The 56,828-nt window shown below is 70.8% G+C and carries 52 protein-coding genes; 33 read left to right on the forward strand and 19 right to left on the reverse strand.

Translation table 11 applies throughout. From position 1 onward, the window contains the following. The first annotated feature begins 33 nt into the window (after positions 1-33). From JEQ17_RS41665 to JEQ17_RS41690, 6 genes are all read left to right on the forward strand, one after another. Positions 34-1,068 carry a sugar ABC transporter substrate-binding protein gene (locus tag JEQ17_RS41665; protein WP_200400093.1) on the forward strand — a complete coding sequence of 345 codons (1,035 nt, stop codon included), beginning with the start codon at positions 34-36 and terminating at the stop codon, positions 1,066-1,068. Between the two features lie 9 nt (positions 1,069-1,077). After that, positions 1,078-2,628 (forward strand): sugar ABC transporter ATP-binding protein, encoded by a 1,551-nt coding sequence (locus JEQ17_RS41670; RefSeq protein WP_200400094.1) that lies wholly within the window; start codon positions 1,078-1,080, stop codon positions 2,626-2,628. After that, positions 2,625-3,623 (forward strand): ABC transporter permease, encoded by a 999-nt coding sequence (locus JEQ17_RS41675; RefSeq protein WP_200400095.1) that lies wholly within the window; start codon positions 2,625-2,627, stop codon positions 3,621-3,623. The genes JEQ17_RS41670 and JEQ17_RS41675 overlap by 4 nt, the downstream gene beginning before the upstream one ends. Before the next feature lie 23 nt (positions 3,624-3,646). After that, positions 3,647-5,344, forward strand: coding sequence for an amidohydrolase (locus JEQ17_RS41680; RefSeq protein WP_200400096.1), 1,698 nt, complete (start codon positions 3,647-3,649; stop codon positions 5,342-5,344). Positions 5,345-5,439: 95 nt separating this feature from the next. Beyond that, on the forward strand, positions 5,440-6,381 hold the full coding sequence (locus tag JEQ17_RS41685; RefSeq protein WP_200400097.1) for a TIGR03619 family F420-dependent LLM class oxidoreductase: 942 nt from the start codon (positions 5,440-5,442) through the stop codon (positions 6,379-6,381). Between the two features lie 381 nt (positions 6,382-6,762). Then, on the forward strand, positions 6,763-7,869 hold the full coding sequence (locus JEQ17_RS41690; RefSeq protein WP_200400098.1) for a glycoside hydrolase family 43 protein: 1,107 nt from the start codon (positions 6,763-6,765) through the stop codon (positions 7,867-7,869). A gap of 682 nt (positions 7,870-8,551) precedes the next feature. On the opposite strand, the gene pgm is transcribed toward JEQ17_RS41690, so the two are convergent. Beyond that, on the reverse strand, positions 8,552-10,192 hold the full coding sequence (pgm, locus tag JEQ17_RS41695; protein WP_200400099.1) for a phosphoglucomutase (alpha-D-glucose-1,6-bisphosphate-dependent): 1,641 nt from the start codon (positions 10,190-10,192) through the stop codon (positions 8,552-8,554). Between the two features lie 263 nt (positions 10,193-10,455). On the opposite strand from pgm, the gene JEQ17_RS41700 reads away from it, so the two are divergent. Beyond that, entirely contained in the window at positions 10,456-11,211 is a 756-nt protein-coding gene (locus tag JEQ17_RS41700; RefSeq protein ID WP_200400100.1) for an RNA polymerase sigma factor, read from the forward strand. Beyond that, the gene (locus JEQ17_RS41705) at positions 11,208-12,284 is read left to right on the forward strand and encodes a CU044_5270 family protein (protein WP_200400101.1); all 1,077 of its coding nucleotides are present in this window, start codon (positions 11,208-11,210) and stop codon (positions 12,282-12,284) included. The genes JEQ17_RS41700 and JEQ17_RS41705 overlap by 4 nt, the downstream gene beginning before the upstream one ends. A 112-nt stretch (positions 12,285-12,396) precedes the next feature. On the opposite strand, the gene JEQ17_RS41710 is transcribed toward JEQ17_RS41705, so the two are convergent. Both JEQ17_RS41710 and JEQ17_RS41715 read right to left on the reverse strand, forming a co-directional pair. After that, positions 12,397-13,419: a DNA-directed RNA polymerase subunit alpha gene (locus JEQ17_RS41710; protein ID WP_200400102.1), complete on the reverse strand. Its 1,023-nt coding sequence runs from the start codon at positions 13,417-13,419 to the stop codon at positions 12,397-12,399. A 197-nt stretch (positions 13,420-13,616) separates the two neighbouring features. Continuing rightward, entirely contained in the window at positions 13,617-14,384 is a 768-nt protein-coding gene (locus tag JEQ17_RS41715; protein WP_200400103.1) for a class I SAM-dependent DNA methyltransferase, read from the reverse strand. A 346-nt stretch (positions 14,385-14,730) separates the two neighbouring features. Between JEQ17_RS41715 and pqqA the strand changes: the two genes are divergently transcribed. Genes pqqA through JEQ17_RS41745 form a run of 6 tightly spaced genes read left to right on the forward strand, consistent with a single transcriptional unit; the run spans position 14,731 to position 19,193 of the window. Beyond that, positions 14,731-14,862 carry a pyrroloquinoline quinone precursor peptide PqqA gene (gene pqqA, locus JEQ17_RS41720; protein ID WP_200401989.1) on the forward strand — a complete coding sequence of 44 codons (132 nt, stop codon included), beginning with the start codon at positions 14,731-14,733 and terminating at the stop codon, positions 14,860-14,862. A 10-nt stretch (positions 14,863-14,872) separates the two neighbouring features. Further along, positions 14,873-15,763 carry a pyrroloquinoline quinone biosynthesis protein PqqB gene (gene pqqB / locus JEQ17_RS41725; RefSeq protein WP_200400104.1) on the forward strand — a complete coding sequence of 297 codons (891 nt, stop codon included), beginning with the start codon at positions 14,873-14,875 and terminating at the stop codon, positions 15,761-15,763. Beyond that, positions 15,760-16,494 (forward strand): pyrroloquinoline-quinone synthase PqqC, encoded by a 735-nt coding sequence (pqqC, locus tag JEQ17_RS41730; RefSeq protein WP_200400105.1) that lies wholly within the window; start codon positions 15,760-15,762, stop codon positions 16,492-16,494. The genes pqqB and pqqC overlap by 4 nt, the downstream gene beginning before the upstream one ends. Beyond that, positions 16,491-16,898: a pyrroloquinoline quinone biosynthesis peptide chaperone PqqD gene (pqqD, locus tag JEQ17_RS50950; RefSeq protein WP_407700123.1), complete on the forward strand. Its 408-nt coding sequence runs from the start codon at positions 16,491-16,493 to the stop codon at positions 16,896-16,898. The genes pqqC and pqqD overlap by 4 nt, the downstream gene beginning before the upstream one ends. Next, positions 16,895-18,025: a pyrroloquinoline quinone biosynthesis protein PqqE gene (gene pqqE / locus JEQ17_RS41740; protein WP_200400106.1), complete on the forward strand. Its 1,131-nt coding sequence runs from the start codon at positions 16,895-16,897 to the stop codon at positions 18,023-18,025. Before pqqD ends, pqqE begins: the two co-directional genes overlap by 4 nt. A gap of 40 nt (positions 18,026-18,065) precedes the next feature. Continuing rightward, on the forward strand, positions 18,066-19,193 hold the full coding sequence (locus JEQ17_RS41745; protein ID WP_234048564.1) for a PQQ-dependent sugar dehydrogenase: 1,128 nt from the start codon (positions 18,066-18,068) through the stop codon (positions 19,191-19,193). 107 nt (positions 19,194-19,300) lie between these two features. On the opposite strand, the gene JEQ17_RS41750 is transcribed toward JEQ17_RS41745, so the two are convergent. Continuing rightward, positions 19,301-20,155 carry a helix-turn-helix domain-containing protein gene (locus JEQ17_RS41750; RefSeq protein ID WP_200400107.1) on the reverse strand — a complete coding sequence of 285 codons (855 nt, stop codon included), beginning with the start codon at positions 20,153-20,155 and terminating at the stop codon, positions 19,301-19,303. Further along, a complete protein-coding gene (locus tag JEQ17_RS41755; protein WP_200400108.1) occupies positions 20,152-21,021 on the reverse strand; it encodes a peptidoglycan-binding protein in 870 nt (289 codons plus the stop codon). The genes JEQ17_RS41750 and JEQ17_RS41755 overlap by 4 nt, the downstream gene beginning before the upstream one ends. A 334-nt stretch (positions 21,022-21,355) precedes the next feature. Between JEQ17_RS41755 and JEQ17_RS41760 the strand changes: the two genes are divergently transcribed. The 3 genes from JEQ17_RS41760 (at position 21,356) to JEQ17_RS41770 (ending at position 24,304) form a co-directional block, all read left to right on the forward strand. Further along, positions 21,356-21,823: a peptidoglycan-binding domain-containing protein gene (locus tag JEQ17_RS41760; RefSeq protein ID WP_200400109.1), complete on the forward strand. Its 468-nt coding sequence runs from the start codon at positions 21,356-21,358 to the stop codon at positions 21,821-21,823. A 208-nt stretch (positions 21,824-22,031) separates the two neighbouring features. Then, positions 22,032-22,979, forward strand: a complete 948-nt coding sequence (locus tag JEQ17_RS41765; protein WP_200400110.1) for a hypothetical protein — start codon at positions 22,032-22,034, stop codon at positions 22,977-22,979. Between the two features lie 149 nt (positions 22,980-23,128). Continuing rightward, the gene (locus JEQ17_RS41770; RefSeq protein WP_200400111.1) at positions 23,129-24,304 is read left to right on the forward strand and encodes a cytochrome P450; all 1,176 of its coding nucleotides are present in this window, start codon (positions 23,129-23,131) and stop codon (positions 24,302-24,304) included. Between the two features lie 30 nt (positions 24,305-24,334). On the opposite strand, the gene JEQ17_RS41775 is transcribed toward JEQ17_RS41770, so the two are convergent. The 6 genes from JEQ17_RS41775 to manD form a co-directional block, all read right to left on the reverse strand. Then, entirely contained in the window at positions 24,335-24,958 is a 624-nt protein-coding gene (locus JEQ17_RS41775; RefSeq protein ID WP_200400112.1) for a bifunctional 4-hydroxy-2-oxoglutarate aldolase/2-dehydro-3-deoxy-phosphogluconate aldolase, read from the reverse strand. Between the two features lie 113 nt (positions 24,959-25,071). Then, on the reverse strand, positions 25,072-26,085 hold the full coding sequence (locus tag JEQ17_RS41780) for a sugar kinase (protein WP_234048565.1): 1,014 nt from the start codon (positions 26,083-26,085) through the stop codon (positions 25,072-25,074). 241 nt (positions 26,086-26,326) lie between these two features. Then, complete coding sequence (locus tag JEQ17_RS41785; RefSeq protein WP_234048566.1) at positions 26,327-27,370, reverse strand: L-idonate 5-dehydrogenase; 1,044 nt, start codon at positions 27,368-27,370, stop codon at positions 26,327-26,329. Continuing rightward, entirely contained in the window at positions 27,367-28,761 is a 1,395-nt protein-coding gene (locus JEQ17_RS41790) for an MFS transporter (protein WP_200400113.1), read from the reverse strand. The genes JEQ17_RS41785 and JEQ17_RS41790 overlap by 4 nt, the downstream gene beginning before the upstream one ends. A 107-nt stretch (positions 28,762-28,868) precedes the next feature. After that, positions 28,869-30,314, reverse strand: a complete 1,446-nt coding sequence (locus JEQ17_RS41795) for a mannitol dehydrogenase family protein (protein ID WP_267924814.1) — start codon at positions 30,312-30,314, stop codon at positions 28,869-28,871. After that, positions 30,311-31,519: a D-mannonate dehydratase ManD gene (gene manD, locus JEQ17_RS41800; protein WP_200400114.1), complete on the reverse strand. Its 1,209-nt coding sequence runs from the start codon at positions 31,517-31,519 to the stop codon at positions 30,311-30,313. The genes JEQ17_RS41795 and manD overlap by 4 nt, the downstream gene beginning before the upstream one ends. Before the next feature lie 90 nt (positions 31,520-31,609). Between manD and JEQ17_RS41805 the strand changes: the two genes are divergently transcribed. From JEQ17_RS41805 to JEQ17_RS41820, 4 genes are all read left to right on the forward strand, one after another. After that, on the forward strand, positions 31,610-32,320 hold the full coding sequence (locus JEQ17_RS41805) for a GntR family transcriptional regulator (protein ID WP_200400115.1): 711 nt from the start codon (positions 31,610-31,612) through the stop codon (positions 32,318-32,320). 103 nt (positions 32,321-32,423) lie between these two features. Beyond that, on the forward strand, positions 32,424-33,374 hold the full coding sequence (locus JEQ17_RS41810; protein WP_234048567.1) for a hypothetical protein: 951 nt from the start codon (positions 32,424-32,426) through the stop codon (positions 33,372-33,374). Between the two features lie 84 nt (positions 33,375-33,458). After that, the gene (locus tag JEQ17_RS41815; RefSeq protein WP_200400116.1) at positions 33,459-34,898 is read left to right on the forward strand and encodes a tetratricopeptide repeat protein; all 1,440 of its coding nucleotides are present in this window, start codon (positions 33,459-33,461) and stop codon (positions 34,896-34,898) included. A gap of 203 nt (positions 34,899-35,101) precedes the next feature. Continuing rightward, a complete protein-coding gene (locus tag JEQ17_RS41820) occupies positions 35,102-35,896 on the forward strand; it encodes an FHA domain-containing protein (protein WP_200400117.1) in 795 nt (264 codons plus the stop codon). Positions 35,897-35,929: 33 nt separating this feature from the next. Here JEQ17_RS41820 and JEQ17_RS41825 read toward each other — a convergent pair whose 3' ends face one another. From JEQ17_RS41825 to JEQ17_RS41835, 3 genes are all read right to left on the reverse strand, one after another. Then, on the reverse strand, positions 35,930-38,044 hold the full coding sequence (locus tag JEQ17_RS41825; RefSeq protein WP_200400118.1) for a serine/threonine-protein kinase: 2,115 nt from the start codon (positions 38,042-38,044) through the stop codon (positions 35,930-35,932). 214 nt (positions 38,045-38,258) lie between these two features. Beyond that, positions 38,259-40,481, reverse strand: coding sequence for a catalase/peroxidase HPI (katG, locus tag JEQ17_RS41830; RefSeq protein WP_200400119.1), 2,223 nt, complete (start codon positions 40,479-40,481; stop codon positions 38,259-38,261). 33 nt (positions 40,482-40,514) lie between these two features. Continuing rightward, a complete protein-coding gene (locus tag JEQ17_RS41835) occupies positions 40,515-40,952 on the reverse strand; it encodes a Fur family transcriptional regulator (protein WP_200400120.1) in 438 nt (145 codons plus the stop codon). 239 nt (positions 40,953-41,191) lie between these two features. Here JEQ17_RS41835 and JEQ17_RS41840 point away from each other — a divergent pair, with 239 nt between their 5' ends. The 3 genes from JEQ17_RS41840 to JEQ17_RS41850 all read left to right on the forward strand — a co-directional run bounded on the left by JEQ17_RS41840 (position 41,192) and on the right by JEQ17_RS41850 (position 42,787). Continuing rightward, positions 41,192-41,368 carry a hypothetical protein gene (locus JEQ17_RS41840; RefSeq protein ID WP_200400121.1) on the forward strand — a complete coding sequence of 59 codons (177 nt, stop codon included), beginning with the start codon at positions 41,192-41,194 and terminating at the stop codon, positions 41,366-41,368. Positions 41,369-41,441: 73 nt separating this feature from the next. After that, positions 41,442-42,110: a GOLPH3/VPS74 family protein gene (locus JEQ17_RS41845; protein WP_200400122.1), complete on the forward strand. Its 669-nt coding sequence runs from the start codon at positions 41,442-41,444 to the stop codon at positions 42,108-42,110. 74 nt (positions 42,111-42,184) lie between these two features. Then, positions 42,185-42,787 (forward strand): TetR/AcrR family transcriptional regulator, encoded by a 603-nt coding sequence (locus tag JEQ17_RS41850; protein ID WP_200400123.1) that lies wholly within the window; start codon positions 42,185-42,187, stop codon positions 42,785-42,787. A 46-nt stretch (positions 42,788-42,833) separates the two neighbouring features. Here the strand turns inward: JEQ17_RS41850 and JEQ17_RS41855 are convergent, their stop codons facing one another. The 3 genes from JEQ17_RS41855 to JEQ17_RS41865 form a co-directional block, all read right to left on the reverse strand. Continuing rightward, on the reverse strand, positions 42,834-43,397 hold the full coding sequence (locus JEQ17_RS41855) for a CGNR zinc finger domain-containing protein (RefSeq protein WP_200400124.1): 564 nt from the start codon (positions 43,395-43,397) through the stop codon (positions 42,834-42,836). A gap of 97 nt (positions 43,398-43,494) precedes the next feature. Next, positions 43,495-45,162, reverse strand: a complete 1,668-nt coding sequence (locus JEQ17_RS41860; protein WP_200401996.1) for an ATP-binding SpoIIE family protein phosphatase — start codon at positions 45,160-45,162, stop codon at positions 43,495-43,497. 258 nt (positions 45,163-45,420) lie between these two features. Next, on the reverse strand, positions 45,421-46,092 hold the full coding sequence (locus tag JEQ17_RS41865) for a class I SAM-dependent DNA methyltransferase (protein WP_200400125.1): 672 nt from the start codon (positions 46,090-46,092) through the stop codon (positions 45,421-45,423). Positions 46,093-46,299: 207 nt separating this feature from the next. Here JEQ17_RS41865 and paaA point away from each other — a divergent pair, with 207 nt between their 5' ends. The 8 genes from paaA (at position 46,300) to JEQ17_RS41905 (ending at position 53,323) form a co-directional block, all read left to right on the forward strand. Continuing rightward, entirely contained in the window at positions 46,300-47,274 is a 975-nt protein-coding gene (gene paaA, locus JEQ17_RS41870; protein ID WP_200400126.1) for a 1,2-phenylacetyl-CoA epoxidase subunit PaaA, read from the forward strand. Continuing rightward, entirely contained in the window at positions 47,271-47,606 is a 336-nt protein-coding gene (gene paaB, locus JEQ17_RS41875; RefSeq protein ID WP_200400127.1) for a 1,2-phenylacetyl-CoA epoxidase subunit PaaB, read from the forward strand. Before paaA ends, paaB begins: the two co-directional genes overlap by 4 nt. 10 nt (positions 47,607-47,616) lie before the next feature. Next, positions 47,617-48,444, forward strand: coding sequence for a 1,2-phenylacetyl-CoA epoxidase subunit PaaC (gene paaC / locus JEQ17_RS41880; RefSeq protein ID WP_200400128.1), 828 nt, complete (start codon positions 47,617-47,619; stop codon positions 48,442-48,444). Then, positions 48,438-48,953, forward strand: a complete 516-nt coding sequence (gene paaD, locus JEQ17_RS41885; protein ID WP_200400129.1) for a 1,2-phenylacetyl-CoA epoxidase subunit PaaD — start codon at positions 48,438-48,440, stop codon at positions 48,951-48,953. The genes paaC and paaD overlap by 7 nt, the downstream gene beginning before the upstream one ends. Next, complete coding sequence (paaE, locus tag JEQ17_RS41890; protein WP_200400130.1) at positions 48,953-50,155, forward strand: 1,2-phenylacetyl-CoA epoxidase subunit PaaE; 1,203 nt, start codon at positions 48,953-48,955, stop codon at positions 50,153-50,155. The genes paaD and paaE overlap by 1 nt, the downstream gene beginning before the upstream one ends. Positions 50,156-50,398: 243 nt before the next feature. Continuing rightward, positions 50,399-51,763: an FAD-dependent oxidoreductase gene (locus JEQ17_RS41895; protein ID WP_200400131.1), complete on the forward strand. Its 1,365-nt coding sequence runs from the start codon at positions 50,399-50,401 to the stop codon at positions 51,761-51,763. Between the two features lie 216 nt (positions 51,764-51,979). Further along, positions 51,980-52,681 carry an SDR family oxidoreductase gene (locus JEQ17_RS41900; protein WP_200400132.1) on the forward strand — a complete coding sequence of 234 codons (702 nt, stop codon included), beginning with the start codon at positions 51,980-51,982 and terminating at the stop codon, positions 52,679-52,681. 72 nt (positions 52,682-52,753) lie between these two features. After that, positions 52,754-53,323 carry a TetR/AcrR family transcriptional regulator gene (locus tag JEQ17_RS41905; protein ID WP_200400133.1) on the forward strand — a complete coding sequence of 190 codons (570 nt, stop codon included), beginning with the start codon at positions 52,754-52,756 and terminating at the stop codon, positions 53,321-53,323. A gap of 222 nt (positions 53,324-53,545) precedes the next feature. Here JEQ17_RS41905 and JEQ17_RS41910 read toward each other — a convergent pair whose 3' ends face one another. Together JEQ17_RS41910 and JEQ17_RS41915 are read right to left on the reverse strand one after the other, a co-directional pair. Then, on the reverse strand, positions 53,546-54,250 hold the full coding sequence (locus JEQ17_RS41910; protein WP_200400134.1) for an HAD family hydrolase: 705 nt from the start codon (positions 54,248-54,250) through the stop codon (positions 53,546-53,548). Between the two features lie 105 nt (positions 54,251-54,355). Further along, positions 54,356-54,832: an Lrp/AsnC family transcriptional regulator gene (locus JEQ17_RS41915; protein WP_200400135.1), complete on the reverse strand. Its 477-nt coding sequence runs from the start codon at positions 54,830-54,832 to the stop codon at positions 54,356-54,358. Positions 54,833-55,113: 281 nt separating this feature from the next. Between JEQ17_RS41915 and JEQ17_RS41920 the strand changes: the two genes are divergently transcribed. Next, positions 55,114-56,622 carry an FUSC family protein gene (locus JEQ17_RS41920; protein WP_200400136.1) on the forward strand — a complete coding sequence of 503 codons (1,509 nt, stop codon included), beginning with the start codon at positions 55,114-55,116 and terminating at the stop codon, positions 56,620-56,622. Positions 56,623-56,828: the final 206 nt, after the last annotated feature.

Genomic DNA, 56,828 nt, shown 5'->3' on the forward strand with positions numbered 1-56,828 from the left:
GTTTCGGGCCGCATCCTCACGGAGAGTCCCGCCATGACCAGATCCCCGTACTCTTCCCCGGCCTCGCGCCGGCAGTTCCTGGCTCTCTCCGGCGGTGCTCTCGCCGCTACCGCGCTGGCCGCCGCGGGTTGTTCCGCCCCGGACGACGGCGCGAGCACGGCCGACGCCGCCGACGCGTCGGAGGGGTCGAAAACCCTCACCAGGATCGGCCTGGACTACCCCTTCACCCAGCTCCCGCTCTACTCGACGCTCGTGAAACTCTCCACGGCCGCCGCGAAGAAGCATGACGTCTCCCTGCTGACCACGAGCGACGCGGGCAACCCCGACACCCAGGCCACCAACCTCACCACGTGGATCACTCAGAAGATGCCGGCCATCGTGTCGTTCCCGATGGTTTTCGAGGCCACCGAGGCGATGGCCAAGAGGGCGTTGGACGCGGGGCTGATCTGGGTGACGTACGGCGGGTCGCTCGAACACCAGAGCGCGGACATCCAGTTCAGCTTCCTCGAGGGCGGCACGCTGCTCGGGGAGGCCGCCGCGAAGTGGGCCAACGAGCAGCTCGGCGGAAAGGGCAAGGTCGCCTTCCTCACCGACGGCACGATCCAGCTCGGCCGCGAGCGGACCAAGGGCATGATCGACGCCTTCACCAAGAACGCGCCCGGTGTCGATGTGGTTGCCCGGGAGCAGGCCATCGACCCCGACACGGGGCTGTCGAAGTCCCGTGCCGTCCTCGCCAAGCATCCCGACCTCAATCTCATCCTCGGGGTCACGGACGCCGCCGCGTACGGCGGGTTCAAGGCGCTGCAGCAGACGGGCCGGAAGGCGACCGACGCGAAGACCTTCGTCGGCGGACAGGACGGCGCGGCCCCCTCCCTCCTCGCCATCAAGCAGGGCACGTTCTACCGTGCCTCGGCCGCACTGGCCCCGAAGGACATCGCGAACGCCGTCGTCGACGTGCCCCTCGCGGTTGCCGCCGGAAAGGCGAATCCCAGTGTCCAGGTGCCGATCACGCTCGTCGGGCGCGGCGACACCGCGACGATCGACGACCTGCTCGCGCAGAACTCCTAGGCGCCCGCCATGACGGATCCGAATCTCCGGATACGAGGGCTGAGCAAGTCCTTCGGCGGCGTCAGGGCCCTGGACGGCGTGGATCTCACCGTCCCCGCCGGTCAGGTGCACGCTCTCCTGGGCCACAACGGCGCCGGCAAGTCCACCTTGATCAAGTGCCTGGGCGGCGCCTTTCCGCCGGACGCGGGCACGATCGAAGTGGGTGGGATCTCCCATGCGCGGCTGAGTCCGCGCGAGTCGATCGCCGCGGGCGTGGCGATCATCTTCCAGTCGCTCAGCGTCGTCGACTCCCTGACGGTGGCCGAGAACATCTTCCTCGGCCAGGAGTGGACCCGGTACGGGACCGTTCACCGCCGCGCCCAGGAGGAAGTGGCGGCCGGTCTGCTTGAACGGGTCGCGGCGAGCTGTTCGCCGCGTGACCGGGTGGCCGAACTGCCCATGGGACAAAGGCAGTTGGTGGAGATCGCCAAGGCCCTCAGCCGCAGCGCCTCGGTGCTGGTCCTGGACGAACCCACCGCCGCCCTGTCCGGGGCCGAGAGCGGCGCCCTGGCCGAACGGGTCGAGGACCTGCGCACCCAGGGTCTGGCCATCGTCTACGTCACCCATCTGCTCGCCGAGGTGGAACGGCTGGCGGACGCGGTGACGGTGTTGCGCGACGGCCGGGTCGCCCACCACTCGACCGTGTCGGGGTACACGCGGAGTGAGTTGGTCGACGCCATCGTCGGTCGGCCGGAACCCGCTCCGCCCGGCACGGCGGAGGACAAGCCGGCCGACAGCGCCCCCGCAGTTCCGCGCGTTCCCCGACTCACGGCGGACGGGCTCCGAGGTCCCGGGTTCGGTCCCGTGGAGATCGGCGTCGGCGAGGGCGAGATCGTCGGACTGTACGGGCTGATCGGCTCAGGCCGCACACGCATCCTGGAGACCCTCTTCGGCGGACGCCGCGCCTTGGGCGGCACGGTACGGGTGGGGGAGCGGGTCGTCACGCCCGCACGTCCCGCGGACGCGCTGGCCGCGGGGATCGCCCTCGTACCGGCGGACCGGCGCAGACAGGGTCTGTTCCCGGTGCTGAGCGCCCAGGACAACGCGCTCCTGCCGACGATCCGTCCGCTCGCCCGGTACGGGCTACGGGCGCTGGGCGCCGAACGGCGGGTCTTCGACGCGATGTCCCGGGCGGTCGGGCTGCGCCCCGCCCGGCCGCGACTGCCGGCGGCCGCCTTCTCCGGCGGCAACCAGCAGAAGCTCGTCCTGGGCCGGTGGATCAACGAGGCTCGGGGCGTCGACGTCCTGCTCCTCGACGAGCCCACCCAGGGTGTCGACGTCGGCGCCCGGCAGGAGATCTACCAGATCGTCTCGGCGCTCGCCGAACAGCGGGGCACCGCCGTGCTGTTCGCCTCCAGCGACCCGGAGGAGGTCGTCGCGCTCGCCCACCGCTGTCTGATCGTCTCCGCGGGCCGGATCGTGGGCGAACTGAGCGGCGCCGAACTTACCGAAGCCGCCCTGCTGTCGGCCGTCCACGACGCCGACGACACCGCCTCCACGACCTCGGAAGGAGCGGCATGACCACCGCGACCACGGCCCCGACCAACCGCCTGACACCGCGTCCGCGCGCCCTGGCCGCGGGCGGCCTGAACTCGGTGCGGCGCAATCCCCTGCTCGTCGTCCTCGCCCTCATGGTGCTGGTCTTCCAGCTGACGACCGGCAGCTTCCTCGACCCCGGCAACCTGAGCGGGATCGCCATCGACGCGGCCACCCTCGCCATCGTGGCCGTGCCACTGGCCTTGTTGGTCATCAGCGGCTACCTCGATCTCTCGGTCGGCTCCACGCTCGCCGTCGGCGGACTCGTGGCCGGCTGGCTCGCCGGACAGCAGCACCAGCCGCCCCTCGTCGCCGTGCTCGGCGCGCTGGCCGTGGGTGCGGCGGTGGGCGCCGTGAACGGCATCCTCTGCTGCTACCTGGGGCTGTCCGCCTTCATCGTGACGCTGGGCATGCTGACAGCGGTGCGCGGACTGGCACAGCAGCTCTTCCCACTGCCGCTGAGCAGCTTCGGGTCCGGGTTCGCCTGGCTCGGCGGATCGCGGATCGCCGGGATCGACGCGCCGGTCGTCATCGCCGCGCTCGTCCTCGTGGCGGGTGCGCTGTTCCTGGCGCTCACCCCGGCCGGGCGGCACGTCTTCGCCATCGGCGTCAACCGGGAGGCCGCCTACCTCTCCGGCATCAACATCCGCCGGACGCCCTTCGCGCTGTTCGTCGTCACGGGCGTGGCGGCGGCCCTCGCCGGGGCGATCAAGGCGTCGGTGCTGGACAGCGTGGTCGCCGGGACCTCCGGCGCGGGTTTCGAACTGACCGTACTCACCGCCGTACTGCTCGGTGGCGTCGCGCTCACCGGTGGCTCCGGTTCCGTCTTCGGTGTGCTGCTCGGCGTGCTCTTCCTGGGTTGTCTGCAGAACGGACTGACACTGCTGAGCGTGCCGACGTTCTGGCAGCAGATGGCCCAGGGAACCGCCCTGGTGGCAGGCGCGGCACTCGCCTACTTCGGCCCGCGGCTGACGCGGTGACCCCCCACTCCGAGAGGACTCACGTGAACGACAACGCCCCCTCCCTCATCCTGACCGGCGGTCAGGTCCTCACCGTGGACGCCGACTTCGGTGTGGCCGAGGGCGTCGCCGTACGCGGCCGGGACATCGTCGCCGTCGGCAGCGACGCCGAGATGCGCGCCCTGGCAGGGCCCGGCACCCGGGTCGTCGAACTCGACGGCCGGACCGTCCTGCCGGGCATCAACGACTCCCATCTGCACGGGGCCGCGTACGGCATGACGAAGCCGCCGTTCGCCCTCGACGTCGGCCACCCGTCGGTCGGGTCCATCGCCGACATCACCGCTGCCGTGGAGAGGGCAGCAGGCGCGGCCCGGCCCGGCGAGTGGATCATCGGGCTGGGCTGGGACACCGGGTATCTGGCGGAGTGCCTGGCAGACCCGGACCGCTTCCCGCACCGCCGCGACCTGGACGCGGTCGCACCGCGGAACCCGGTCTGTCTGACCCACTTCTCCTCGCATCTCGTGTGGGTCAACAGCGCCGCGCTGCGCCTGTGCGGCATCGACGCGGCAAGCGTGCCGCCCCCCGGCGGCGTCATCGACACCGACTCCGCGGGGGAGCCCACCGGTATCCTTCGCGAGGCCGCCCAGGAACTCGTACAGGCCGAACTGCCCTCTCCCGACGCCGGTCAACGCCGCCGCGCCATCCAGGGTGTGGTGCGTGAGCTCCACTCACGCGGCATCACCAGCTACACCGAACCGGGCCTCGGCCCGGGCGGGGACACGTCCCTCTTCGGCGGGTTGAGCACCGACAACTGGATCGCCTACGCCGACCTCGCCGCGAGCGGTGAACTCCGGTGCCGGGTCAGCGTCCTGCTGCTGCCCGCGCCGATCGGCGGCTCGGCCGACGACGTGCGCAAGGGTCTGGCCGAGCTGCGGCGCCCCGAGTCCGCGGACCCGCGCCTCCTGAACGCCATCGGTGTCAAGATCTTCGCCGACGGGGTGCCGCCCAACGGCACGGCCTGGATGAGCGAGCCGTACACCGACGGCGGCAATGGTGCGCTGTGCGTGCACGGCGACACCCCCGGGCTCCGGAGCGACGAGTTGTCCGAGATGATCCGCGTCGCCCACGAGGCCGGCTTCCAACTCGGGGTGCACGTCACCGGCGACCTGGCCATCGACACGGTGGTCGACGCCTTCCTCGCGGCGAACGCGGCTGCACCGCGCCCGGATGCCCGGCACTACGTCATCCACGGCGACTTCGTCGGCGCGGCCGGCCTCGCCAAGCTCGCCGCGCACGGCTACGGCGTCAACATGAACCCCGCCATCAAGTGGACCATCTCCGACCTGATGGACGAGGTCGTCGGCCCCGACCGCTCCGCCTACCAGTGGCCCGTACGGTCCGCCGTCGAGGCCGGAGTCACGGTCTGCGCCAGCTCCGACGCACCGATCACCGAGCCCGACTGGCGGCAGGGAGTGGCCGCGATGATGCTGCGGGAGTCGAAGGCCAGCGGTCGGCCGAGCGGGCCCGAGCAGTGTGTGTCGTTCGCCGAGGCCGTGCGCGCCTACACGATCAATCCGGCCCGGCAGGACTTCGCCGAGGGCTGGAAGGGGTCCATCGAGGTCGGCAAGGTCGCGGACCTGTGCGTAATGGACCGCCCGCTGCTGGACCTGGACCCGCACTCGATCACGGACGCGCAGGTGGACCTGACGGTGTTCGACGGGCACGTCGTCCACGAGCGCTGATCTCCCCGGCCCAGGCTGCCAGCCCCTCCCTGACACGTTTGGGGTCAAAATACATGCCGGTCTGTCACCACCGGCGCAAGCGAAGGATGCTCACGATGACCGACACGCCACGCATGCTGCTGGTCCTGAGCGAGAACTGGACCCTGACCGGCGGCCGGGCCGACCTGCCCGCCGCCGTACGGTGGGCCCGCGAGGCCGAGGACGCCGGCTTCGACTCCGTCATGGTCAGCGAACACGTCGTGCTGGGCCCCGACGCGGCCGCCGACGGCATCATGGGCAACCCCCGGGACTACGCCCTCCCGGGGAACCAGGACCCCTACACCCCCTGGCCCAATTCACTGCTCCTGCTGTCCGCCATCGCCTCCGTCACCGAACGCCTGCGCCTGGCCGCCGCCGCGGTGCTGGCGCCCCTGCGTCATCCTCTGCTCATGGCCCGCGAACTGGGCACTCTCGATCTGATCAGCGAGGGGCGGCTGCTGGTGCAGCCGACGGTCAGCTGGAGCAAGGACGAGTACGACGCTCTCGGCGTCCCCTTCGGCCGGCGCGGGCGCCTGCTCGACGAGCACCTCGACGTCTGGGCGAAGGCCTGGGGACCATCACCGATTTCCCACGAGAGCGAGCACTACCCGTTCCGGGACGTCTACTTCGAGCCCAAGGCCTTCCGTCCCGAGGGCCCGAGGCTGTGGTTCGGCGGCCAGCGCCTCAACGGCCCCGTCCTGCGCCGGCTCGTACGGTACGGCCACGGCTTCCACCCGCTGGGCCGGCCGACGCCGCAGGACCTACAGGTGCTCAAGGACGCCATGGCCGCGGCAGGCCGGGATGTCGCCGAGATGGAGATGATCGGCGGCACCCAGGCCGTGTTTCCCGACGACCACTCCACGGCGGACCTCGGCGCGGCGCTCGCGAGCATCCCGGAACAACTGGAACAGGGCTTCACGACGTTCTGCGTCAAGCCGAACCAGTTCATCGACGACCCGGACGCGATCGGAGCGTTCTGCCGAGACGTGATGCGCCGCGTGAATGCTCCGACCGCTTGATGTCGAGCGTTTCGCGCGGGCGGCCGTTGACCTCGGTGGCCACTGCTGCGAGGTGTTTCGGTCCGTGGGCTGAGAGGTGTTCTGCCCAGTGCGCGCCGCAGGGGCCGAGACCAGGCTCAACTCGCCGCCGGAACCCGCAGGTTCTTCTGCCGCCGCCAACGCCAACCGCACGTCATCCGCGGCTGCTTCGGTGTCCCGCGCGTTCGCTACACCCTTGAACACAACCTTTTGAGTTTCGGATCAACAGAGTCGGCATCCGCAAGGTCACATCCAACGACATGGCGACGAAGGACGTCGGGTTGCCCCTCGTATTGACGGCGGCTCACCGCATGGAGACCATCTGAGAGCGCTCTCTGACGCGGACATGATCAGGAGGACCTGTTGTCTCTCACCCGCTGGCTCGTCGGCATCGTTTCGCTCGGACTTGTTGGCACCCTTGCCTTCGGGCAAGTTGTGACCACCGCCGGACCCGCCGAAGCCGTCACCGCAGTGGCGGACGACCAGCCGTCCACGCTCGGTCGCACCCTCCTCGGCGGCGCCGACCCGAGCGTCATCAAGGTCGGCGACCTCTATGTCTCCGCCAAGTCCGTGGACGGCGGTATCGCGGTGCGGTCGGCTTCCACCCTTGAGGGGATCGCCACCGCACCCAAGCAGCAGGTGTGGCGGGACACAGGCGGCCTCGGCGAGGTCTGGGCCCCGGAGATCGTGCACCACGACGGCAACTACCGCATCTACTTCGCCGCCGGCACGGGTGCGGCCCACCGCATGTACCACATCAGCTCGGCCAGCCCGGGCACCGGCTACTCCGCCGCCACCAAGGTCGCCCTGCCCGGTGACAAGTGGGCCATCGACGGGGCGCCCTTCACATTCGGCGGCCAGCGCTGGTTCGTGTGGTCCGGCTGGTCCGGCGACACCAACGTCGAGCAGAACCTGTACATCGCCCGGATGAGCAGTCCCACCACGACCACCGGCGGCCGTTACGTCGTATCGCAGCCGCGTGAGCCGTGGGAACGGGTCGTAGGCAACCCGTACATCAACGAGGCGCCCCAGCCGATCGTCGACCCCAACGGGCAGCTGCACATCGTGTACTCCGCGAACGGCAGTTGGAGCAGCCAGTACTGCATCGCCGACCTGCGGCTGCGAGCCGGTGGCGATCCCACGTACGTGTGGGACTGGTACAAGAGCAACGGCTGCCTGTTCGGCTCGCATGCCTCGTCCATGATGTCGGGCTGGCATCCCACGCTGAACGTCGACGGTCCCGGCCACCACACGTTCGTCCTGCCGCGCGGTGACGTCGCCGCCGGCCCGCCGTCCGGCAACCGGTTCCCGACCATGTTCCATGCGGTCGCCAAGGGCACGCCGTACTCGTGGTCCAACCGCTACTGGTACACCGGCACTGCCGTCTGGTGGGGCAGCACCACGTATCGCCGGGCCAACGTCCCCGGCGCCACCACCGACATCGGGTACAGCCTCAAGTTCTTCGAATGAGAACCGTGGCCGGGCTCCCTCGACCGCGTTTCCTCGGCGCAGCGAGCGCGATCGGTCTCGCCGCTGCGTTCGGGGAGTGGGAGCCGGCATCGACTGCACGGAATGCCGGTCCGCCGGGCCGGGTGGCGGGCGCACTCGGCGTCCATGGCCTCGCAGGCGCCCTCGGCTGCACCGTCCCGGGCAGAGACGGCCGACGAGTGGGCGAAGTATGCGCGCCACCCGGCCATCGTGCCGAAGTTCATCTGCCGCTCTGTCGGCCGGCTTCTTCTGCGGCCGCTGCCGCGCCGGCACGTCCACGAGCCGGTCCCGGGGCAGGACCAGTCCGCGCAGGTCCATGAAGAGGAACAGGGGCGTCACCGTCAAGGCGGGCACGGAGACGGAGCGGCCGGTCACCGCCGCCCAGGGGACCGACACCCGGTTTCGCCACCGTGGGCATCCGCGTCGACAGCGGGAACGAGGAGATCGAGCGTGGCCGGCCGGTGCCGGTGGTGACCGCTCCGCACGCGGACGACGCCGTACTGGCACTCGACGCAGGACCGGACGGCAGCCCCCTTTTGCCGGACTGGACCCGGCTCACAGCCGGCGACCGGTACGACGACCTCGTGTCTCCTTCGGTGCGGACGACGTGCCGCCGATCGCGGCTCAGGCCGCGATCAGCGCCGTCATGACGATCTCGTCCGCGTCAGGCGTTGAGTGCCGCCAGTACCACGGACCTGGCCTCCTCCTGGACTTGGTGCAGGTGGTCCGGGCCGAGGAAGGACTCGCCGTAGATCTTGTAGACGTCCTCGGTGCCCGAAGGGCGGGCGGCGAACCAGGCGTTGGTGGTGGCGACCTTGATGCCGCCGAGGGCCGCGCCGTTGCCGGGGGCCTCGGTGAGGACCGTGGTGACCGGTTCGCCGGCGAGGGTGTCGGCGGTGACCTGGCTCGGGGACAGCTTGGCGAGCAGGGCCTTCTCCTCGCGGGAGGCCGGGGCGTCGACGCGTGCGTAGGCCGGGGCGCCGAAGCGGTCGGTGAGTTGCGCGTAGTGCTGCGACGGGGTCCTGCCCGTGACCGCCGTGATCTCGGAGGCGAGCAGGGCCAGGATGATGCCGTCCTTGTCGGTGGTCCACACCGAGCCGTCGCGGCGCAGGAAGGACGCGCCCGCCGACTCCTCGCCGCCGAAGCCGAGCGTGCCGTCGGACAGGCCGTCCACGAACCACTTGAAGCCGACCGGGACTTCGACCAGTTGCCTACCGACGTCCGCCGCCACCCGGTCGATCATGCTCGACGACACCAGGGTCTTGCCGATCCCGGCGCCCGCGGGCCACTGCTCCCGGTGCGAGAACAAGTATGAAATCGCCACGGCCAGATAGTGGTTGGGGTTCATCAGGCCCCCGTCCGGCGTGACGATGCCGTGCCGGTCGGCGTCGGCGTCGTTGCCGGTCGAGATGTCGAAGCGGTCCCGCTGCTCGATGAGCGAGGCCATGGCGTACGGCGAGGAGCAGTCCATGCGGATCTTGCCGTCCCAGTCCAGCGTCATGAAGCGCCAGGTGGGGTCGGTGAGCGGGTTCACCACCGTCAGGTCGAGGCGGTGCTCGTCGGCGATGCGGCCCCAGTACGCGACCGAGGCGCCGCCCAGCGGATCGGCGCCGATGCGCACTCCGGCGGCCCGGATCGCGTCCAGGTCCAGCACGTTCGGCAGGTCGGCGACATAGGTGCCGAGGAAGTCGTACCGGCCGGTGCCGGGTGCGGCCAGGGCGCGGGCGTAGGGGATGCGCCGTACGTCCTTCAGGCCGCCGGTGATGATCTCGTTGGCGCGGTCCTGGATCCAGGAGGTCGCCTCGGAGCCCGCGGGGCCGCCGTTCGGCGGGTTGTACTTGAAGCCGCCGTCGGCGGGCGGGTTGTGCGAGGGCGTGACCACCACGCCGTCGGCGAGCGCCGAGGTGCGGTTGCGGTTGTGGGTGAGGATGGCGTGCGAGACGGCCGGGGTGGGTGTGTAACCGTCGGTCTGGTCGATGAGGACGGTCACGTCGTTGGCGGCGAACACCTCCAGCGCCGTGATCCGCGCGGGCTCGGACAGTGCGTGGGTGTCGGCGCCGAGGAAGAGGGGGCCGTCGGTGCCCTGGGCGGCGCGGTACTCGCAGATGGCCTGGCTGGTGGCCGCGATGTGGTCCTCGTTGAATGCCGTCGCGAGGGCCGAGCCGCGGTGTCCCGAGGTACCGAACGCCACCCGCTGCCCGGGATCGGCCGGGTCGGGGTGCAGCGCGTAGTACGCCGTGACCAGGCGGGCCACATCGATGAGGTCCTCGGGCCCGGCGACCTGCCCCGCTCGCGCGTTCTGCATGTGCCCGCTCCTCCGCATGAGTCGACCGTTGGGTACGGCGCTCATTCTCCCCTGCCCGGCCCGTGGTGACGCGCACCGGGCGGCCGTGGTGACATGCGTCCGGCGGGCACGGCGATGCGGGTTCGCGACGAGCTTGCCCGAGCCCGGTCATGGCTTGTCCGGCGAGGCGAGGCGAGGCGAGGCGGGGCGGTGCGGGGGCGGGGCGGGTAGGCCGTGTGACGCGGATCACCGCAGCGCGGTCCCCGCCGAGGACAGGGAGGAGTGTGGAGATTTCACTACGGGCCCGGGTGCGAGCCGGGGATCCGGATGCGTTCAGGCAACTCTTCGACGAGCACGCCTCGGTGGTCCACCGGCATGCCGTGCGGACGACCGGCAACTGGGTCATGGCCGACGACATCGTGTCGCTGACCTTCCTGGAGGCCTGGCGGCTGCGCGAGCGGGTGCTTCCTGGTGACGACAGCCTGCGCCCCTGGCTGCTGGGGATCGCGACGAACGTCGCGCGCAACACCGCGCGGGCGGCACGAAGACACCAGGCCGCGCTCAGCAGAGTCCCGCCTCCCGACCCCGTGCCGGACTTCGCCGACGAGGTGACACAGCGCCTTGCCGACACCGAGGAACTGGCCGCCGCGCACAGGGCGTTGAGCACGATGCGCCGCGGGGAGCGCGAGGTGTTCACGCTCTGTGTGTGGGAGGGCCTGGACGCCGCCACGGCGGCCGAGGCCCTGGGCGTGGCCGTCGGCACCGTACGGGCCCGCCTCTCGCGCGCGAGAAAACGCCTGCGCAAGCTCACCGAACTCGAACTCGACGGCGGCGCCACGAGCACCGGCGGTGACAACGGCCCCGACCGCGCCAACGGCCCCGGCCGCACCACCAGCACCGACGGCACCAACAACACGGCCGACAACCACGCCACAGAAGCCGGCACAGGGCAGAGCCGAGTGCAACGCCCGGCCGTGGTCGGACAGTTACCGGGCAGCCGCCAACAGACGGCTCGGTCCACGCAGGAGAAGAAGCGATGAACACCAACCCGCGACGACGCGATCAGCCGGTCGACCACCAGGATCTGGCCGAGTTGCTGCCCGCGCCGGGCCGCCCGGTGCTTGCGCAGGACCGCCATCGCGTACTGAGGGACAATCTGATGGAGCACATCACCCACGAGAGCGCCCGCGAGCAGTCGGGCGCGACGAACACCTCGCCGAGCGTCTCACCCGCGATCCCCGCACGCTGGAGCCCCGAACGCCGACGCCCCGTGCGGCGCCTCGTTCTCGTCGCCGCCCCACTGGCACTGGCCGCCGTCGTGGGCCTGGGCGTGGTGGCGGTCGACAGCGCACAGGACGACCGGGGCGGAACATCTGCCGCAGATGTCACCGCGGACGACCATCGGAAGGCGGCCACACAGTTGCTGGACCGGATCGCGCTCGCGGCGGCCGCCCGCCCGGCGGTCACGGTGCGCGACGACCAGTATGTCTACACCAGGTTGCAGGGGTCGTCGGACGAGTTGGGCTGGCCCGCGACGCCCCCGAAGGACACCAAGGGGCTCTTCACGCCCGCTCCGATGGCGTACGAGGGCAATGTCCGACGAGAGCAGTGGGATGCGGTGGACGGCGGGCGGGACGGTCTGAGGAAGTCCGTCGGGCTGTCCTCGACGGGCGAGCCCGACCCTTCCCACAAGGACGTGATGACCATGAGCGGTGCCGGTTATCTGGACTTCCGGCAGCTCCAGGCTCTGCCCACCGATCCCGACGCGCTGCTGAAGAAGCTCTCCGGCGACGCCGGGAACGTGGCAGCGAGTCGCCTCACGGAAGTCGTCGTCGAGAACCTCGGCGCCATCATCGACGAGGCCACCCTGCTGCCAGACCTCAGCGCCGCGATCTACCGCGCCATGGCCAAGCTTCCGGGCGTGCGCGTCGTGGACCACGTCGAGGATGCCGCGGGACGGGCGGGCGTCGGTCTTACGTTCGAAGGGGCCCCAAAGGGTTACGCCTGGGTCTTCGACCCGTCCAGCCTCGTCCACCTCGGAACAACCGATGCGGCGCTCATGGAGGTTGGTGTCGCGGACAGGACGGGTGAGGTGCCGGGCAGCTCGTCCTGAGTGAATCACCAGAGGGCGCCCGCCGCGGCGGACGCCCTCTGGCGTGCCGGCTCGTATTCAACCGGCTCCACTGTTCACCCGGATCCCCCGTGATCCGGTCGTGGCGCGGGGATCAGTACTGCTCGGTCTCCACGAAACCCGCGTCCGCGTCGTCGTCCGCGCCGAAGGCGTCGGCGGCGGCGGTGGGGTCGAATCCGGGCGGGCTGTCCTTGAGGCCCAGGCCCATGCCGGCCAGCTTCGCCTTGACCTCGTCGATGGACTTCGCACCGAAGTTGCGGATGTCCAGGAGGTCGGCCTCGGAGCGGGCCACGAGCTCGCCCACGGAGTGGACGCCCTCGCGCTTGAGGCAGTTGTAGGAGCGGACGGTGAGGTCGAGCTCCTCGATCGGCAGCACCAGGTCGGCGGCGAGGGCGGCGTCCGTCGGGGACGGGCCCATGTCGATGCCCTCGGCGTCGATGTTGAGCTCACGCGCCAGACCGAACAGCTCGACCAGGGTCTTGCCGGCCGACGCCATGGCGTCACGCGGAAGCATGGCCTGCTTGGTCTCGACGTCGACGATCAGCTTGTCGAAGTCGGTGCGCTGCTCGACACGCGTGGCCTCGACCTTGTAGGTGACCTTGAGGACCGGCGAGTAGATCGAGTCGACCGGGATACGCCCGATCTCCTGGCCGACCTGCTTGTTCTGCACGGCGGAGACGTAGCCGCGACCGCGCTCGACGGTCAGCTCCATCTCCAGCTTGCCCTTGCCGTTCAGCGTGGCGAGGACGAGGTCGGGGTTGTGGACCTCGACACCGGCCGGGGGCGCGATGTCGGCGGCGGTGACCAGACCCGGGCCCTGCTTGCGCAGGTACATCACGACCGGCTCGTCGTGCTCCGAGGAGACGACGAGCTGCTTGATGTTGAGGATCAGGTCGGTGACGTCCTCCTTGACGCCCGGCACGGTGGTGAACTCGTGCAGGACACCGTCGATGCGGAGGCTGGTGACAGCAGCGCCGGGGATCGACGAGAGGAGCGTGCGGCGGAGCGAGTTGCCGAGGGTGTAGCCGAAGCCCGGCTCCAGCGGCTCGATCACGAACCGGGAGCGGAACTCGTCGACGACCTCTTCGGTCAGGGACGGACGCTGAGCAATGAGCACGAGGTGTTGCCTCCAGTAGTTTGGCGCCCGCTATGTGACGCCGTAGACACCTCGAAGGGTACGGGCGTTCCGGGCGTTCCGGTCTCACCGGAGGCCGAACCGCCGTCTCCGACCCGGCGAGGAGGCCGCGGGCCTCTTCCGGGAGCGGGAGTCGCATCCCTTTGGGAAAGTGGACTACAACCGAGGTGGACTCGAGCCTACAGCGACGGTTTGCGCCACACCGAAATGTGTTTCGCGGAGTCCTCGGTGAACGGTTCCCCGGACCAGTCCGCGACACGCCGTTCCAGTTCGAGCCCCGCGAGCCGGGCCATCAGGTCGAGCTCCGCCGGCCACGCGTACCGGTGCCGTGAACTGCCGCGACGGTATCGATCTCCCTCGCCGTCGCTCTCCCCCTCGCCTTCGCCTTCGCGGGTGAAGTGGTGCGAGACGAGGATCTGCTCGACCAGGTCGAAGGTGTCGAAGCCGAGATGCCGCTCGGACACGTCGAACGGCACCGCAACCTGCCCCGGCGGCAGGAACCGCAGCGGCGGCACGCCCAGCTCGATGACGAATCGGCCGCCGGGCGTCAGATGACGCGCGGCGTTGCGGAAGCACTCGACCTGCTCGTCCTGTGTGAGCAGGTTCGAGATGGTGTTGTAGACGAGGTAGACCAGCGTGAAATCGCCGGGGACGACGGTCGTGGCCATGTCCCCGATGGTGACCGGGAGCGTCTCCTCGTCGATCTTGCGTCGCAGGACGGCCGCCATGTGTTCGGACAGCTCGATGCCCGCTACCGGCACGCCGCTTTCCCGGAGCGGGACGCCCACCCGTCCCGTTCCGATCGCGAACTCCAGTGCCCGGCCGTCTCCGGCGAGGTCGGCGAGGAAGGCGAGAGTCGGTCCCAGAAAGGCGGTCGAGGACCTCTCGCTCTCCTCGGCGTCGTAGCGGTCGGCGGTCGCACGGGTCCACAGCTCACTGCTCGTCACGACCAGTCACTCTGCCGGGCACGGTGAGGCGGTGTCGACGCATTTTCCCTCCGGCGCGCGACGGGCCGGGCCGTGCAGTGTTCGAAGGATCGCGTCGATGGGATCGGGTCGATCGTGATCGGGGTGATCGGGGTGATCGGGATCGGGCCGGATCTGATTCGGTTCGGTTCGAGTGATTGACCGTGTTCCGTCAGATGGTGATGCTGGAGCAGAGGACTGAACGCGAAGCACTCTTATGAACGCCGTGTCCAGTCTGTCCAGGTGCACCAGTAATGATCTGTTCGATCCTGAACCCCCACGCAGGAAGGCAGGAACAGACATGCAGGAGATCCGGGAACCCCAGGAGATCCGCAGGGCCCAGGAGACGCCCGACCGGTCGGGAGCCACCTTCACCGGTGGGACGGGCTGGCAGTCACCCGAGTACGAGGTCGTCGACACCGCGCTCGAAGTGACGGCGTACGCACTGGTCACGCGGTAACCCCGCCGCTGTGCTGCTGCAGGTGCTCGGCACCGCGGCGGGCGGCGGACTGCCCCAGTGGAACTGCGCGTGTCCCGGCTGTGCCGGGGCACGCGCCCATCCGCAGCGGCGCCGCCGCCACGCGTCCCTCGCCGTGCGAGCGGACGCCGGTCGCTGGTACATCGTCAACGCCACCCCCGACATCGGGGACCAGATCGAGGACACCCCCGCACTGCATCCTGGTCCCGGCGCCCGGCAGACGCCGGTCGCGGGCGTCGTCCTCACCGACGCCGAACTCGACCACACCCTCGGCGTCGCGCGGCTGCGCGAGGCGGACGGCGTGGAACTGGTCGCCACCGCCCCGGTGCGCGAGGCACTGCTCGCCGGCCCGCGCCTCGGAGCCGTCCTCGGACCGTACACAGAGCTGCTCTGGCGGGAGTTGGGCACGGCTCCGCTGCCGCTCGGCCCGGAGCTGGAGGCCTCCGCCGTGCCCATCGCCGCCAAACGCCCCCGGTACGCGGCGGGAACGGGCGACGACGACCCGCGCTGGGTGGTCGCCCTCGTGCTCCGCGAACCGGCCACGGGGAAGACCCTCGTCTACGGTCCCGCCCTCGCCGCCTGGCCCGACGCCCTGCAGGAGGCCGCGGAGGCCGCCGACTGCGTCATCGTCGACGGCACCTTCTGGGACGAGGACGAGCCCGTGCGCACCGGGATCTCCAGCAGGACCGCGAGCGGCATGGGACATCTGCCGATCGACGGCCCAGCCGGCACCGCGCACCGAATGACCGGGCTGCGCGCCCGCTGTCTGTACACGCATCTCAACAACACCAACCCCCTGACCGACCCGGACGACGACCGGCACAAACAACTGGCCGACCGGGGAACAGAGGTCGCCGCCGACGGAATGGTCATCGAGCTGTGACGACAACACCTGTACGGGACACGACCGCCCAGGACCGGCAGAACCCCTGGAGCCGCCCGGAGTTCGAGGAGCGGCTGCGCGACATCGCCACCACCCGCTACCACGACCGCCACGCCTTCAACGTACGGATGCACGAGGGCGCCCTGACGCCCGCCGAGCTGCGCCGCTGGATCGCCAACCGCTTCCACTACCAGCGGCACATCCCCGTCAAGGACGCCCTGATCCTCGCCAAGTTCGGGGACCCGGCACTGCGCCGCATGTGGCTGCGCAGGATCGTCGACCACGACGGCGTACGCGAGGGAGAAGGCGGCATCGAGCGCTGGCTGCGGCTCGGCGAGGCGGCCGGGCTCGACCGGGAACGGCTGTGGTCGGCCGAGGACGTACTGCCCGGGGTACGCCTCGCCGTCGACGGATACGTCAACTTCTGCCGGCTCAGGTCCCCGTTGGAGGCCGTCGCCGCCTCCCTCACCGAGTTGTCCGCTCCCGGAATCATGCGCACCCGCATCGCAGCTTTCGAACACCACTATCCGTGGATCGAGGAAGAGGGCCTCGCCTACTTCCGTACCCGTGTCGAGCAGGGCAGCCGGGACAGCGCCGAGGCGCTCGCACTGGTCGAACGGTGGGCGCTCACCCGCGAGGAACAGGAACGGGCCGTCGCCGCGCTCGCCTTCAAGTGCGACGTGCTGTGGTCGCTGCTCGATGCCGTGGACGGGTCGGGGGAGCGGCCGTGAAACCCCTACGGACGCCTTCCGACGGCAGCACCTCGGCCACGAACGGGAGCGAGAACGTGAACGGGAGCGAGAGCGAGAACCCGGGCGCGAGCGGTAACCCGGGCGAGCGCGAGAACGGAGGCGCGGGCGAAGGTGCCGTCGCGGACGCCGCGGACTGGAGTCCCGCGCTGAGCCGGTCCGTCATGCTCCGGCACGACCGGGTGCGCGGTACCGACCTGTTGCTCATGCCGGAACGCGTGGTCGTGCTGCGGGGCAGCGCGGGTGACGTCCTGAGGCTCTGCGACGGCCGACGCGAAGTCGGCGCGATCGTCGCGGAGTTGGCCGAGCGCCATCCCGGCGCGTCCGTCGCCGCGGAGGTTCCGGAGTTCCTCGGGCGGCTGCGTGAGGAGGGCTGGATTCGATGACCGAGGTCTCGGCCGCGCCCATCGCCCCTCCCTGGGCGCTGCTCGCGGAACTCACGCACGGCTGCCCGCTGCACTGCGGCTACTGCTCCAACCCCTTGGAACTGGTACGCAGATCCGCCGAACTCCGTACCGACGAGTGGGCCGACGTCATGCGTCAGGCCGGGGAACTCGGCGTTGTCCACACGCATCTCTCCGGCGGTGAACCGCTGCTGCGGCGCGACCTGCCCGAGATCGTCGAGGCGGCCGACCGGGCGGGCATCTACACCCAGTTGGTCACCAGCGGCGTCGGCCTGACCAGGGAGCGGCTGACCGGTCTCACCGACCGTGGGCTGCGCAGTGTCCAACTCTCCGTGCAGCACGCCGAATCCGCCGCCTCCGACCGGATCGCCGGGACCCGTTCCTTCGCCGCCAAGCGGAAGGCGGCGGCCCTGGTCCGGGAGGCGGGACTGCCGTTGGGCGTGAACGTCGTGCTCCACCGGGACAACCTGGACGCGATCGGCGCCCTCCTCGATCTGGCACTCGACTGGGGAGCCGAGCGGATCGAGCTGGCGAACACCCAGTTCTACGGCTGGGCGCTGGTCAACCGGGACCGGCTGCTGCCCGGCCGGGAGCAGATCGACCGGGCACGGGCCGTCGTCGAGGCCCGGCGGGAGCAACTGGCCGGACGGTTGGACGTGGTGTGGGTGGTACCGGACTACATCGACGGGATCGCCAAGCCCTGTATGGGCGGCTGGGGTGCCGTCTCGCTGACCGTGGCCCCCGACGGCACGGTGCTGCCCTGCCCGGCCGCCGCCACACTGCCGGGGCTCGGCGCCCCGAACGTCAAGGACCGTTCCCTGGAGTGGAGTTGGCGTCATTCGCCCGCGTTCCACCGCTACCGGGGCACCGACTGGATGGCCGAACCCTGCCGCTCCTGTCCCGAGCGGGAAGCCGATCTCGGCGGCTGCCGCTGCCAGGCGTACGCGCTCACCGGTGACGCCTCCCGCACCGACCCCGTGTGCCGGCTGTCCCCCGACCACGGTCTCGTACGGACACTCGTCGACGCGCCCGTATCGCGGGCCGCCCTGCCGACGGTCCCCCGTTCCCATCCACCGCGAGGCGCCCCGCAGGGCCCTCGGAGGGTGTGACCCACCACCAGATCCCTTCCAACCCCCACTTGGAGGACCGATGCGAAAGACCAGCAAGCGCATGACCCGTAGAGCGCTGACCGCGGGCGCGGCCCTGTCCCTGACCGGGCTGTTGCTCACGGGAGTCCCCGGCCTCGGAACGGCACGGGCCGACGCCGCCGACACCACCGCCCCCGCGGCAGTCGCCGGCGTACCGACAGGCGTCACCCCCATCACCACCGGGCTGACCGTCCCCTGGGGCGTCGGCTGGCTGCCCGACGGCTCCCACTCCCTGGTCACCGAGCGCGACGACTTCCGGGTCTGGAAGGTGACCCCCGACGGCGCCAAGACCCAGGTCGGAACCGTCCCCAACAGCCAGACCACCGGCGGCGAGGGCGGACTCATGGGGGTGGCCGTCGACCCCGGCTGGGCCACCAACCGCTACGTGTACTTCATGCACACCGCCGCCGAAGGCAACCGCATCGCCCGCATGACGTACAACGGCACCTCGCTCAGCGGCTACACGGTGCTCCTCCAGGGCATCAGCAAGGCCCGCTACCACAACGGCGGGCGGCTGGCTTTCGGCCCCGACGGCTATCTGTACGCCACGACCGGCGACGCCCAGAACACGGCCCTCGCCCAGGACCGGAACTCCCTCAACGGCAAGATCCTGCGCCTGACCACCTCCGGGCAGCCGGCCCCCGGCAATCCCTTCGGGAACTACGTCTACAGCCTCGGTCACCGCAATCCCCAGGGGCTCGCCTTCGACCGCAACGGGCGGCTGTGGGAGGCCGAGTTCGGCAACAGCCGGTTCGACGAGCTGAACCTGATCAAGCCCGGCGCCAACTACGGCTGGCCCACCTGCGAGGGCACCTGCTCGACCGCCGGGATGACCAACCCGAAGAAGACCTGGACCACCGGCGAGGCCTCGCCCAGTGCCATCGCCATCGCCGACAACGTCGTCTACATGGCCGCGCTGCGCGGCGAGCGCCTCTGGCGCATCCCCATCGAGGGCGACACCGAGAACGTGGGCACGGCGACGGCGTACTACATCGGTACGTACGGCCGGCTCCGTACGGTCGTCAAGGTGCCCGGCCGCGAACAGCTGTGGCTGGCGACCACCAACGCCGACGCCAACGGCGGTGAGCCGGACGGTGCTGACCGCGTCCTGCGGGTGACCCTGGGCTGACCGCCGTGGCCGGTCCGGAGAGGTGACGGCTCCCCGGACCGGTCCGGTCGGCCGGTCGGCCCGGCGCGTGCGATTCGGGTGGGCTCGACGGGCGCGCGATCAGTCGCTCAGCGGACACGGCTCTCGAAGCACTCCTCCTCGCCGTCCGACGCCGGGCGGAAGCAGGCCCGTACGACAGAGCCGGAGCGGGTGGTGGTCATCGGGGTGTAGACGTACGCCGCCGCGTCGGCCTGGTCCTCCACCTCGGCGGAACGTGGGCGGCCGTCCGCGGTCACCTCAAGGCGGTCGCCGATCCGCGTTCCCCACATCCGGGCCCAACTCGTCCCGCATGTCCGGCTGTTGCGCAGTTCCAGCATCGCTCCCGAGGCGGTGCGGTGCGAGGCGAGGGTCTGCGGTCCGACCCCGCATTTCATGTCCATCGGGTTCCGGCCCTCACACGCGGCTCCCCGGCAACGGGGCCCGGTGGCGGACGGGGACGGGGAAGAGGGGGACGAGCGTGGCGCGTCCTGGCCCAGGACGAGGAAGAGAGTGATCGCCACACCGCCGACGACCACGGCACACACCGACGCGAGCACCGCCACGGCCGCACCCCTGTGCCCGGCGCGCGTGTCGTCCCGCGAAACCGGAGCGGACGCCTCGGCCGGAACCGGTTCCGGAGCCGTCGGCGGCGCCTCCGAGGGCGTGTCCGAACGCCGTTCCTGTGCCGCGCGCCCGCTCCACTCCGACTCCGCGATCTCCCACAACGCCAGACATCGCCCCTCCGGTTCGGAGGCGAGCCGACACAGTTCACGCACCGCCTCGCGCGGCGGCACGCTCTTGCCGTTGAGATAGCGCTCCCAGGACGACTTGCTGAAAGCGGTCCGGTCCGCCAGGCCCACCATGCTCAGACCCGTGCGTGTCCGCAGGTCCCGCAGCGCGGCCGCCAGTCGCGCACGTTCCGGCGACGGCGTCGTGCGCGTCATCGCCGTAGCACTCCCCAGGTGTGCCGGCCGATGATGCCGTCCACCACGAGGCCCGCCTGTTTCTGCAACTGCTCGACCGCGCTCTTGGTGTGCGGACCGAAGATCCCGTCGACGACCCCCGGGGCGAAGCCCGCCCTGCGCAGCAGACACTGCGCCTCGGCCACCTCCGGACCGGCGAGGCCCTCCGCCAGTACGGCGTCCCGGGTACGGCTGTTCCCCGCGTACCAGCGGCCGTCGATCCGCTCCACCTCGCAGGCGTACGTACGCGGCCCCGACGGCGACGGTGACGGCGACACGGACGAGGTGGCCGAGCCGAGAGGGGTTGCCGACGCCCTGCTGTCGCCGTCCGAGAGCCGTACGGCCAGCAGGACCGCCGAGGAGACGGCCAGCACCAGCGCCACGGACCCCGCCACCAGCGCGACGCGCAGCGAACGCCCGTGCCGCGTCCCCTCGTTCGGGGCCGACAGGCTGTACGGCCCGGTGTCGTCGGCGCCGGCTGCCCGAAGCGCCCCAGCCGCTTCAACCGTGTGAGCCGCTCCAGCCGCGCTGGTCCCGTCAGTTGCATCAGATGCTTCCGGTGCCGCCGTGCCTCCGTGGCCCTCTCCCCAGGCCTCGGCGGCGACCTCGTGCAACGCGAGCAGCCGGGTCGGATCGTCACCGCCGATCCGGGCCATCGCCTCGACGGCCTCCCGGGGCGGCAGCGACCGCCCGCCCAGGTACCGCTCCCACGAAGACGCGCTGTACCCCGTCTTCGCCGCCAGCTGCCGCAGGCTCAGGCCGCTGTGGTCCTTGAGCCGGCGCAGGCGCACCACCAACTGCCGTACACGTGGATCCAGTTCTCCGGGCAGCGCTTTCCAACGCGACATGTTCCCCCCACTCGCGTTCGCGGACCATGGTCAGCGGTCCAATTTCCCGCGCATTCTGCATCAGCTTTCACGATGTGCCCCATACACCGGTTCCGCCTCCGTACCGAATCGGCCACCGTCCGCCACGGCGGTCCGGCCGGAACCGTCCCGCGGGATCGTCCCGGCGAGTGAGGTCCTCGCAGGTCAGCGAGTGGGACGTCCCGCGATGACGTCACTTTCCCGGTGGTCGTGGCGCGGCGCACCGCCCGCCACACAGTCTGATTGCCGAGCCGACCACACGGTCGGCTCCGCCCACAGAGGGCACAGAGGGAACCGAAGCATCGGAGGGGAAAGTATGCGAGCTCTGACGAGGACGATCGTCGGTGTCACCGCCGCCGTCGGGATCGCCGCGGGTGGCCTGGCGGGCTCGGGCGCCGCCTTCGCGGACTCCGCACCGGCCGTGAAGCCGGCGGTGAGCGCCCAGGACAGCACCATCCTCGCGACGAACAACCTCGGCCTGAGCACCCAGCAGGCCAAGAACATGCAGTGCTTCCTGAGGAACTCGCCGGCGAGCTACACCGGCGCCATCGACGGACTGCTGGGCACCAACAGCTGGAAGGCGTACCAGCGCTGGCTCCAGGAGTACTGGGGCTACACCGGTGCCATCGACGGCATCGTAGGCCCCAACACGATCAAGGCGCTGCAGCGCAAGCTGGCCTTCAACTGGGGCTACACGGGCGCCATCGACGGAATCGCCGGTTCGGGGACCAAGGCCGCGTTCAAGCGCCTCGCCAACGACAACAGCGTCTTCTTCCCCTGCTGAAGCCGAAGCCGAAACCAGAGCTAGAGCCGAAACCAGAGCCGGAGCCGGAGCTGACGCCGAGTCGGATCGTCGAGCTTTGAGGCGAGGACCGCGGTCTGTCCTCTCACGGGGGAGGGGACAGGCCGCTTCTCGTTGTCAGTGGTGGTTGTTACAACTGTGGTGCGGGTGTCCACCGGGGGCGCCCACCACTGCAGAGGGGGATGCATCCGTGCGCAGACGCACTGGATGGCGACGCGTCCTGACCGGCGCGTTGGCGAGCCTGGCCGTGACGGTCGGTTTGAGTACAGCCCTGGCCCAGCCCGCCGCGGCGGCCGCCGGAACACCGGCGGCGGTCACCGAGTACAGCCACACCAGCCAGGCCGGTGACTACATCGGCCAGGGCGTCAGCGCCGCCTACACACCGGCGACCGCGACGATCACGGCCGGGGGCACCGCGGAGTACGTGCGGTTCCGTGTCTCCACGGACACCACCTGGTGGGACGTCGACCTCGCGGCCCCGGTGGGGGAGGAGCTGCACCCCGGTGTCTACCGCGACGCCGAGCGGGCCGCGTTCCGCACCGGCCGCTCCCCGGGCCTCGACGTCTCCGGCGACGGCCGCGGGTGCAACGAGGTGTACGGCCAGTTCTCGGTCGACCAGTTGGAGACGGACGCCTCCGGCGCGATAACCGTCCTGGACGCCACCTACACCCAGCACTGCGAGTCCGCCGACGCCCCCGCGCTCAAGGGCGTAGTCAAGTACCAGGCGCACCCGCTGTCGTACGCCTACACCAGCGACGCCGGTGACTACACAGGCCAGGGCCTGAGCCAGACCCACACCGGCGCCACCAGCACGTTCTCCCTCTCCGGCGGCGCCGACGGGATCCGGTACGGCGTCTCGGGCAAGCGCGAGTACTGGAGCGCGTCCCTCGCCCCGCCCACCGGCGAGCAGTTCGAGGCCGGGCGCACCTACCGGGCCGAGCGCAGCGCCGCCGCGGGCGTCGCGGGGCTCGACATGGGCGGCAACGGACGCGGCTGCAACACGATCACCGGAGAGCTGACGGTGACCACGCTCGTGCTCAACGACGACGGCACCGTCAAGGCGTTCGCGGGGACATTCGTCCAGCACTGCGAGGGCGCGGAGGCGGCCCTGCGGGGCACGATCCACTACTACGCCTGACGTCGGCCGGGGGCCGACCTCTACGACGGTCCGTCCCCCCGTGACTGCGTCTGACCTCGCGAACGGTGTGCGGGGGCCGATCCCGGCCCCCGCGCTCAGCGGTTAGCCTTGGCTATGATCCGTTTTCCTGTACTCGGCCGGGCCACGCGATGAGCGCCGCCGACTCCTTCCCGCTCGGGGCCGCGACCACGCTCGCCGAACTCGCCCGGGATCCGCATCCGCGACTGGCGCAGCTGCGAGAGCGGGAGCCCGTGTCATGGCTGCCCGAACTGGACGGCTGGCTGGTGACCCGGCGCGACCTCGCGCTGAGCGTGATGCGGGACGCGGCGACCTTCACCGTCGACGACCCCCGCTTCTCCACCGCGCAGGTCGTCGGGCCGAGCATGCTGTCGCTGGACGGCGACGAGCACACTCGCCACCGCGAGCCCTTCAACCAGCCCTTCCGCCCGCGCGAGGTCCGTGACGGCTTCGCCTCGTTCATCGAGCGGGAGACCGAGCGGCTCATCACCGAACTGGGACCGACCGGTGCTGTCGACCTGCGACGCGCCTTCGCCGGCCCGCTCGCGGTCGCCGTCGTCACCGAGGCGCTCGGCCTGGTGGGCACCGACGCGGACACAGTGCTCGCCTGGTACGACGCCATCGTGCGGTCGGTCTCCGACATCACCGCCGGACATGAGGCGGCGCCCGACGGGGCCGCGGCGTACGCGCGGCTACGGGCCGCCGTGGAGGCCACCGTCGCCGACCGGGGCACGTCGTCGCTCCTCGTCTCCGCCGCCGGGCGGCTGGCGGTGCCCGAAGTGGCGTCCAACGCCGCGGTCCTGATGTTCGGAGGCATCGAGACCACCGAGGGAATGATCACCAACGCGCTGCTGCATCTGCTGCACCACCCCGACCAACTCGCCCTGGTCCGGGCCGACTTCGACCTCCTGGACGGCGCGATCGAGGAATCGCTGCGCCTCGAACCCGGAGCGGCGGTCGTGGACCGCTACGCCACCTGCGACACCGTCCTCGGCTCGGCCACGATACGCAAGGGCGACCTGGTCACCGTCTCCCTGACGGGCGCCAACCGCGACCCGGCCGTCTTCCCCGACCCCGACCGCTTCGACGTCCGCCGCGAGAACGCACGCCTCCAACTGGCCTTCGCCCACGGCCCGCACTACTGCCTCGCCGCACACCTGGCCCGCCTGGAGACCCGGATCGCGCTCCAGCGGCTGTTCGAACGCCTCCCCGCCCTGCGCCTCGACCCGGAGCACCCCACCGCTCCGTACGGTCTGGTCTTCCGCAAACCGCTCACCCTGCGTGTGCTGTGGGACAGTCCCGCCTGAGGCTGCCCCGGCCGTCATCGACTCATCGACTCATCGACAGGAGTCCGTGAAGGCGCGGGCCCGTCGGGTGATCTCCGGCCAGTCCCCGGCGGCCACCAGGGAGGGCGGTACGACGTTCGAACCGGCGCACACCGCACGCGCCCCGGCGGCGAGGAAGGCGGCCGCGTTGTCCTCGTCGACGCCACCCGAGGCCACCAGTGGTACGTCGGGGAACGGGCCGGCCAGATCCCGGAGGTAGCCGGGGCCGAAGGCACGCGCGGGGAAGATCTTCACCGCGTCGGCGCCGAGGTCGAGCGCCAGCCCGACCTCCGTGGGGGAGAGGGCGCCGAGTACGACCGGCACTCCGGCCGCCGACGCCACCTCGGTCACCTCCGGGCGGCAGCCGGGGGTGACGAGGTATTTGGCCCCCGCGTCGATCAGTTCCTCGGCCTGTTCGCCGGTCATCACCGTGCCCGCGCCTATGCCGTCCCCGTCGTCGGCCACCGCCCGTCGCAGGTGCGCGGCGAGTCCGGGCGTGGTGCGGGTGAACTCGATCCAGCGGATGCCGCCGGCACGCAGGGCCGCGCACAGCGCCGCCGCGTCGGGTATCTCCGGTGCGCGGACGACGGCGATCACGCGGTCCTTCGACAGCTGGGAGAGGAAGTCGGCGGTCATGGGCGGGAGTTCTCCTTCGACGGGGCGCGAAACGCTGGCGCCCGAAACGGTGGGCCCGAAATGGTGGGCTCGAATCGGTGGGGCCTGCCTCGGGCTGTTGTCCGGCGGTTTCCTCAGCGTGGCGCCGGGGCGGCCCAGGCGTCGTCGTCCAGGGCGAGGCAGCGGTCGGTCTCCGTGCGCGTCGGCATGACGGGAACGTCGTCCCGGGTCCGCAGTGCGGCGGCGGCCGCCAGATGACCGAGGCGCAGCCGCGAGCGCTCGTCGCGGTCCTCCAGGACGCCGGCCAGGTAGCCGGCCGCGAACGCGTCGCCCGCGCCGACCGGTTCGACGACCTTGGTGGGCAGCGAGGGCACGAACGTCCGCACCCCTTCCGCGTACGAGGTAGCTCCGTGTTCGGCGTCCTTGACGACCACGACGGGCGCGGGAGCGAGCAGGGCCGCGATGTCGTCCGGACGGGCGGTGCCCCACAGCTCCTCGGCCTCGTCCCGTCCCACGAACACGATGTCCGCGGCGCGGGCGAGGGCCAGCAGGCTTTGCGCGGCGTCCGTGCCGCGGTCTCGCCAGAGCGCGGGACGGTGGTTCACGTCGAAGGAGACGACCGGACCACGCGCGGCGCGGCCCTCCCGGCCGAGGAGCAGCATCTCCAGCAGACGGGCACAGCTGTCGGAGACGGCCGCGGCCACGCCCGACAGGTGCACGACACGGGCCCGGCGGAGTACGGGCCGCCCGGCCAGCTCCGGCCCCATCCGGGACGCGGCCGATCCACCGCGGTAGTAGTGCGTACGGGTGCGGTCCGGACCCGGGTCCTTGAAGTAGACGCCGGTCGGCCGCTCCGGATCGGTCTCCACGGCGCTCACGTCCACGCCCCGCGCGGTGAGTTCGGCCAGGATGCGACGGGCGAACGGATCGTCACCGAGTCGGCTCAGCCAGGCGGCGCGGTGCCCGAGACCGGCCAGTCCGCAGGCGACGTTGGACTCGGCACCGCCGATGGCCATGCTGAGCGCGGGCTGCTCGGCGAGCGGGCGGGCGTCCGGCGGGCTGAGCACGGCCATCGTCTCGCCGACACACACGACGTCGGCCACCGGCTCCTGGCTGTCGGCGGCGGGGGGAGGGGACGGCAGGGCCACGGGATTCTCCTGGCGGACGGTGCGGGATTGCGGACTTGACGGTGTGACGGGCGGGCGGGGGAAGGCGGCGACAGACGGCCGGCGGGGGTGCGCCGGGGCGGCTGGTGCTGCGAACGAGCGGCCCGCAGGCGCCCGGTGCGACGGGCAGGCCCCCATACAGGCAGACCCATAGAGGCAGGCGCATGCAGGCAGGTCCATACAGACAGGTCCGTGCACTCCGTGCACAAGGACCCGCCGTGCGTCACAACACGGTGCCCCCGGTGGCGAGACGCAGCATCACCTTGCTGCTCCCGCTCCCCGGGTCGGCGGCGACGGCGAGCGCCTCCTCGGCCCGCTCCAGCGGGAAACGGTGGGTGATCAGCGGGGTCACGTCCAGGCCGTCCCGGAGCGCGAGCAGCGCCTCGTCGATCTCCTCGACGAACCGGTACGAGCCGATCCAGGTGATCTCCCGGGTCACCAGGTCGCCGAGCGCGGCGGCCACCGCCGTACCGGGCAGGTTGCCCACCTGGACGAGGGTGCCTCCGCGGGCCGTGGCCCGCAGCACGGGACCGAGCGCGGCCGGGGCGCCGGACGCCTCGAAGACCACGTCCACGTCCTCGGGCAGCCGGTCGCCGGCGGCCAGGTCGCACGTCTCGTCGGCGCCCATGGCGCGGGCGACGGCGAGGGAGGACGACGCGAGGTCGGCGGCGACGATCCGGCCCGCCCCGCGGTACCGCGCGGCGGCGACGACCAGGGAGCCGATCGGTCCACAGCCGTTGACCAGGACCGTACGGCCGCGCAGTTCGGGGGCCCGGCCCACTGCGTGCAGGGCGACGGCCAACGGCTCGGCGAGAGCGCCCTGTTCGGTGCCGACACCGTCCGGCAGCGGCCGGACCTGGGCCGCGGGAACCGCCCGGTACTCGCTGAACCCGCCGTCGGTGTGCGGGTCGAAGGCCGCCGAGCCGAAGTAGCGGACGCGCGGGTAGAGGTTGGTCCGTCCGGCGATCCGCTCGGGAAGGACGCCGTCGCCGACCAGTTGGGCCGGGTGCACGGTGACCGGCTGCCCTTCGCGGAGGCCGGTGACGCCGTTGCCGAGCGCGGCGACCCGGCCCGCGAACTCGTGCCCGAGCACCAGCGGGTGGGTGAGCGCGGCGGTGCCGGACGCGCCCTTCTTCCAGTACGCGATGTCGGATCCGCAGATCCCGCCCCACTCCAGGGCCAGCAGCACCTCACCCGCGCCCGGCACCGGCCGGGCCCGCTCGTCGACGCGTACGTCGCCGGGACCGTGCACCACAACCGCCCTCATACGGCGTCCTCCAGTCGGACCAGATCGCGTCCGCGTGTCTCGGGCGCGAGGTACGCGCTGACGAAGGTGATGAGCGAGTAGACGACGAGCATCGCCGCGATGGGCCACCAACTGCCGGTGACGGCCGTGAGCGTGGCCGCCAGGACCGGTCCGATCGCCGTGGCGAGGATGCCGCCGATCTCCTTGGCGAGCGCGAGCTGGGTGAACCGGGTGCGGGAGCCGAAGAGTTCGGCCATCGTGACGCTCTCCAGCGAGAACAGCCCGAGGACGCCGACGTTCAGACCGAGGACCATGCCGAGCATCACGCCGGGGGTGGAGCCGGAGGTGATGAGGAGCATCACCGGGAAGGCGAGGACGACGGTCAGCAGCGAGAGCGCGAGGTAGATCACGCGGCGTCCGAAGCGGTCGCCCAGCAGGCCGACCACCGGCACGGTGGCGAAGCCGACCAGCGAGCCGTACACGATCGCGTCGGTCGGTACGGACCGGCCGACCGCCAGGTTGGTGGCGATGTAGCCGACGAGGAACGTCTGCATCAGGCCGGAGTTGCCCGCCTGGCCGAAGCGCAGCCCCAGCGCGAGGAAGAACGCCTTGCCCTTGCGCTGGCGGATGCCCGCCGCCAGGACACTGCCCTTGTGCTCGTCGGCCGTGGCGATCACGGACTCGACCTCGTCACGGGCCAGCGCCACACCGTCCACCACGTCGGGGCGCTCCTCGAAGACCGGGCTCTCCTTGAGGCTGCGGCGAATCCAGACCGCGAAGATCATGAGTACGAAGCTCAGCAGGAAGGGCAACCGCCAGCCCCAGGACAGCAGTTGGTCCTCGCTGAGCACGGCGAGCAGTATGGCCCACAGTCCGGAGGCGGCGAGCGTCCCTGAGTTGGTGCCGAGCGACACCAGCGAGGAGATCAGCCCGCGCTTCTGTACGGGCGCGTACTCGGCCAGCATCACGGTCGCCCCGGCGATCTCGGCACCCGCGCCGAAGCCCTGCACCAGGCGCAGCACGACGAGCAGGATCGGCGCGAGGATGCCGATGGTGGCGTATGTGGGCAGTGTGCCGATGAGCGTGGTGGAGGCGCCCATCAGCAGGATCGTGAGGAACAGGACCTTCTTGCGGCCTATCCGGTCGCCCATCCGCCCGAAGTAGACGGCCCCGGCGAGCCGGGCGACGTAGCCGACGCCGTAGGTGGCCATCGCGGCGATGAGCCCGATGGCCGGGCTGACGTCCGGGAAGAAGATCTTGTTGAAGACGATCGCGGCGGCCAGCGAGTAGAGCTGGAAGTCCATGAACTCCATGGCCGTGCCGAGCCAGCCCGAGACGGCGGCCCGGGTCAGATCACGGGTGCTGCGCTGAGCGGATGGCGTCTGCTGAGCGGCTATGACGCTGTCCTTCATCGTGAACTCCATTGTTCGGCGAAACGATGTTCGGGGACGGGGGCAGGGGGCGGTGGGGAGGGACCGGGGACGCTGTGCGGAGGGGCTGGGGATCCTGTGGGGAGGGATCAGATCTCGACGCGGCCGGCCCGCAGGGCGGGGAGCCGGTCCGCGACGGAGGCGGTGAGCGCCTCGTCGCCCGCGAGATCCGCCGCGCCGAGCACGCGCAGCAGTGCGCGTACGGTCTCGGCGGGGCGGGTCGCGGTCCCCCAGCAGGCGGCGAGCGCCTCGGCGGCCGGGTCGGCGGGCGCGTCGGCCCGTCGGGTGCTCTCCGCCCAGGCGGCCAGGGCGAGTTCGAGGACCGCGGTGCTCGCGCCATGGGCCCGCAGTTCGCGCAGACCGGGCAGCCAGCGCTCGGTGATCTTCACCGATCCGTCGGAGCCGATCTGCCGCAGCAGGTGGTGCATGGCGGGATTGCGGAAACGTACGACGAGATCGTCGGCGTACGCGACCGGATCGGGGCCGTCTGCCGGGAGGGTGGGGGCGACCTCCGCACACAGCGACCGTACGAGGCGCTCGCCCCAGTCCGCCGTCATGGTCTCGGCGATCGTGGTGAGCCCCGCGGCCGCACCGAGGTAGGCCAGGGCCGAGTGGGAGCCGTTGAGCAGTCGCAGCTTGGTGAGCTGGTAGGGCGCGACGTCCGGTACGAACAGGGCGCCGTCGAGCTCCCAGGGCGGCCGGGGCGCGGCGAAGGAGTCCTCCAGCACCCACTGCCGGTACGGCTCGCCCGTCACGGGGAGGGCGTCGCGCACCCCGAGCGCGGCGCCGGCCACCGCCCGGTCGGCCTCGCTCGTCGCGGGCACGATCCGGTCCACGACCGTCGCGGGGAAGGCGACGGACTCGGCCAGCCGGTCCAGGATCTCCGCGCGGTCGGGCCAGGTCGACGCACGGATGTAGTCGTGGATGACACGACTCAGCGCTGCGCCGTTGTCCGCCATGTTGTCGCAGGACACGACATTGATCGGTGGCGCGCCTGCCCGCATCCGTGCGGCCAGCCCGGCGGCCAGCCGTCCGACCACCGTGGTGAGGGGCCAGTCGGCGGCAGCCGCGAGATCGGCGGCGACCGGTCCGGCCGCGGTGTCGAGCCCGCCCGTCGACGGGGAGCGGTGATAGCCCTTCTCCGTCACGGTGAGGGTCACCACCGTCACCTCGGGGTCGGCGAGCAGGGCGTCGACGGTCCTGGCGTCGGGGCCCATGGCCAGCGCACCGACGACCGAGCCCACGACACGCGTGCGGTGACCGTCCGGACGCCGTTCGGTGAGCGAGTACAGACAGTCCTGGTCCCGCAGGGCGCGTACGGTCGAGGCCGACCGGGGCGCGACCGCGGTGATGCCCCAGGGCTCGCCCGAGCGCGCGGCGGCGTTCTCGGTGAACACGGCCTGGTGCGCCCGGTGGAAGGCGCCGAGACCGAAGTGGACGACACGGGTGCGCAGTTCGGCCGGATCGACGGCGGGCCGCAGTTCGGGTGGGAGCCGGCGGAGGGACTCACGGCTCAACAGGTCGTCGGCGCTCACCAGTCGTGCACCGACCCGTCGAGACGGCGGGCGACCGGGAGGTAGCGCCGCTGGTAGGGGAAGCGCTCGGCGGCCTTCTCGTCGTACTCGACGCCGAGGCCCGGCTCCTCGGAGGGGTGCAGCATGCCGTCGGCGAAGGTCACCCCCGTACGGAACACCTCGGCGGTCTCGTCGGGGTGGCCCATGTGCTCCTGGATGCCGAAGTTCGGCACGGTGATGTCGACGTGCACGGCGGCCGCCATGCTGACGGGGGAGAGGTCGGTCGCCCCATGGGATCCGGTCCGCACCTGGTAGAGCGCGGCGAGGTCGAAGATCCGCCGCAGATGGGTGATCCCGCCCGCGTGGACGACGGTGGTGCGTACGTAGTCGATGAGCTGCTCGGTGATCAGGTGCTGGACGTCCCAGATCGAGTTCATCACCTCGCCGACCGCGATCGGCGTCGTGGTGTGCTGCCGGATGAGCCGGAACGCCTCCTGGTTCTCGGCCGGGGTCGGGTCCTCCATCCAGAACAGCCGGCAGCCCTCGACGCTCTTGCCGAACCGGGCCGCCTCGATCGGGGTCAGCCGGTGGTGCACGTCGTGCAGCAGGTGGAAACCGAAGCCGAACCGCTCCCGCACCGCCTCCAGGTAGGTGGGCGCGAAGCCGAGATAGGCCTCGGTGTCCCAGGGCTGCTCGTCCGGCAGCTCGGTCGCGGCCGGCTCGTAGACCTTGCCCTTGCGCACGCCGTACGTGCCGCCGACCTCGGGCACGGCGGCCTGCGCCCGTACGGCCTTGTAGCCCAGCTCCAGATAGCGCTGGACGTCGTCCAGCAGCGACGGCGTGTCGGTGCCGCTGGCGTGCGAGTAGACGAGTACGCCGTCGCGCGACCGGCCGCCGAGGAGCTGGTAGACGGGCAGTCCGGCCGTCTTGCCCTTGATGTCCCACAGGGCGGTGTCGACGGCGGCGATCGCGGTCATGGTGACCGGCCCGCGCCGCCAGTAGGCACCCTTGTAGAGGTACTGCCACATGTCCTCGATACGGGCGGGGTCCTTGCCGATCAGCAGGGGAACCACGTGGTCGCGCAGATAGCTCGCCACGGACAGTTCACGACCGTTGAGCGTGGCGTCACCGAGCCCGGTCACCCCGTCCGTGGTGGTGATGCGCAGCGTGACGAAGGTACGGCCGGGGGAGGCGACGAACACCTCGACGCGTTCGATCTTGCTCACAGGTACTCCTTGGTCGCGAAGTACTTGTATACAAGCATCTGTCGCGCAGCATGGCAATACTTGTGTCGCCGTCCTACGTACGATGTGCACATGGCTCAAACGAACGGGCGGACGAGTCGGCGCGATATCTATCTGAAATTGCGTCAGTTGGTCCTGACCCTCGAACTTCCCCCGGGCGCGGCCCTCTCGGAGAACGAACTCGCCGCGTCGCTGGGCGTCAGCCGCACGCCCGTGCGGGAGAGCCTGATCCTGCTGGCCCAGGAGGGCCTGGTGCAGGTCTTCCCGAAGATCGGGTCGTTCGTGTCACGCGTGGATCCCGCACAGGTCGCCGACGCACAGTTCCTCCGGGAGGCGGTGGAGCTCGCATCGCTCGACGACCTTCCCGAGCAGCTCGACCCCGCGGTCGTCGAGGAACTGCGGGGCAACCTGAACCGCCAGCAGCGGGCGGACCTCGACCTGGAGGAGTTCTTCGATCTGGACGAGGCGTTCCACCAGGGCCTGATGCGCCTGAGCGGTCACGGCAATGTGTGGACCACCGTCGCGGCGGCCAAGGGCCACCTGGACCGGGCCCGCCGCCTCGGCCTGCACGAGAACGTGTCCCCGGCCGTCTTCGCCGCCCAGCACCACGAGATCTTCGAGGCGATCGTCGGCGGGAACGTCCAGCTCGCCCGCACGGCCATGCGTACACACCTGCGGGCCGTCTTCAGCGACATCGAACGCATCCGCGCGCACTCGCCCGAACTGTTCGCGACCGACGCCTCGACCGTGCCCGTGCGACGCAACGTCGTCGTCTGGGAGTGATCCCGCCGCCCGCCCCGGCCTCGGAAAAGTACTTCCCGTCTGCAACCAATACACTGCGGCGACGCGTCCGTCACTTCAGCCGCGAATCGGGGGAGTTGCAGAGATGAACGCCTGGAACCCGCAGGGGCCGCCACCGTACGACCCGCACGGTGGCAATGTGCCTCCGCAGCCCCAGGGCCCGTACCCGTACAACACTCCACCGCCGCCCGGCGGTTACCCGCCCAACGGCCCACAGCCCTACCCGCCGCACCCCTACCCTCCGCAGCCCGGCCCGCCGTACCCGGGGCCGCTGCCCCAGCGCCGCGTGGGACCGCTCGGGCGGCTGTGGCGCACCGCGGGTCCCATCGCGGTCGGGCGCAAGGTCTTCACGCCGTCGCGGCCGGGCCGGGTCGACGACGAGGTGGTCGCCCGCATCCAGAAGATCCGCACCATCGTCGGCCTGTGTGCCGTCGTGTGGGTGACGATCTCCTACAAAATCGCCGCGTCCGCGGGGGACATCGCGAGCGACCGCGGAAACCAGGCCTGGATCAACGTACTTGTGCTCGCGGCGACCTTCCCGGTGGCCGTCGGGGTGCTGATCGCCGTGGCCCGGCCACCGGCCCGTCAGGAGCTGCTGCGCCGCACCGCGAAGCCCTTCGGTTCGATCCTGGCCATCATGGGCGCCATGTTCGTGTTCCCGGCGTCCGTGCTCACCGGCTTCGTCAGCGGGCGGTTCGCCACCAATCCCGTGATGACGGTGGTCACCGTCGTCGTCACGCTGCTCACGATCGTCTGGGTCCTCCCGTTCGTCTTCTACGGCATCGGTATGTCCCTCGTCCATGTCTTCCGCACCGCGGACATCCATGAGACGGTGCCGCCTCTGCTGGCCATCACGCTCGTGTGGGAGATGGCACTGGTGGATATGTTCACAGGGGCCTACGACACTCTGCCGGGGCCCGTCCGGATCGTCGTCACGCTCGGCGCGCCGCTGTCCGTCACCGCGGTGGGCCTCTGGGAACTGCGCCGCCTGCGTACCAACTACGGCCTCACACTGCGCGGCGCGCTCATGCGCTGAGGGCGCAGCCCCGGGAGGGGTCCCGGGGGTGGGGCGGCACCATGCCGACATCGAGACTCGTTCTGCGACCCGGGGGAGACCAGGATGAACGAACCGACGCATGCCCTGCCCGAAATGCCGGAACCCATGCCTCCCGAGGACCGGGCGCACGACCCGCTGGCCGTCGCCCTCGGCAACGCCTCACTCCTCGGCGTCGGTTACCTGATGCTGCGGCGGCGCAGACTCGCCGCCGCGGCCGCGGTCGTCACCGTCGTGCTCGTCTCCCGGCTCGTCTCGACCGCCCGGCCGGCGTACGAGATCGCCGTCCTCGTGTGGTGGGTCGCGGTCGTCGCCCACGGGTGGTTCCTGGCGCGCAGGGGCGGCAGCGGGGTCGCTCTGCGACGTCAGAGCGTGGTCGCACTGTGCATCACGCTGTCGGTGCTGCTGGCCGTGGCGCTCCTGCGATTCGACGCCTCCAGGATCGAGGAGAGCGTCACCGAGGCCCGCGAACGCGGCGACTGCGCCGGGGTGTCGAGCGCCCAGGACAGGGTGTGGTTCGGACATCGGGTCGCCGACGCCCCGCTGTCCGCCCGCGGCGACGAGAGCGTAGAGGCATGCGACCGGCTGCGGTCGGCCCGGACGGAACTGAACACCGCGCTGACCGGGAACACCGATGCCCTGGACGAGGGCTTCGGCACACTCGCCTCCGTCCTCGCCGAACCCGGCAACGAGAAGACGGTCGAGACGACCCTGACCGGATTCCTCGGGGGCCTGCCCGCCAAGGACCCCTGCACCACCGTCACCGTCACCGACTGGCTCCGCGACCGGAAGCGCAGCGACGACGTACTGGACCGGTCCGCCGACACGGCCCGGCGTACCGCGCCCGCCGCCCTCGTCGGATGCGGTGACGAGCTGATGGCGGACAGCAGTTGGCAGGACGCCCGTGCGCACTACGAGCGGCTGCTGGACCGCTACCCCGGCGACGAACTGGCGGACAAGGCCAGGAAGGGAGCCCGGAAGGCCACCCAGAGCATCGAGTTGGCCAACGTCCGCAGCCTGCTCGCACCGGGCTCCGGAACCCAGCCCGAGTACTGCTCCCGCCCGGCGAAGTACAGCGGCGCCAAGCCCATGGGCAAGGGCACCAACCGCGCGCTGTTCTACACCGGCAACACATACGGCGACGACTACACCGACAAGCTCCCCGGCTCCTGGAAGGCCGCCGACGCGGCCGACGCCGTCCTGGTGGTCTGCATGGGCGAGGACACCTTCGGAACGTCCGTCCGCACCTGCCCGTACCAGGGCCGGACCTCCGGCTCCACCACATACGTGACCTTCCACAAGATCGCGATCCCGGTGAAGGTCTACGAGGTGCGCACCGGCAAACTCGTCGCCAAGCGCAAGATCCAGATCAACGGGTCGAGTTGCCCCTCCCTCATCACGTACTTCACCGCCGGCGACTCCGACTCGGGCCCGCCGACGACCAGGTACGTCAGCGAGTCGAAGTCCGACGTGCGCTCCGCGTTCCGGCCACTGGTCGTCCGCTGAGCGGCAGCCCCGCCGGGCGAAGCAGGAGTCGGCATCGGTGGGCAGGGGCATCCCGCTCCTACTTATGCGAACCCGCCTTGGGGAGGGGTCCCGGAGCGGGCGCGGACCCTGAGGAACTGAGGAATACACCCGTGGGTGAACCGAGAACCCTGACAACCGGCACCCCCTGACAACCCGACCCCGACGAACCGAGGAGTCCAGCGATGCCCCTCTCCGCCAGCCTCGCGCGCGGTGTCGCGTCGGCCGCCCCCGGCACCCTGCACGCCCGCACGGTGACCGGCGACCTCAGCGCCCCGCCCCGGCAGGGCCTGACCGTCCGCTTCGGGCGCGGTGAGAAGCCGGACGTCGACCTGGGCGTCGGCCTGGACGACCTGCGGGTGAGCCGGCGGCACGGCGAACTGACGTACCGCCAGGGGCAGTGGTGGCTGCGCAACACCGGGCAGCAGCTCGTCCGGCTGCCCCGCGGCCGGATGATGCACCTCAGCACCGAGCCGCTCCCGCTCACCACCGGCTACACACCGCTGTTCGTCAAGGGCTCCGGCTACCGGGAGCACCTGGTCGAGCTGTACGTGGCGGGCCACGACGACCAGGGCCCGGTGTCGAGGCGCCGCGCCGAGACCGTACGGCCGGAGACCTGGGCGCTCGACGACGACGAACGGCTGCTGCTCGTCGTGCTCGGTCAGCGGTACCTCCTGTACGAGGAGGATCCGAGACCCCTGACGTACGCGATGGCCGCCAGGCAGCTCATCTACCTTCACCCGGACGGCAATTGGAACGAGCGCAGGATCGAGTACCGGATCGAGGCCGTACGGCGCCGACTGCACCGCACCGGATTCCGATACCCGCTGATGCACGACAAGTCCGAGGGCCGTCCCAACGACAACGGTCTGCTGCACAACCTGCTCAAGGGACTGGTGGAGTCAACCACGCTGGTACCGCCGGACCTGGACCTGATGGAGGACAACACGGCCTGGCCGGACCCCGAGCAACGGGGGTGACGTGCGGGGGACCCGGCCCGGTTCCCCCTCGGGTCATTGCGCGCGCAGTGCGGCAGCGGCCGGGGCGGCGAGGCCGGTGGCCATCGTGCAGAGCTCGTCGGTGGGCCGTTCGCCGCCGACCCGCAGGCGCAGCATCTCGGCGGCCGTCTCGGTGTCCTGGCCGCTGTACTCGCGGTACTCGACGAAGACCGTGCAGGTCTTCTCGCCGTTGCCCTCCGGTACGACCAGGGCGTCGTATCCGCTGAGCCTGACAGGGGCGCCGTCCACCGTGGACTTGGGCTCGTCGCGGAAGAAGCCCACCTCCGCCTCCAGATCGTCGACGCGGCTCTGCCACTCGCAGCTCCAGTCCGCGACGCCCACCTTCGGCACGTCGAACCTGACTCCGGGAACGACGGACAGCGCCTCGGCGTCGAGCAGTTCGCAGGCGTTCGCCCAGACCAGTGAGGCGGCCGGGTAGGCCGGGGAACGGCGGGGGACCGGGCCCCGGTTGAGGACATCGGCCGTGCTCCGGGCGGCCGCGTCGGCGACCGCGCACAGTGTCGCGTTGCCGCCGGTCACAGAGCCGTCACCCATGTTGACGCGGATGCCGACAGTCGTGCCGCCGGTGTCGCCGTCAGGATCGCCGCCGGTGTCGCCAACGGGATCACCATCGGGATCACCGTTGGGACCGCCAACGGGTGTCAGCAGCAGTCCGCACTCGTCGTCCTCCGGTGGCGCCTCCGTGATGTCGATCGCCCCGATGGTTCTGACGGGCTCCGACCTCTCGGGCGGCGAGCCCGCCCGGAGCTGGATCGACACGTCGATCCGGGTCTCGTCGTCGGGGTGGACGAGTACGTCGCAGCGGTCGAAGTTCCCGTAGTCCACGTCCAGTTCGGCCTCCCCGAACCGGCCGAGAGCACCGGTGTCGGCCAGGGCGCACAGGTCGGCGGTGTGCGGATCGCCGATCAGGGCCAGGGGTTCGATCTGCTTGCCGTGCGCGCCCTTCGAGGCGTTGTCCTTGAGTCGACTCTGGTCGGCCCCGGAGGCCGCTCGCCCGTCATCGCCGCCGTCGGGGACGACGGCGAGCCCCAAGGCCAGCGCGGCGCACACGCCGAGGGCCGCCACGATCAGCGGCCGGCGCCGACGCCATCGCGGCCGCCCGGCGGGCTTTCCAACCGAGCCGTCCGAACCACCCGGACCAGCTGAACCGCCCGAGCCGCCCGAACTGCCCGAACCAGCCGAACCGGCCAAACAATCCGACCCGCCCGACCCGCCCAAGTCGTCCGGGCTGTCAGGGGTATCGACGGCCTCCAGGAGCTGCCTGACCTCGACGGCATCGGGGCGCTGCCGCGGATCGCGCCGCAGCATGGCGGAGAGCACGGGATACAGGGCTCCCACTGCGGCGGCGTCCATCTCGACGACGCCCTGCTCGGCCTTCCAGTACCTGAGGCGTTCGCCGTCCTCCCCGTTCCCTGCCTCTCCCTCCTTGTCCGCGTCCCGTTGGTCGTCGCCCTCCTCGGACTCGCCGCCGCGGGGCGGTGAGCCGGTGACCAGCGCGTAGAGAGTCGTGGCCAGGCAGAACACGTCCGAGGCGGGTAGGGGGACGTTGCCCCGGGCCAGTTCGGGGGCGGCGTAGTCCGGAGTGAAGCTGAAGGGGCCGTTGGCCGTGATGGTCTCGGTGCCGCCGACCCGGTACGCGGCGCCGAAGTCCAGCAGCTTCGCGGTACCCCGCCGGGTGAGGCCGATGTTGGCGGGCTTGACGTCGCAGTGGACGATGCCCGCCTCGTGCAACGCGGCCAACGCGTCCGCGAGTTGGGCGCCGATACGGGCCGCCCGTAAGGGAGACATCGGCGGTTGTCGGTCCAGGCTGCCGCCGGGCACGTACTCCGTGATGAACCAGTACGTCCCCGCACTGTCCTCGTCCTGAGGTACGGTCACCACGTCGAGCAGGGTCACCACGTGGGGATGGTCGCGGAACCTGGCCATGGCACGTGGCTCGCCCAACAGCCGTCGTACCGCGGTCTCGTGGTCGCCGTCGGTCCGCTCCGGCTTCAGGGCGACGTCCTGCCCGACCACCGTGTCGTGGGCCAGCCACACATCGCCACTCCGCCCCGCGCCGATGACCTCCTTGAGGACGTAGCGGCCGGTCAACCGCTCTCCGGAACGCACAGTTCCCCCTCACCCCGAGTCCCCGACGCATGCGACCACAGGGCCGCACACGTGATTCGAACCTACTGCGTGTGGCGATCAGTACGCAGGGTCTGCGCGGAGCCTGCATCGGACGTCCGCATGCGTAGAGGTTGTGGGGCCGGCGGAGAAGTCCCGGAACGAGAACGTCCGGGCCGGCCCTGTGAGGGCCGGCCCGGACGTCACGATGAACCGATCAGACGAGGTCGAACCGGTCGAGGTCCATGACCTTGGTCCACGCCGCGACGAAGTCGTTCACGAACTTCTCCTTCGCGTCGTCGGCCGCGTAGACCTCCGCGAGCGCGCGCAGCTCGGAGTTCGAGCCGAAGACGAGGTCGGCACGGGTGCCGGTCCACTTGACGTCGCCCGTGGCGTCGTCGCGGGCCTCGAAGGTGGTCGCGTCCTCGGACGTCGCCGTCCACGTCGTGCCCAGGTCGAGCAGGTTGACGTAGAAGTCGTTCGTCAGCTTGCCGGGGGTCGCGGTGAGGACACCGAGCGACGACTGCTGGTGGTTGGCGCCCAGGACGCGCAGGCCACCGACGAGGACCGTCAGCTCCGGGCCGCTGAGGGTCAGCAGGTTCGCACGGTCGAGCAGCAGGTACTCGGCCGGCAGGCGGTTGCCCTTGCCGAGGTAGTTGCGGAACCCGTCGGCGGTCGGCTCGAGGGCGGCGAAGGACTCCGCGTCGGTGTGCTCCTCCGTGGCGTCGACACGGCCCGGGGTGAAGGGCACCGTGACGTCGTGACCGGCGTCCTTGGCGGCCTTCTCGACGGCCGCGCTGCCGCCGAGCACGATCAGGTCGGCCAGCGAGACCTTCTTGGCGCCGGAGTTGAACTCCGCCTGGATGCCCTCGAGGACACGCAGCACCTGGGCGAGCTGGTCGGGGTCGTTGGCGTCCCAGCCGCGCTGCGGCTCCAGACGGACGCGCGCGCCGTTGGCGCCGCCGCGCTTGTCGCTGCCGCGGAACGTCGAGGCCGAGGCCCAGGCGGCGGAGACGAGCTGCGAGACGGTCAGGTCCGAAGCGAGGATCTTCGCCTTGAGGGTGGTGACGTCGTCGGCGCCGATGGCCTCGCCCTCCGCCGCAGGCAGCGGGTCCTGCCACAGCAGGGTCTCCGCCGGGACCTCCGGGCCGAGGTAGAGCGACTTCGGACCCATGTCGCGGTGGGTCAGCTTATACCAGGCGCGGGCGAACGCGTCCGCGAACTCCGCCGGGTTCTCGTGGAAGCGGCGGGAGATGGGCTCGTAGATCGGGTCGAAGCGCAGCGACAGGTCCGTCGTGAGCATCGAGGGGGCGATCTTCTTCGTGGCGTCGTGGGCGGCCGGGACGGTGCCCTCGCCCGCGCCGTCCTTCGGCTTCCACTGGTTGGCGCCGGCGGGGCTCTGCGTGAGCTCCCACTCGTAGCCGAAGAGGTTGTCGAAGAAGCCGTTGCTCCACTGGGTGGGCGTGGTGGTCCAGGTGACCTCCAGGCCGGACGTGATGGCGTCCGCGCCCTTGCCCGTACCGAAGGAGTTCTTCCAGCCGAAGCCCTGCGCCTCGATCGGAGCGGCCTCGGGGTCGTCGCCGACGCTCTCCGCCGGGCCCGCGCCGTGGGTCTTGCCGAAGGTGTGACCGCCCGCGATCAGGGCGACCGTCTCCTCGTCGTTCATCGCCATCCGGCGGAAGGTCTCACGGATGTCGCGGGCCGCGGCGATCGGGTCCGGGTTGCCGTTGGGGCCCTCGGGGTTGACGTAGATGAGGCCCATCTGGACGGCGCCGAGCGGGCTCTCCAGCTCACGGTCGCCGGTGTAGCGCTGGTCGTCGAGCCAGGTGGTCTCGGGACCCCAGTACACGTCCTCCTCGGACTCCCAGACGTCCGCACGGCCGCCGGCGAAGCCGAAGGTCTCGAAGCCCATCTGCTCCAGGGCGACGTTGCCGGTCAGGATCATGAGGTCGGCCCAGGAGAGGCTCTGGCCGTACTTCTTCTTCACGGGCCACAGCAGACGGCGGGCCTTGTCGAGGTTGCCGTTGTCCGGCCAGCTGTTCAGGGGGGCGAAGCGCTGCTGACCGGCACCGGCGCCGCCGCGGCCGTCGCTGATGCGGTAGGTGCCCGCGCTGTGCCACGCCATACGGATCATGAACGGGCCGTAGTTGCCGAAGTCGGCCGGCCACCAGTCCTGCGAGGTGGTCAGTACCTCGGCGATGTCCTGTTTAACGGCCGCGAGGTCGAGGTTCTTGAACGCCTCGGCGTAGTCGAACTCCTCCCCGAGCGGGTTGGCCACGGCGGGGTTCTTGGCAAGGATCTTCAGGTTGAGCCGCTCCGGCCACCACTGGCGGTTTCCGCCGCCCTGAGTCGGGTGCGGGGCGCGCTCGTGTGCGACCGGGCAGCCTCCAGCCTCCGCGGGCTTCGGGTCAGTGACGATCGCATCATGGTTCTCAGTCATGAGAGTCCTTCCGAACTGGGTGGATCACGGTGCTCAGGAACTGCGGCTGGTGGAACAGGCGGGGCACAGGCCCCAGTAGATGACCTCGGCCTCGTCGATCGCGAAGCCGCGGTCGTCGGACGCGGTCAGGCAGGGGGCGTGGCCGACCGCGCAGTCGACGTCGGCGACGACGCCGCACGAACGGCACACGAGGTGGTGGTGGTTGTCTCCGACACGTCCCTCGAACCGGGCCGGGCTGCCGGGCGGTTCGAGGCGGCGTATGAGTCCCGCCGCGGTGAGTGCGTGGAGGGCCTCGTACACGGCTTGGAGGGAGATGTGGCCCACGCGGTCGCGTACCCCGGAGGCGATCGCCTCGACTCCGAGGTGGTCGCCGCTGCGGACGGTTTCGAGCAGTGCGACGCGGGCGGCCGTCACCCGCAGGCCGACACCGCGCAGCTCCTCGGCGGTGGTCGGAGTACGGGGTGTGGTCATGGCGCCAAACCTAGCGTCCTAAACACGAACAGTTCAAGAAAGCGAAGGTTCCAAGTTTGGTAAGTCCTGCCCAACGGACCATGGAGAACAGATCGTCGAGCCCGTCACCATCTTGACGGGTGACGAAAGCTCCTGCGATCATCATCACCTGTTCAGCAGGTGACGCGAGCGGGCCGGATGGCGCCGCCCTCGCCGCGATCGGAACCGGATCGCACCCGGATCGAACCCAGGAGGACGAGATGGCGCATCAGGAGAACGCTCCGGACACCGCCCAGGTTGCACGCCGTGCGCGGTTCGGCACGCTGCCGGAGCGCGTCAGTACGGCGGACATGGTCGAGGAGAAGCCGGCGACCGTGCCGGACCCGGCGAGGGACACGTACAACTCCGACGAGTGGCTCGTCCGTACGTGCCTGTGAGTCCGGTCGACCGCGCGGCGGGCCTCGACGTCGGCGACGTACGCTTGCTCATACCTCCGAGGGGAAGCGGATCATGACCACACCGCGGGACTTGTTGATCGTTGCCATGGATGGGGAATCCGGCCGCCCCGCGGACCGGGGAAGCCTGTCTCTCGCGCTCGCCGGGGCCGAGGTCGTCGACCTCCTCGGTGCCCGGGCCGTCGCCCTGGACGGCGACCGTGTCGTGCCCGGCGACCTGCCCTCGCTCGACGACCCCCTGCTGCGTGAGGCCGCGTCGTCGCTCGTCCGCCAGGCGCCGTACGAGTCGGTGGAGGACTGGCTGTGGCGCCGGGGCCGTGATCTGTCCTCGGCCTATGTGACCGCCTTCGAGACGGAGGGCCAGCTCACTCGGCAACGCCGACGTCTGGTGTCCTTCCGGGCCGGTGACCTGGCTCTCGTCGATTCCCCCGCCCGCCGCGGGGCCGTCGATCGCTGGGAGTCGCACGAGCCCGTTCTGGTCGCTCTCGCGACGGCCGCCGGACTGTACGGCGAGCCGTTCGACGAGACCGAGGCCGCCGAGGACTCACCGAACACGCCGGACTCCCCGAGCACGCCGGACACCTCGGACGCCCTGGACATCGCCGACGACGCGGTGGCGACGGTACTGGCCGCGGTCAACGACGCGGTGATGGAACTGGAAGCCGTTCGGCAGCGCCGGTCCATCGAGGACGCGGCCTTCGACAACGTCTGGCGCGGCCTGTGACGCGAGCCCGGGCCGGAGCGCCCGTGGGGGACCGGTCGACGGGGTAAATAGTCGATCGGTCGTATATTGGCCGTATGGGACGGACCAGCAACGCCAGGGAGAAGATCCTCACGGCTGCGGAGTCACTCATCGGGCAGCGGGGTTACTCGGCCCTCGGCACTGCCGAGATCTGCAAGGTCGCGGGCGTGCCGAAGGGCAGCTTCTACTACTTCTTCGAGACCAAGGAAGCGCTCGCCCTGGCTGTTCTCGACGAGCACTGGGAGACCCAGAGCGCCGACTGGAGCCGCGTCCTGCGCGGCGGCGGTGAGCCGCTCCAGCGGCTGCGGCAGCTGTTCGAGGAGACCGAGGCGGGCCAGCGTGCCGGACAGCAGAGCTGTGGGACCGTCTCGGGGTGCCTGTTCGGGAACCTGACACTTGAGCTGAGCAACCAGACCGAGGCGGTTCGTTCGCGTCTGCAAGGAATCTTCGACGCTCAGGTCGACATGGTCGAGGAGGTCGTCGCCGAGGCCGCGGAGCGCGGCGAGATCGCCATCGGCGACCCCCGCGAGGCCGCCCGGTCCGTCGTCGCGCAACTCGAGGGCCAGGTGCTCTTCGCCAAGCTCTACAACGACCCCCAGCGCCTCGACGTCCTGTGGAGGAACTGCCTCGCCATCCTCGGGGCCCGGTTGCCGGCGTAGGCCGCGGGTGCTCCCTGCGGTACGAGAACCTCGGGATCCCCGTGTCTCAGCCGACCGTGGTTGTCTGTGCCTGCTTCCTGCGGGCGCGGTAGGCCGCGGCCTTGACCTTGTTCCCGCACGACTCCATGCCGCACCACTGCCGGCGCACACCGCGCGACCGGTCGATGTAGACGCGGGTGCATTCGGGATTGCCGCACTCCTTCAGCAGCGGAACATCGGGTCCGCCGAGGACTTCGACGGCCTGGCGCGCCACGCTGGCCAGCGCCTCTTCGGGCGTCGCGGCCGTCCATCGCCCCGCCGCGGTGAGTTGGGGCGTCGCGGAGGGCTTGCGGGCCGCGCCGTTCACCGCGGCGAGCGCCTCTTCGTCGTAGGCCTCGCCGAGCCGCCGGGCGGTGATCAGGGCGTAGACGGCCTCCCGTACGGCGATCGCCTGCTCGACGTCGGCCTCCCGGCTGGGGGAGACGGCGTCGACGACTCCGGACTCGACGTACCATGCCTCCAGTCGGTCCGGCGACACGAGCGTCTCGAACCGGAGCGTGCGGCGGGCCCGGAGCGTGGCCGCGAAGTCGAGCGCGGGGTTCCCGCAGAAGAAGGCATGATCCAGATTCACGTCACCATTTTGACCGGTGACACTGGGGCGGGGCAAGAGAGGCAGGCAAGGGAGGCAGGCAAGGGGAGGAGGCGGCAAGGGGGACAGACGCGGGCGGTCACTGATCAGGCCGGTTATGGTCGGGCTGCTGCTGTTTCTTCGGGATCTGTTGCTCGAACCAGACGACCTTGCCCGTGCTGAGCCTCGTAGCGCCCCAGCGTTGCGCGAGCTGGTCGACGAGGAAGAGGCCCCGGCCGCCCTCGTCGCCCGGCTGGGCCTGCCGCATCCGGGGCACCTGGGACGAGTCGTCGGTCACCTCGCAGCGCAGGACGTCGGTGCGCAGCAGCCGCAGCGCGATGGGCCGTGAGGCGAAACGGACGGCGTTCGTCACCACCTCGCTGACCATGAGTTCCGTCGGGTCGAGCATCGATTCCAGGCCCCAGCGGCGAAGTGCCCTGCGGGTCAGACGGCGGGCCTGTCCGGCGGTCAGCGGGTGGGGGTCCAGGTGCCAGTACCCCACGCTGTCCGGAGGGAAGCCCTCGAACCGGGCCGTGAGCAGCGCGATGTCGTCGTCCCGGGAGCCCGGGACCATGACGCCCAGGATGTGGTCGCAGAGCACTTCGAGCGAGGGCGCGGAGCGTCCGCCCGCCGCGGTTCGGAGACTGGCGCGCAGGGCCTCGACGCCTGTTCCCACGTCCGTCTCGCGCGACTCGACGAGGCCGTCGGTGTAGAGGAGAAGGGTCGCTCCGGTGGGCGCGTGCATCTCCACGGACTCGAAGTCGACGCCGCCGACACCGATGGGGGCGGCCGGTGGAACGCGCAGGACCTCGCCGTGGCCGTCCGGGTGCAGGAGCACCGCGGGCGGGTGGCCGGCGTTCGCGATGAGCAGCCGGTGCGAGATCGGGTCGTAGATCGCGTAGAGACAGGTGGCGATGTGGTCGCTGCCGAGGCGCTGGGCCTGCTCGTCCAGATGGTGCAGGACCTCGTCCGGAGGCAGGTCGAGCCCGGCGAGCGTCTGCACGATGGTGCGCAGCTGGCCCATGATCGCGGCGGACGTCATGGAATGCCCCATGACATCCCCGACGATCAGTGCGACGCGGTTGCCGGGCAGTGGAATCGCGTCGTACCAGTCGCCCCCGACCTGGGCGGTCTTCGAGGCGGGCAGATAGCGGCTGGCCAGCCGGATCCCGGTGGGCTCGGGCAGTGACGACGGGAGCATGGTGTGCTGCAACGTGTCCGCGACGGAGGCCTCGTGTCCGTACATCACCGCCTTCTGTACGCCGATGGCGGTGTGCGTCGCGAGCTGTGAGGCCACGAGCAGGTCGTCGCGCGTGAAGGGCGACCGGTCGGGCCGGCGCAGGAGGACGACCGTCCCCATGGCGTGCCGACGGCCGTGCAGCGGCGCGATGATCAGCCTGCGCCCCGGCGGAATCGCCTCCGGCACCTTCGCCAGGGGCCCGAGCAGTTCGGCCACCGCGGGCGCGATCCCCGGCGCGTCACCGAAGGCGGGCCGTCCGGCGAGCAGCAGCTTCGAGAGGCGGCCGGCGATGTCCGGCCGCACGCGCTCGGCGATGTCCGAGTGCAGGGGATGGGTCTTGAGCAGGGTTGACCGGGCGGTGGTGGACTCTTCCGGCTTCCTGCTGACGCTGTGCAGCTGCAGGACGACGGGCGCGGTCGACTTCTCGTCCCCGACGGGGAGCGGATCGTGCAGATGGACGATGATCGCGTCCGCGAAGGCCGGGACGGCCGCCCGCCGCAGTTCGCGGAGCGTCTCGTCGAGATCCATCCCGCGGGCGATCCGCCGGGTCGCCACGTCCAAATACTGGAGCCTGTCGGTCTGCGCTCCGCCCCCGTCAGGGATCGGGTCCGGGTCCGGAGGGTTGTCCGGTCCCGGGTCCCGGGAGCCCCTGCCCTCCGCACGGCGGCCGTGCGGAGGGGGCGGCTGGGGGGTCCGGGTGACCCGCGGGCCCTTGGGGGTGGGGTGCTCCGTCACGCGTTTCGTCCCGTCGGTGGGCCGCGGTCCGCGGTGAAGGGTCGTGCCTGTTCAGTCGTGCCGTCGGCAGCAGAGGAAGACCTGTTCCTCGGGCGGGACGTCGGCGACTGCCGGGGCGTAGGTGTAGGAGGCCTCCTTGACGATCTCGAAGCCACCGGCCTCGATGACCTTGTGCAGGTCTTCCAGCACGTATCCGGAAACCCGGATCGTGTTTCCGAGGAACGGGATCGCGTAGTTGTCCACATCGGCCTCGACCATCGAGAGGACGAAGAGACCACCGGGAACCAGCAGGTGGCGGATCGTCTGCAGCGCGAGGGGAATCTCCACGCGGGGCAGCATCAGCAAGGAGAAGAAGGCGGCGACGGCGTCGAAACGGCCGAGGTCGTGCGGGCCGCCGGGGCGCAGGTCGGCGATGTCCAGCTGGTGGAACGTCGCCTCGGGAACGTACTCCCTGGCGAGCTGCACCATCCTGCGCGACAGGTCGACGCCCACCACCTCGAAGCCGGCGTCCGTCAGCTGGCGCGTGGTCGGCACTCCGGTGCCGCAGCCGAGGTCGAGCATTCGCGAACCCGCCGGCAGCGAGTCGATCAGCCATTCTCCGGCGGAGAGCTGGCCCTCCTTGTGCGGGAAAGCCTCGTCGTAACGGTCGCCGATGGCGTCAAAGGCTTCGGCCTGACCGCTGCGGTCAAACCGAATGCTCTCGTAGTCAGCGCCATTGCTCATCCTGGTCACGAAAGTAGCCTTTCGTAGCTCAAATTGAATTATTCCACAATCGCATGATCGGCGGTCGCGGGTGAATCCAGGTCTTCACGGGCCGGCAGCCGCACGCCCGTGACTCACGCCGCCCCTGATCGTGCCCGGGTCTTGCCCGGTCGGCGGAAACACGTCACACTGATACCGAACGAATGGTCGGTTGGGAAGCTGGTATCGATGACCACGACACACTCCACCGAGGTGCCGCCCCAGGAGTTGCAGCAGCAGTTCGACGCGACGATCGCGCGGGACCAGCGGGTCGAGCCGCGCGACTGGATGCCGGACGGCTACCGCAAGACGCTGGTGCGGCAGATCGCGCAGCACGCGCACTCGGAGATCATCGGCATGCAGCCGGAGGGCGAGTGGATCACGCGTGCCCCCTCGCTGCGCCGCAAGGCCATCCTGTTCGCGAAGGTCCAGGACGAGGCCGGCCACGGGTTGTACCTGTACTCGGCGGCGGAGACCCTGGGCGCCGACCGAGCGGACCTGACCGAGCGACTCATCGAGGGGCGCCAGAAGTACTCGTCGATCTTCAACTACCCCACGCCGACGTTCGCCGACGTCGGCGTCATCGGCTGGTTCGTGGACGGCGCGGCGATCTGCAACCAGGTTCCGCTGTGCAGGAGTTCGTACGGGCCCTACGCGCGCGCGATGGTGCGGATCTGCAAAGAGGAGTCGTTCCACCAGCGGCAGGGCTACGAGCTGCTGATGACGATGATGCGCGGCACCGAGGCCCAGCGGGCCATGGTCCAGGACTCGGTGGACCGCTGGTGGTGGCCCTCGCTCATGATGTTCGGCCCGCCCGACGGCGACTCGCCCAACTCGGCGGCGTCGATGGCCTGGAAGATCAAGCGGCACAGCAACGACGAGCTGCGTCAGCGGTTCGTCGACATGACCGTGCCGCAGGCCGAGAAGCTCGGCGTCACCCTCCCCGACCCGGAGCTGCGCTGGAACGAGGAGCGCGGCAGCCACGACTTCGGCACCCCCGACTGGTCGGAGCTGAAGCGGGTGATCTCCGGCGGCGGGCCGTGCAACGCCGAGCGGGTGGAGCGGCGCCGCAGCGCCCATGAGGAGGGCGCCTGGGTGCGGGAGGCGGCCACGGCCCACGCGGCCAAGCAGGCGGCACGCGCGCGTGAAGGAGCGACGGCATGAGCGACATCACCCCGGGCACCTCCCAGGGGACCGGCACCCAGGGCACCGGCAAGGGCGACTGGCCGCTGTACGAGGTGTTCGTGCGCGGCAAGCGCGGGCTGAACCACGTCCATGTGGGCTCGCTGCACGCAGCCGACGACGCCATGGCGCTGACCCACGCCCGCGACCTCTACACCCGGCGCAACGAGGGCGTCTCGATCTGGGTGGTGCGCTCGGAGCACATCGCGGCGTCCACGCGCGACGAGAAGGACCCGTTCTTCGCGCCGAGCGCCGACAAGGTCTACCGCCACCCGACCTTCTACGACATCCCCGACGACGTCCCGCACATCTGAGGAGCAGGGCATGAGTGACGACCACGTCTACATGACCCTCGCCGAGGGACACGAGGACGACGCCCGCTGGGCATACGGCACCGGCTTCGAGGACCCCCTGCACGGCGTGGACACCACCGTGCCCGAGGGCGTCGACGCGGGCCGGCTGGCCGCCGACTGCGTGGCGCTCGCGGACGACGCCCTGGTCTCCGCGCAGCGGCTCGCCGAGTGGACCACCCGCGCCCCGGAGCTGGAGGAGGAGGTCGCGCTGGCCAACATCGGCCTCGACCTCCTCGGCCAGGCCCGCCTGCTGTACGCACGCGCCGGGCAGGTCGACGGCACCGGGCGCGACGAGGACGCGTACGCCTACTTCCGGGACGCGGAGGACTTCAGGAACGTCCGGCTGGCCGAACTCCCGGACGGGGACTTCGCGTTCTCGATCGTGCGGCTGCTGGTCCTGTCCAGCTGGCGCCTCGCGCACTTCGAGCAGCTCTCGTCGCACCCCGACCCCGTCCTCTCGGCCATCGCCGCCAAGGGCGTCAAGGAGCTGACGTACCACCGGCAGTACGCGGCCGAGTGGACGGTGCGTCTCGGCGACGGCACGGACGAGTCGCGCCGCCGGACGCGTACGGCGATGGAACAGGTCGCCCCGTACTTCGGCGAGTTGTTCACGGCGTACGACGTGCGGGGCGAGGTGGTCGCCGTGCTGCGGCAGGTCACCGAGGCGGCCGGGCTGCCCATGCCCGTGTACCGGCCGCTGCCCGGCGCCGGGCGAGGCGGGGAGCACACCGAGCATCTCGCGCCGCTTCTGGCCGAGTTGCAGAGCGTGGCCCGTGCACACCCGGGGGCGACATGGTGACCGTGCTGACGGACGTGCGGCACGCCCGGCACATCGCCGAGCAGGTGCCCGACCCCGAACTGCCCATGCTGACCCTCGCCGACCTCGGCGTCCTGCGCGCCGTCGAGGTGACCGGGGACGGGACCGTGGTCGCGAGTCTGACGCCGACCTACTCCGGCTGCCCGGCGATGGCCGAGATGCGCGCGGACGTGGCGGCACGGCTGCGCGGCGCTGGGTACGCGCGCGTGGAGATCCGTACGGTCCTGGACCCGCCGTGGACGAGTGACTGGATCACCCCGGAGGGCCGTCGCAAGCTCGCCGAGCACGGCATCGCGCCGCCGGGGGCCGCACCCCGCCACGCCGCCGGTCCCGTTCCGCTCGTGCTGTCGCCCACCCGGCGCACGGTGGAGTGCCCGCGCTGCGGTTCGGCGGACACCGAGGAGACCTCCCGTTTCGCCGCCACGTCCTGCAAGGCGCTGTGGCGCTGCCTCGCCTGCCGCGAGCCGTTCGAGTACGTCAAGGAGATCTGATGGAAGGCCTGAGGGAAGAGCCGATGGGAGGCCTGAAGGACCCGGCCGCGCCGACCACCGCCAGTCCTACTACTGCTTCCGGTCCCGCCACTGCTTCCGGTCCCGCGTCCGGCCCGGCGGTGCGTCCGCGTGTACGCACCCGCCGTCCGGTCTTCCACACCCTGCGCGTCGCCTCCGTACAGCCGTTGTGCGAGGACGCGGCGGCTGTCAGCTTCGAGATCCCGGAGGAACTGGCCGGGGAGTTCGCCTTCGCGCCCGGGCAGTCGCTCACGCTGCGGCGCGAGATCGACGGACGGGACGAGCGGCGCTCGTACTCCATCTGCTCTCCGGCCGGTTCGGTGCCGCGTATCGGCGTGCGGGTGGTGCCGGGCGGTCTGTTCTCGGCGTGGCTCGTGCGGGACGTGCGCCCCGGGGACACCGTGGAGGTGATGGCCCCCACCGGTTTCTTCACACCCGACCTCACCACCCCCGGCCATCACGTGCTGATCGCGGCGGGCTCCGGCATCACGCCCATGGTGTCCATCGCCGAGTCCGTGCTGGCTGCGGACTCCCGCTCCACCGTCACGCTCTTCTACGGCAACCGGCGCACCGGCACAGTGATGTTCGCCGACGAGCTGGCGGACCTGAAGGACCTGTACCCGGCCCGTTTCCAGCTCGCCCACGTGCTGTCGCGCGAGCCGCGGGAGGCCGAGGTGCTCTCCGGCCGCCTCGACGCCGAGCGGCTCTCGGCGCTCGTCGACGCCCTGGTCGATGTGAAGGGGGCCGACCACTGGTGGCTGTGCGGCCCGCACGGCATGGTCCGTGACGCGCAGGCGGTGCTCGCCGGTCTCGGAGTGCCCGGCGACCGCGTCCACCAGGAGCTGTTCTACGCCGACGACGAGCCCGTACGGGAAGTACGTCACGAGGAGGCCGCCGTCCAGGGGGCCGTCAGCCAGGTGACCATCACCCTCGACGGGCGCTCCACCACCGCCGCCCTCGCCCGGGACCGGAGCGTTCTCGACGGCGCCCAGAAGACCCGCCCCGACCTGCCGTTCGCCTGCAAGGGCGGCGTCTGCGGCACCTGCCGGGCGCTGGTCACCGACGGCAAGGCCGACATGCGCCGCAACTTCGCCCTCGAAGCCGACGAGGTGGACGCGGGGTACGTCCTTACGTGCCAGTCGTATCCGGTCTCGGAGACGCTGACGGTCGACTACGACAGCTGATCCGGCAGGGGAGCCGACTGGCCGGGCGCGGGAATCGACTGGCCAGGCGCGGAAATCGGTCAGCCGGTCACGGAAGTCGCCGGAGCCGGCACGGGAGCCGATTCCTGCCCCCTTCATGCGCGCGGACCCCATAAAGCGGCCTTATGGGGTCATAGATCGGGCCCGACTACTGACTTAGGCATGCCTTAGTTTAGGCTCCGGGTGAGTACTCCTGATCGATCATCGCTCGAAGGGAACCTGAACATGTCTCGCCCCCTGCGGGTAGCCATAGTCGGAGCCGGCCCCGCCGGGATCTACGCCGCCGACGCGCTGTTGAAGTCCGCAGTGGCCGTCGAGCCCGGCGTGTCCATCGACCTCTTCGAGCGGATGCCGGCCCCGTTCGGCCTGATCCGCTATGGCGTCGCCCCCGACCACCCGCGCATCAAGGGCATCATCAACGCCCTGCACCAGGTGCTCGACAAGCCGCAGATCCGCCTCTTCGGCAACGTCGACTACCCGGGCGACATCAACCTGGACGACCTGCGTGCCTTCTACGACGCGGTGATCTTCTCCACGGGCGCCACGGCCGACCGGGCCCTCGACATACCCGGCATCGACCTCGACGGCTCGTACGGCGCGGCGGACTTCGTCTCCTGGTACGACGGGCACCCGGACGTGCCGCGGACCTGGCCCCTCGAGGCGGAGAAGGTCGCCGTCCTGGGCGTCGGCAATGTCGCGCTCGACGTGGCGCGCATCCTCGCCAAGACCGCTGACGAACTGCTGCCGACCGAGATCCCGGCGAACGTGTACGACGGCATCAAGGCCAACAAGGCCCTTGAGGTCCACGTCTTCGGCCGCCGTGGCCCGGCGCAGGCGAAGTTCAGCCCGATGGAGCTGCGGGAGCTGGACCACTCCCCGAACATCGAGGTCATCGTCGACCCCGAGGACATCGACTACGACGACGGTTCGATCGCGACCCGGCGGGGCAACAAGCAGGCCGACATGGTCGCCAAGACCCTGGAGAACTGGGCCATCCGCGATGTCGGCGACCGGCCGCACAAGCTGTTCCTGCACTTCTTCGAGTCGCCGACCGAGATCCTCGGCGAGGACGGCAAGGTCGTGGGCCTGCGCACCGAGCGCACCACTCTCGACGGCACCGGCAACGTCAAGGGCACCGGCGAGTTCAAGGACTGGGACCTCGGCGCGGTGTACCGGGCCGTCGGCTACCTCTCCGACAAGCTGCCCAAGCTGCCCTGGGACATGGAGACGGGCACCGTCCCGGACAAGGCCGGCCGCGTGATGGAGGAGACCGGCGAGCACCTGCAGTCGGCGTACGTCACCGGCTGGATCCGGCGCGGGCCCGTCGGCCTGATCGGCCACACCAAGGGTGACGCCAACGAGACGGTCGCCAGCCTGCTGGACGACCACGCCAACGGCCGTTTGCACACGCCTGTTTCGCCCGGTCCGGAAGCCGTGGATGCCTTCCTCGCCGAGCGGAACGTCCGCTTCACCACGTGGGACGGCTGGTACCGCCTGGATGCCGCGGAGAAGGCCCTTGGCGAGCCCCAGGGCCGCGAGCGCGTGAAGCTCGTCGAGCGCGAGGACATGCTCAGGGCGAGCGGCGCGTAACACCGACCGACCGCCACCGGTTCAATCGACCGGCACTGATCCAACCGGTCGGTACCGATTGACCGGCCATGTGGGGCCCCGTCACTGCGACGGGGCCCCACTCGCGTTTGCCCGCGCTTCGGCCGCCTTGCTTTGTGAAACCGATCGGTTTACTGTTCCTGATGAAGGGAAACCGATCGGTTTCCAAGTGTTCGCGTGTTGAGTTCGGAGAGTGACATGACTGCTATCGAGGGTTCCGTCGTCCTGGTGACCGGCGGCAGCAGGGGGATCGGCAAGGCGCTGGTCGAGGGGCTTTTCGAGCGGGGCGCGGAGAAGGTGTACGCCACGGCCCGTGATCCCCGGACGGTCACGCACCCGCGGGCGGTCCCGCTGGCGCTGGAGGTCACCGACCCCGCGTCCGTCGCGGCGGCGGCCGAGCAGGCCGGCGACGTCACCATCCTGATCAACAACGCCGGGGTCGCCGTGAACGCGTCCTTCCTGGAGGGGTCGGTCGAGGACGTGCGCCGGGACTTCGAGACGAACTTCTACGGACCGCTGCTCACCGCGCGGGCCTTCGTCCCGGTCATCGAGCGCAACGGCGGCGGCCACATCCTGAACGTCCACTCCGTGCTGTCGTGGGTCGGTCTCGCCGGCTCGTACAGCGCGTCCAAGGCCGCGGTCTGGTCCCAGACCAACTCCCTGCGGCTCGACCTCAAGCCGCGCGGGATCGGGGTCACCGGGCTCCACGTCGGCTACGTCGACACGGACATGGCGGCGAAGATCGACGCCCCCAAGTCCTCGCCCGAGGATGTCGCCGCCCAGGCGCTCGACGGCATCGAGAGCGGAGCGTTCGAGGTCCTGGCCGATGACCTGTCCCGCCAGGTGAAGTCGGGGCTGTCCGCGGACCTTTCGGTGCTGTATCCGCAGCTCGTGTCCTAGCCCATCGGCGGCCGCGTCGGCAGTAGACCGATCGGTTTTGGGGGCGTTCACCGACGGAGGTACCCTCCGCTCATGGCCAGTACGGACAAGACATCCACGAGGGACCGGCTGCTCGACGCGGCCATGGAGCTCTTCTACCGCGACGGCGTCTCCATCGGCGTCGAGGCGCTGTGCCGGGCCGCCGGGGTGTCCAAGCGCTCGATGTACCAGCTCTACGCCAGCAAGGACGAGGTGCTCGCGGCGAGCCTGGAGCGGCGTGCGCCGGAGTACGCGCGGCAGTTGGACCTCGACCCCGACGACACCCGGCCGCCCCGAGCCCGGATCCTGCACATCTTCGAGTTGCTGGAACAGGCCTCGACGAAGGACGACTACTGCGGCTGCCCGTTCCTGTCCGCCCTGGTCGAGCTGAAGGACCCCGGGCATCCGGCGAGGGCCGTCGCCCTGCGGGCCAAGGGCGCCCTGACCGAGGCCTTCCGCGTCGAGGCCGAGCGCGGCGGCGCCCACGACCCCCAACTCCTGGCCCGCCAGCTCACCCTCGTCTTCGACGGAGCAAGCGCCCGCGCCGGCGCAAGGGCCGAAACCCTGGCAGGCCTGACCACAACAACAGCAACGGCCCTGCTGGACGCGGCAGGCGTCGCATAGAGAACAGGGCACGCCCCCAGCAGGGGCGTGCCCTGCAGGGGCGCGAGGAACGGCGCGCTGAGCCACGGCGGACGGGCAGTTGAAGGACTTCCGTGCACCCCCCAGGGGCGCGAGGAACGGCGCGCTCAGCCACAGCCAACCCGCAGCAGCAGGACTTCCCCGCGCCCCCCAGGGGCGCGGGGAACTGCGCGCCCGGCCACAGCCAACCGGCAGCCGACAAACTCACCTACCCCGCCCCACCGGCGGAGCCACCCGCAGCCACTCATACGCGGCCCGAGCCGTGAACTCGTCCTGCCCGCCCCGCAACAACAACCCCACCGTGGCGAACGCAGGATCATCGGCCTGCCCCGCGACGTACGGGACCGCGATGCACCGCATCCCGGCCGCGTGCGCCGCAGCCGCCCCCGGTGCGGCGTCCTCCAGGACCACGCAGTCCCCGGGAACCACCCCGAGCCGCCGAGCCGCCTCCAGGAAGACATCCGGAGCGGGCTTGCCGGAGGCGACCTCCTCCGCCGAGACGACCGTCCGCAGATACGCGGACAGCCCCGTCCCGGCCAGGATCGCCTCGATGGCCTCGCGGGAGGACCCCGAGGCCACAGCCATCGGCACACCCTCCCCGGCCAGCAACTCCACGAACTTCCGCATCTCCGGGTAGACCCGGGTGGACGCGCGGGCCAGCTCCAGATAGCGCCGGTTCTTGTCCGCGAGGAGCACGTCGAGCGGCGCGTCCAGGCCGTACCGCTCCTTCCAGAGCGCGATCGTCTCCTGCGTGCTGATGCCGACGTACCGCTCGTGGTCCGCCCAGGTGAAGTCCGTGATGCCCTGCCCGGCGAGCGTCTGCCGTCCCGCCTCGTAGTAGTTCGGCTCGCTGTCCACGAGTGTTCCGTCGAGATCGAAGATGACCGAAGTGCTGCCGAGATTGCTCATGGGATCCAGGATGCCGGGTCCCGAACGCCGACGATCAACCCAGGCCCGTACCCACCGGTCACCCCCGGGTCGTACGCCCAGTCACTCCCGGGTCGTACCCACCCGTCACCCCCTGCCCGTACGCCCGATCGACTCCACCAACGGCAGCATCCGCTGCGGCACCCGCTCGCGCAGCGCGACCTCGGTCCGGGTGCGGACGACGCCCGGCAGGCTGATCAGTGCCTGGATGACGTCCTCCAGATGGCCGTTGTCCCGCGCGACGACTCGCGTCAGCAGATCCCCGCCGCCGGTGATCGAGAACGCCTCGATGATCTCCGGCACGGCCGCCAACGCGTCCCCCACGTCGTCGAGATGCCCCTGGGTGACCTCCATGTGCACGAACGCGAGCACCGGGTGCCCGAGTGCGGCGGGGGAGAGCGAGGGACCCGTACCGGTGATGACTCCGTCCCGCTCCAGCCGGTCGAGCCGCGCCTGAAGGGTGCCGCGGGCGATGCCGAGGACGCGCGCGTACTCGCGCACGCTGGTGCGAGGCTGCTCCATGAGCAGCCGCAGGATGCGGGTGTCGAGCTCGTCCACGGCCATGGTCCGTTGGTCTCCCTGCGGTGTGTACTGATCGTTCTCGACTGTACCAATGGCCCAGTGGATCGAGAGCCGGTTGAGCCACTGCACCCGCACTGCTTACCTTGGGGGTATTCCTGGCGCGATCACGCGCCATCCATGGCGCCGCGAAGAGCCGGACCGGCAAGGAAGCCGGATCCGGACCCGCGGCGCCATTGCCATGTCCTGAAGGCATGCCCTGAACAAGGCGCGTCCTGAAGGTGGGGTCGACACGAAGTGGGGGCGGGCTGCCGACGGTGAGGAAGATGTTCATGGCTCCGGATCCGGGCCTGGCACGGCTGCGGATCTCGCTGCGGGCGGTGCTCGGCATCGGTCTCGCGGTGGCCGCGTCGGAGCTGGCCGGACTCTCGCTGCCCGCCTCGATCACGGGCGGTCTCGCCGCGCTCCTCGCGCTGTTCACGGTCGGCGACCCGACCGTGCGCGGCCAGGCGGTCACCACCGCCCTGCTGCCCGTCGTCGGCTTCCCCGTGCTCGCCCTCGCGGCCACGCTGCACACGGTCCCGACCGTGCGCGACGCGATCTGGCTCGTCGTGATCTTCTGCGGGGTGTACGCCCGCCGCTGGGGACCCCGCGGCCACGCGCTCGGCATCTTCGCGTTCATGACCTTCTTCATCACGCAGTTCCTGCACGCCGTGCCCGGCCAACTCCCGCAGCTGTACGCCGCGATGGCACTGGCGCTGGCGGCTTCCTCGGTGGTGCGTTTCGGCGTGTGGTGCATCGAGCGGCGCACCGCTCCGCCCATCACGCCCGCCGCCCCGGCCGGCCGCGGGCTCTCCCGGCCGACCACCCGCCAGGCCTTCCAGGCGACGGCCGCCTGCGCGTTCGCGATAGCCGCGGGCCAGGTCCTCTCCCACGAGCGCTGGTACTGGGCCGTCGGCACCGCCTGGTGGATCTTCGTCAACACGTCCTCGCGCGGCGAGACCCTCGTACGAGGCTTCCGGCGCGTCCTCGGCACGGTCACCGGCATCGTGGCCGGTCTGCTGATCGCCGTACCGCTGGACGGCGCCCCCGCACCCACCGCGGCGATCGTGGCGGTCTGCGTCTGGGGGATCTTCTACACCGCGGCTCTCTCGTACAGCTGGATGATGTTCTTCGTCACCGTCATGGCAGGGCTGCTCTACGGGCTGCTGGGCGTGCTGCATCCAGGTCTGCTGGGGCTGCGTCTCGCGGAGACCGCCGCCGGGGCGCTCGGTGCCGCGCTCGCCGTCGCGCTGATCCTGCCCGTCACCACGCACGCGGTCACCGACCGCTGGGTGGGCCAGGCCGTGCGCGCCGTGCACGGATGCACCGCGGCGGCGGCCCGACGCCTGGCCGGTGACCCCGACGCCGACCCCGCGCCGCAGGCGGCGGAACTGGAGGCACTGCTCGGCCGGGTCCGGTTCGCCCTCGCGCCACTCGTGCACCCCCTCAACCCGATGCGGGCCCGCAAGGCCCGGGCCCGTCAGGTGCTCGCCCTCCTCGACGACTGCGCCCGGGAGACACGGGGTCTCGCGGCCGTCGTCGCCGACCCGGACGCCTCGTACGACGTACGCCTGACGGCCGCCTGCGGGCGTGTCGAGGCGGCGGTGGAGGTACTGGTCGGCGCGGTGCCGGAACGCGCCGTGGCGACGACCGCGGGCGCGCCGGGACAGCATTCCGCGGCCCGGGTGCACCACGCCGGCACCGAGCAGGCGCTGGCCCACCTCCATGGCCTGGAACGAGCGCTCGCCGCGCTGGCCACGCCCCTGCGCCGTTCGTCGGCCGTGAGCGCCTGAACCCTCTCCGCGTGCACGGCAGTTGGACATCCTGCCCATGAATGAGGCAGTTTCACCGGCCACGCAGAGGGTGGATCAGGCCGTCGGACGGGTAACCCCGCGGCTGTCAGCCGCACGGAGTCCGCGGACCGCGCGGGAGCGGTCCGCGGACGCAGCCGCCCGGGGGCGCACCCTGCGAGCGATGCCCCGCACGGAACCGGCCGACG

Source organism: Streptomyces liliifuscus (assembly GCF_016598615.1).
GTDB lineage: Bacteria > Actinomycetota > Actinomycetes > Streptomycetales > Streptomycetaceae > Streptomyces > Streptomyces liliifuscus.

Excerpts from the sequence above, each read along its gene's own strand:
- JEQ17_RS41665 (WP_200400093.1), top strand. The coding sequence starts at position 34 with ATGACCAGATCCCCGTACTCTTCCCCGGCCTCGCGCCGGCAGTTCCTG.
- JEQ17_RS41670 (WP_200400094.1), top strand. The coding sequence starts at position 1,078 with ATGACGGATCCGAATCTCCGGATACGAGGGCTGAGCAAGTCCTTCGGC.
- JEQ17_RS41675 (WP_200400095.1), top strand. The coding sequence starts at position 2,625 with ATGACCACCGCGACCACGGCCCCGACCAACCGCCTGACACCGCGTCCG.
- JEQ17_RS41685 (WP_200400097.1), top strand. The coding sequence starts at position 5,440 with ATGACCGACACGCCACGCATGCTGCTGGTCCTGAGCGAGAACTGGACC.
- pgm (WP_200400099.1), bottom strand. The coding sequence starts at position 10,192 with ATGCAGAACGCGCGAGCGGGGCAGGTCGCCGGGCCCGAGGACCTCATC.
- JEQ17_RS41705 (WP_200400101.1), top strand. The coding sequence starts at position 11,208 with ATGAACACCAACCCGCGACGACGCGATCAGCCGGTCGACCACCAGGAT.
- pqqE (WP_200400106.1), top strand. The coding sequence starts at position 16,895 with ATGACCGAGGTCTCGGCCGCGCCCATCGCCCCTCCCTGGGCGCTGCTC.
- JEQ17_RS41745 (WP_234048564.1), top strand. The coding sequence starts at position 18,066 with ATGCGAAAGACCAGCAAGCGCATGACCCGTAGAGCGCTGACCGCGGGC.
- JEQ17_RS41750 (WP_200400107.1), bottom strand. The coding sequence starts at position 20,155 with ATGACGCGCACGACGCCGTCGCCGGAACGTGCGCGACTGGCGGCCGCG.
- JEQ17_RS41755 (WP_200400108.1), bottom strand. The coding sequence starts at position 21,021 with ATGTCGCGTTGGAAAGCGCTGCCCGGAGAACTGGATCCACGTGTACGG.
- JEQ17_RS41760 (WP_200400109.1), top strand. The coding sequence starts at position 21,356 with ATGCGAGCTCTGACGAGGACGATCGTCGGTGTCACCGCCGCCGTCGGG.
- JEQ17_RS41770 (WP_200400111.1), top strand. The coding sequence starts at position 23,129 with ATGAGCGCCGCCGACTCCTTCCCGCTCGGGGCCGCGACCACGCTCGCC.
- JEQ17_RS41775 (WP_200400112.1), bottom strand. The coding sequence starts at position 24,958 with ATGACCGCCGACTTCCTCTCCCAGCTGTCGAAGGACCGCGTGATCGCC.
- JEQ17_RS41785 (WP_234048566.1), bottom strand. The coding sequence starts at position 27,370 with ATGAGGGCGGTTGTGGTGCACGGTCCCGGCGACGTACGCGTCGACGAG.
- JEQ17_RS41790 (WP_200400113.1), bottom strand. The coding sequence starts at position 28,761 with ATGAAGGACAGCGTCATAGCCGCTCAGCAGACGCCATCCGCTCAGCGC.
- JEQ17_RS41805 (WP_200400115.1), top strand. The coding sequence starts at position 31,610 with ATGGCTCAAACGAACGGGCGGACGAGTCGGCGCGATATCTATCTGAAA.
- JEQ17_RS41810 (WP_234048567.1), top strand. The coding sequence starts at position 32,424 with ATGAACGCCTGGAACCCGCAGGGGCCGCCACCGTACGACCCGCACGGT.
- JEQ17_RS41815 (WP_200400116.1), top strand. The coding sequence starts at position 33,459 with ATGAACGAACCGACGCATGCCCTGCCCGAAATGCCGGAACCCATGCCT.
- JEQ17_RS41820 (WP_200400117.1), top strand. The coding sequence starts at position 35,102 with ATGCCCCTCTCCGCCAGCCTCGCGCGCGGTGTCGCGTCGGCCGCCCCC.
- katG (WP_200400119.1), bottom strand. The coding sequence starts at position 40,481 with ATGACTGAGAACCATGATGCGATCGTCACTGACCCGAAGCCCGCGGAG.
- JEQ17_RS41835 (WP_200400120.1), bottom strand. The coding sequence starts at position 40,952 with ATGACCACACCCCGTACTCCGACCACCGCCGAGGAGCTGCGCGGTGTC.
- JEQ17_RS41840 (WP_200400121.1), top strand. The coding sequence starts at position 41,192 with ATGGCGCATCAGGAGAACGCTCCGGACACCGCCCAGGTTGCACGCCGT.
- JEQ17_RS41845 (WP_200400122.1), top strand. The coding sequence starts at position 41,442 with ATGACCACACCGCGGGACTTGTTGATCGTTGCCATGGATGGGGAATCC.
- JEQ17_RS41850 (WP_200400123.1), top strand. The coding sequence starts at position 42,185 with ATGGGACGGACCAGCAACGCCAGGGAGAAGATCCTCACGGCTGCGGAG.
- JEQ17_RS41860 (WP_200401996.1), bottom strand. The coding sequence starts at position 45,162 with ATGGATCTCGACGAGACGCTCCGCGAACTGCGGCGGGCGGCCGTCCCG.
- JEQ17_RS41865 (WP_200400125.1), bottom strand. The coding sequence starts at position 46,092 with ATGAGCAATGGCGCTGACTACGAGAGCATTCGGTTTGACCGCAGCGGT.
- paaA (WP_200400126.1), top strand. The coding sequence starts at position 46,300 with ATGACCACGACACACTCCACCGAGGTGCCGCCCCAGGAGTTGCAGCAG.
- paaB (WP_200400127.1), top strand. The coding sequence starts at position 47,271 with ATGAGCGACATCACCCCGGGCACCTCCCAGGGGACCGGCACCCAGGGC.
- paaC (WP_200400128.1), top strand. The coding sequence starts at position 47,617 with ATGAGTGACGACCACGTCTACATGACCCTCGCCGAGGGACACGAGGAC.
- paaD (WP_200400129.1), top strand. The coding sequence starts at position 48,438 with ATGGTGACCGTGCTGACGGACGTGCGGCACGCCCGGCACATCGCCGAG.
- paaE (WP_200400130.1), top strand. The coding sequence starts at position 48,953 with ATGGAAGGCCTGAGGGAAGAGCCGATGGGAGGCCTGAAGGACCCGGCC.
- JEQ17_RS41895 (WP_200400131.1), top strand. The coding sequence starts at position 50,399 with ATGTCTCGCCCCCTGCGGGTAGCCATAGTCGGAGCCGGCCCCGCCGGG.
- JEQ17_RS41900 (WP_200400132.1), top strand. The coding sequence starts at position 51,980 with ATGACTGCTATCGAGGGTTCCGTCGTCCTGGTGACCGGCGGCAGCAGG.
- JEQ17_RS41905 (WP_200400133.1), top strand. The coding sequence starts at position 52,754 with ATGGCCAGTACGGACAAGACATCCACGAGGGACCGGCTGCTCGACGCG.
- JEQ17_RS41910 (WP_200400134.1), bottom strand. The coding sequence starts at position 54,250 with ATGAGCAATCTCGGCAGCACTTCGGTCATCTTCGATCTCGACGGAACA.
- JEQ17_RS41915 (WP_200400135.1), bottom strand. The coding sequence starts at position 54,832 with ATGGCCGTGGACGAGCTCGACACCCGCATCCTGCGGCTGCTCATGGAG.
- JEQ17_RS41920 (WP_200400136.1), top strand. The coding sequence starts at position 55,114 with ATGTTCATGGCTCCGGATCCGGGCCTGGCACGGCTGCGGATCTCGCTG.